Below are 57,671 nucleotides of genomic sequence, written 5' to 3'. Positions count from 1 at the left end.
TTTTCCTTTTCCACGAGCAATCTGCCTCCTATTTTTCTTCATATGCTTGCGGGTCAACCGCTAACAGCGGACTCTTTTCCCCTGTATAAATCAAATCGAGCTTGTACATTGCGCGTGAAGTAATCGTGTAGACCAGTTGAATCTCATCTGCCTGATTGTAACTCTCCTTAGAAGCATCCCACATGACAACGGCATCAAATTCCAGACCCTTAGCTAAGTATGACGGAATAACCAACGTGCCGTCAACCAATCTTTGGTTAGCAGTCGCAATCAGTGTCGCCTTGACGCCATCTTCTCGCAACTTTTGACTGACAAACTTGGCACTTGCCAAATCCTTAGTGATAACTGCTGTTGTCATTTTGCCAGCAGTATTAGCTTCCAGAACTTGCTCTAAAACCGCAATTGCTTCACTATCATCCTTGCGGCCCCACAGCGCCGGTTTTGGTCCCTGGCGGTTGAATGATTCAATCTTTTCGCCTTGCCGTAAAATCTGCTTGGTAAAGTCAGTTAATTGCTTAGTTGACCGGTATGACTTGGTTAGTTGCACCACCGCCGTCTTTTCTGGGTCAAACAAGCCACTAATTTGCTTTAACAGACTACGACTTTCATCTTTAGTAAAAATCGCTTGGTTCAAATCTCCGAGCATCGTGAATTTTGCCCGCGGGAAGTTATACTTCAAATAACACAACTGAAATGGCGTATAATCCTGAATTTCATCAATAAAGGTGTAACGCATCTCATAATTAACGTGGCGGCCGGTAATTAAGTCATACAGATATAAATATGCCGAAACATCATTCATGTGAATGTAATGCTTCATAAAGCTGGCCTTCACATCTTCAACGTGTTTCGCCCAATCAGCAGCACTAATCTGCCACTTATTAAGGTCGGTCATTTTCGGAACAGCCCGCAAGAAACTCAAGTATTGTGCACGCATATTGATAAAATTATTGTGACGAATTTGCTGGTAAACCTTGCCCAAGGCCTTAATTACAATCTTGCGGCCCAAGAATTTTTCTTCTTTTTCTTCGGAATCAAATTCTTGGTCTGGGCGGTCATAAAGAGCATTCAACTGCTCCTTACTCAAACTTTCAATCGTTTCTGATACCCAAGCCTTTTTAGTTTCCGCATTAATCTTGCGGTTAAGCGTCTTAATCAGTTCTTCACGCGTTGCGTCAATTCGATTACTTAAATTATAGTTAGAATTGTATGAATAGTAAATATCATTTATTTTATCTTTAGCAAAAAACGGCCGCTTCTTGTTCCGGAAAAAGATGTCCTTAAAGACAATGCCGCGCTTATTCAAATGCTTGGCGTAACGCGTTACCAATTTAAAGAAAGCCGTTGAATCCTTAAACTTGCCGATTGCCGTATCCGCATTTTGATCCTCAAATTGATCAAATAGGTTTTCCACGTTCATTCCCGGCAACCGCCGAGCCACAAACTGCCAATAAGTCATTTGGACCATATTTTGTTCCCCCATTTCTGGAAGAACATTTTTAATATAGTCATTAAATAATTGGTTGGGGCTAAACATAATTACATCGCTACTGGTTAAATTACCACGATAGCGATAAAGCAGGTACGCAATCCGCTGTAAAATTGCGGAAGTCTTGCCTGACCCAGCTGCTCCTTGAACAAACAACAAATCAGCACTGGTATTTCTAATAATTTTATTTTGCTCACGCTGAATCGTCGTCACAATTGACTTCATTTGCGTGCTAGACTTTTCTCCCAGCACCTCTAAGAGCATCTGATCGCCGATTGACTCATCGGTATCAAACATGTTTACAATCTGGCCATCTTCAATCATAAACTGGCGCTTTTTTGTCATATCAACGGTAATTTCACCATCTGGTGACAGATATGAAACTTGCCCCAGCTTGCCATCATAATAAATTGAAGAAATCGGTGCCCGCCAATCATAAATTAAAAAGTGATTATCCTTATCCGCAAACGAGCCTAAGCCAATATAAATTGTTTCCGGCTTTTCATTGCCCTCTTTAAAATCTACTCGAGCAAAGTAAGGCTTTTTTTCCAGTCGTTGAACAGTACCAAGCTGTTTAGCAGAATGTTGCCAAGCATTTTCACGTTCATCAAGCAGTTGCTGCTGCTGGTGAATGGAAAGGGCCGTTTCCATTGAGGTTGAATAACCATCATAGTCTAACCGAACATCATCGAAGAAATGCGAGTTTAAGTTACGCGCTTCACCTTCAGCCGACTTAATCGCCGCAGTCAATTCTGCTCGTCGCTCTTTAATCATCTTCAAGATGACATCGAGATGCTTCTGTTCAAACTGTTTTTCATCCATCGCTTTTACCATAAAGTCACCTATTCTTCAAAACTTGCATACTATTTTAACACGAAATGAACTTAATATATAATTCTTGGGGCTCATTTACTAAGATTATTAAAAAGTAGTGAAAAATGATAAATTTACTTCTATAATCTTCTGTATTGGGGATGATTTTATCATGGAGAAGTTTTTAAATTTTTTACGTAAATTATCTTGTGCATTAGTAGTTGTTATTTCCCTAGGCAGCCTTTATGTATCGGCTGTTAGTCCTGCTAATACGCCAAGTCAAGTCGTGTTAGCTAAGTGTCCAACTCGGAAAACCGCCAAAAACTCGGGCAAAAACTGCCATTGGCCAAAAAGGACTGCCAAAGTATACATTAACTTAGGCAATAATCCCGAATTAACGCAGGCTGCTCAAGATGCCATTAGTGCTTGGAACGATACTGGTAGTTTCACTTTTACCAAAACTAATAAAAAGAAACGGGCGCAAATTACAATTGGGCCATCGTTTGACCCAGACACTAAAGCCACAGGCCTAACTGGTATTACTTACAATCCCAAGACCAAGCAGCTTTACAAGGCAAAAATAAAATTAAATATTTATTATCTATTAAATCCTATGTATGATTATACTTATCAGCGGATTATCAATACTGTCGAACACGAGTTAGGCCACGCGATTGGTCTTAACCACAACAAGGGCAAGTCCGTTATGTATCCTGCCGGCTCCATTTACCCGATTGAGCCGCAAGATGTCGCTAAAGTTAAGCAAATTTATCATCATAGATAATTAATTTTAAGGAGTAAAAGCAATGAAGCGAATTTATATCGTCCGTCACGGACAAACTTATATTAACCGTTACAACAAGATGCAGGGCTGGTGTGATACCCCATTAACTGAGGACGGAATTGCCGGTGCCGATAAAGCCGGAGAAGCACTTAAAAATGTGCCATTTGACATCGCCTTATCCAGCGATTTGAAACGGGCAAGCGACACCTGCGACATTATCATCAAGCACAATGTTAACCGTGATGAAATCCAACATATTGCAACGCCGCTGTTTCGTGAACACTTTTATGGTTACTTCGAAGGGATGGACAGTGACATGGCTTGGCAAATGATTGGCGGGCCCCACGGCTATAAGAACCACTATGACTTATTCAAGAATGAATCAATTGATACTGCGACCGATTGGATCAAGGAAGCCGATCCGTTTCATGATGCCGAAAACGCCAAGGAATATTGGCACCGCGTTGACCAAGGATTTGACTTAATCAGCCAGCTTGATGGTGCCGAAAATATTCTACTGGTAACGCACGGTTTTACCATTCGCAGTATCGCTGACCGTTTTGGTGATTTTGACGTTAGTGAGGGCCCGCGTAACGCGTCAATTACCATCATGACGATGAGTGACAAGCAAAGAAAAGTTACTTCATACAACAAAATGAAGCTATAATTTACCGCTTTCTTTTATATTGCTGAAAGCGTATAATCAAGATTAATATTTATTAATAAAGTCTATGGGGTGCTTTTAAGCTGAGATCAAACCCATGAACCTGATCTGGATAATACCAGCGCAAGGGATAGGCTAATCAAGCTAAATCCCGTTCGCTGCTGTGCGAATGGGATTTTTTAGGTATAGTTGGGAGTTAAAATGACTAACAAAGGGAAACAAACGGAAAAACTTACTATTTTAGCAATAATGATTGCACTGGATGTAGTATTGTCCCCAATCTTTCGCGTGGAAGGGATGGCGCCGATGTCTAGCGTAATTAACGTGATTGGTGCCACAATGCTGGGTCCTGTTTATGTAACCATTATGGCCACTTTGTGCGGGATTATCAGAATGTTAATCATGGGTATTCCACCGCTGGCACTAACTGGTGCCATCTTCGGTGCAGTATTAGCCGGGATTTTTTATAAAATAACCGGGAAGGTTTGGGCAGCTTGTCTTGGTGAAATTATCGGCACTGGAATCATCGGGTCGCTTCTGTCTTATCCAGTGATGGTCTTGTTCACCGGCAGCACTAACAATCTCTACTGGTTTGTTTACACGCCGCGCTTTATTGGGGCTGCCATTATCGGCTCAGTTGTTGCCAGCATTGTTTTATTAAAATTAATCAAGGTAAAGCAATTTCAGAAAATTCAGCAGTTATTTTTTAACTAAATTAAAACGGCAGCTCTTTAACAGAACTGGCGTTTTTTTGGCCATAAAAATAAGTTGCCGTTTAGCTATTTAACACCTGTCATCATTGATAGGTAAGTAAGTCCTGACCAATTGCCTGGTCTAAAATGAGCTCGTTAGGATAGCCTGCCTTAATTGCGGCATAAACAACTGGCGTTTTTAAAATTCCACTAGCAACTAAAATCGAGTGATCCTTAGATTTTAAGTCATTTAATTCTATGCCGACAGTCCGTTCATCAAGCTCGCGACTAACTATAGCGCCATTAGAATCAATAAAGTGCGAGATAACTTCGCCCACTGCCTTTTCTTGCAACTTCTCTTTCTGTGATTTATTAAAATACCCTAATTGAAACAACAATAAGTCCTTACGCACCGTGCCAACACTATAAACGGCGATATTAGCAGCGCGGCCTAGCTGCAGTGCCTGATTAATAAAGCGATCTTTTTCCACGATTTCCTTAGTAGTTTTATTATCAAAAAACGGCGGCAGTGGTAAGAAGTGAGCAGTTGCACCAAGAGCAGTTGCAAACTCAGACACACTCTCATCTGCGTATGTCTCCTCGTTATTGATATTTATGCCGCCTTGGAGTTGGACAACCTGCACGTCAGAAACAGCTTGCTGTTCCAAGCTACTTGTTACCATATGAATTGTCTTTCCCCAGTCCAAGCAAACAATATCATGTGGTTTAATTAGCTGTTGTAAATATTGCGCAGTATATACACCAACACCCTTGAGTGCTGTTAATTCTCCATCAAAATTACTAGGAACAACTGAAATTTTACAATTAAATTTTTTCGATAATTGTTCACTTAAACTGTTACTATTAATTAATGGATTAGAAATTTTAATCTCGACAATTCCTGTTTCACGGGCTAATTTCAATAGTCGTGAAACTGTCGGTCTTGAAAGCCCAACCTGGTGTGCGATCTCGGATTGGTCTAAATCTTCTTCATAATAAAGTCTGGCAATGGCCGCACTCTGTGCCAGTTTCTTTTTATTATATTTATCAGCCATATAATTCTCCATTATTATATTTGTTATCATTGTAGTTAATAAATTCAAGTTTATTCGGCTTGATAATTTTACCATAATCCCGCTTCAAATTAACAAATATATTAAAATATAGTGTTATATTACATATAAATAGGCATTCATCATTAAGATTGAATGCCTATTTTCATCTGCTAACTTAACCGCCAAAGTAAACTCGTTGAACATCAGGATTTGCTAATAATTCTGCACCTGTACCAAATAATTGGACATTTCCAGTTGCCAACACATACCCGCGATTGGCAATTGCCAAGGCCTGCTTGGCATTTTGTTCAATTAATAAAATTGTCGTTCCTCTTTGGTTTAATTCCTTAATAATTGTAAAAATCTCTTGGATAAACAGCGGTGATAATCCCATTGACGGCTCATCTAATAAGAGCAACTTTGGTCTTGCCATCAGTGCTCGCCCCATTGCCAGCATTTGCTGCTCACCACCGGAAAGGGTAGCCGCATCTTGATTTTTTCGCTTCTTTAAAATAGGAAAACGCGCAAACACCTCATCGTAACTTTGCTTAGTCTGTGACCTATCACGAGCTAAAAAAGCACCCATTTGCAAGTTTTCCATGACTGTCATTCCCGCAAAAATATGCCGCCCTTCAGCGACTTGCGAAATTCCAGCAGCTACAATCTGTGGCGCCTTCTGGTGTTCAATTGCCACACCCTGGTAAATAATTTCACCATCCTTGGGCCTTAACAGACCAGAAATTGTTTTAACAATAGTTGATTTACCAGCACCATTAGCACCAATTAAAGTTACAATTTCGCCCTTCTCAATTTTAAAGCTGACGCCTTTGACCGCCTGAATGACGCCGTAATTAACCACTAAATTTTTCACTTCTAGCATTGCCATTACTCGTCACCCTCTCCCAAGTAGGCCTCGATTACTTTTGGATTAACCTTAATTTCCTCTGGTGTCCCAGTTGCCAAAATCTGCCCTTGGTCCAAAACATAAATTCGCTGCGCCAAATTCATTACTAACGACATATCATGTTCAATTAGCAAAACCGTAATTTTAAATTCTGTTTGAATATACTTGATTAATTGGGTTAAATCCGCGGTTTCTTCCGGGTTCATCCCCGCAGCCGGCTCATCCAAAAACAAAATTTGTGGTCTCGTAGCTAATGCCCGCACAATTTCCAGCCGTCTTTGGGTTCCGTATGGCAAATTTTTAGCCAGCGTATTAGCATTTGCTGTTAAGTTAAAGATTGCCAGCAGCTTCTCTGCTGCTACTCGCATTTCACACTCTGTTTGATAAAAATTAGGCAGTCGCAAAATAGCTGTCATGAAGCCTTCATGATACTTGTTGGTCATCGCCGTTAAGACGTTATCCATTACTGTTAAATCTTTAAACAGGCGAATATTTTGAAAAGTTCGCGACAAACCCAAGTCCGCAATCTTCGTGGCACTTTCCTTGGTTAAGTCATAGCTCTGTGAATTTTTATTCAGTACAATTTTTCCACTAGTTACAGGAATCATCCCCGTTAAAAGATTAAACAAAGTCGTTTTACCAGCGCCATTTGGTCCAATCAAGGCCACCAGTTCTTGGTCATCAAGATGCAGCGAAACATCGTTAACCGCCGTCAAGCCGCCAAATTTGCGGACAACATGGTCTACTTGTAATAAGTGCATCATGATCTTGCCTCTTTCTTTTTCGTAAACCGAGCAAACAAGTTTTTAAAGGAAAATTCCCAGTTGCCCAGCAACCCTGATGGTTTAAAAATCATAATTAAAATCAGAGCAATCGCATAAATAACCATTCTTAGCGAACCGAAATTCTGTAAGACTGTGTCTAAAACGCCCAGAACAGTCGCCGCCAAAAAGGTGCCTGTCATACTGCCAACACCACCCAAAACAACAATTACTAAAATCGAGATTGATTCCATAATGCCAAAGTCGCTTGGCGCAATAGTTTGTAAATAGGAAGCGTGCAAGCTGCCGGCAATTGCGGCGGTCACACCACCTAAGACGAAAGCAGCCAGCTTCCACTTAGTTGTATTAATTCCCATTGCGGAGGCCGCAATTTCATCCTCGCGCACTGCTTTAATGGCCCGACCATCACGTGAGCGAATAAAGTTCAGTAAAACAACGGTCGTGATGCAAACCAACACGTATACTGTTGGCCATGAACACAACTGGGGAATATTAAACATCCCACTAGAGCCACCCGTGATTTTCAAATTATTAATAACATTGCGAATAATCTCGGCAGCACCTAAAGTTGCAATCGCCAAGTAGTCACCCTTTAACCTGATAAACGTTGCTGTCCCAATAATTGCGGCAATAATTGCAGCTAAAGCCATCCCAACAAATAGGGAAATAATGAAGCCCAGTTCTGTACTCCAATATTGCGTGATAATTGCGGTGGCGTACGCGCCAATTGCCATAAAGCCGGCATGCCCTAATGAAAATTGCCCACTAAAGCCAATAATTAGATTTAATCCTGTTGCCAAAATAATGTTAATGCCGATTGTAACCAACATATTTTCAATAAAGGTATCAATTACACCGCCTAAAATCAGGACATCAATTAGGGCAAAGCCCAAGACCATTACAGCCAGCCACGATAAGATATATTTTAAATTAGCTTTCATACTGCCACCTAAACCTTTTCTTCAGTATTTTTACCAAAAATACCAGCTGGTAAGAAGAGTAAAATTACAATCAGGACAAGGTAAACAACCGCATCTTTATAAGCTGACAAGCCGATTGACTGGAAGAAGGTTTCTAAAATACCAATCAAGAAGCCTCCTAAACTTGCTCCTGGAACCGACCCAATACCGCCTAAAACAGCAGCAACAAAGGCCTTAATGCCCGGTGTCATCCCCATTAACGGGTCAATCTGGTTGTAATACATACCAATTAAAATTCCAGCAGCTCCCGCTAGAGCCGAACCCAAAGCAAAAGTAAATGAAATCGTATGATTAACATTAACACCGACTAATTCAGCTGCTTCTGGGTCAACTGAGACTGCCCGCATGGCGCGACCCATTTTGGTTTTCTTAATAATTAATTGCAGTAAAACCATCAAAATCAGGGCTGTTACCAAAATCAATATTTGAATATTCGAAATTAATACCCCGCCCAAATTGTAGTTGACCTGCTCAATTACTTGGGGAAAGCTACGCGCATTTGACCCCACCAAATAAGACATGCCGTTTTCTAATAAAAACGATACTCCAATTGCCGTAATTAAAACCGCAATTCGTGGCGACTTGCGTAATGGCCGATAAGCAAAGTATTCAATTACGACACCAGATACAGCACCAACAACCATTGCCGTGAGTAGCGCCGTAATAAAATTAAAATGCCAAAGACTGATTACATAGTAGGCCGCAAAAGCGCCAAGCATGTAGATGTCACCGTGAGCGAAATTGATTAACTTGATAATACCGTAAACCATACTGTAGCCGAGTGCTAATAAAGCGTAAATCGACCCGAGTGATAAGGCATTGATAATCTGCTGTAAGACTGTTTGCAAATTGGATCGCCCTTTCTAAAGATAATAAATTATTCGATACTAAATGAATTGCTTACTTTACCATCGGTCATTTGCTCAATTGCAATTGGCATCTCTGGGTCATGAGTCTTGTTAACGGTGATTTTACCGGTAACCCCATCAAAGTCTTTGATCTTAGCAAGACCAGCTGCAATTTTGACAGAATCATCGGACTTTTCGTCTTCAATTGCCTTCTTAACCATATAAACTGAATCATAAGCTAAAGCGGAAAACGTTGGTGCTGTTGTGTGATAGCGTTCCTTGTAAGCATTCATAAATTTAACAGCCGTTGGATTTTTAGCTGCAACATGAACTGAAAATGGCGTGGTGTAGTATACGTTAGTTGCATTCTTGGCACCGGCAATTTGTGCGAGCTTCGGGTCAGCCATACCATCACTACCGATAATTGGCACCTTAATGCCCATTTGCCGTGCTTGCTTAATAATTAAACCAACTTCGGTATAATAGCCGGGAACATAAATTGCATCAATCTTCTTTCCCTTAAAGGAAGTCAGCACTGCATTAAAGTCTTTGTCACCTTCGGAATAAGTCTGACTATCAACAATCTTACCTTTAAAAGTTTGCTTGAATGCCTTAGCTAATCCTGTACCATAATCACTTGAGTTATCGGCATATACTGCCACACGTTGAGCCTTTAACTTATTTTCCGCAAAGCGAGCGGCACTGCGTCCTTGGAAATTATTCTGAAAACATGCCCGGAACACAAACGGTTGTACCTTGCCATTCTTTTGGAGCGTATAACCCGGATCGGTTGCTGACGGGCTAACACTTGGTACGCTTGCTTTAGTTAAATTAGGAATTTCCGCTGTCCCAGCATTAGTTGTAGCTGGCCCCACAATTGCGGCCACCTTATCTTTAGTGGTTAATTGTGCCGCTACCGAAGCCGACGTTGCGATTGTTGTCTTATTATCACGAATAATCAACTTAATCTTTTTCTTGTGACCATTAACATTAATACCGCCAGCATCATTAATCTGCTCGGCTGCTAGCTGAATCCCTTGCTTTTGGGCATTACCATAACCAGCTGCTGTCCCGGACAATTCCATGTTAACCCCGATCTTGACAGTTTTATTATCCTGGTGTGTACCCTTGCTCGTATTCTTAGCAGCACCACAACCAGCCATCATTAAGGCAATTGCACCCGCCGATATGGCACCCATTATTCGTTTAGTGACTCGTTTCATTTTTCTCGCTCCTTCTTCTAAAATTACCAACTAAAAAACCTCATTCAACTTAATGAGTGAGGTTTATCTTGATTAGTTAAGCCCCATTCATTAAGACGCAAACTAGGGCTTAACTTATAAAATTACTGATAAAGTAATTACTTAAGTTAAGTCCTCCCGCACAACAACAAGGCAAACAAATTTTGAGCGACATTTTTCTTAATGCTTTGCTTAATAAAGCTTTCGATTTCCATTAAAAATGCCTCCCTTAAATTCATTTATATTTAATAATTAGTATTATATGAAACATAGTAGTGAGTGTCAAGGTTAATTTAATTAAATAAGACGCAAAAAGGCAAACCTCTACGTGAGATTTGCCTTTTACATTTATTAAATTAATTTAAACGTTTAGTACCTTATCTAAGAAGTCCTGCAAACGCGGATTTTGTGGATGATCAAACATTGCTTCTGGCGTACCTTGCTCCAAAATCTTACCATCGGCGACAAAGACGACACGATCCGCAACTTCCTTAGCAAAGCCCATTTCGTGAGTAACAACGACCATTGTCATCCCCTGTTTAGCTAGCTTCTTCATTACAGCTAAAACATCGCCAACCATTTCTGGATCAAGTGCCGAAGTCGGCTCATCAAAGAGCATTACATCAGGATTCATTGCTAGTGCCCGCGCAATTGCCACCCGTTGCTGCTGACCACCAGACAGCGATTGGACTGTGGCGTCAAATTTATCTGCTAAACCAACGGTTTCCAGCAACTTTTTAGCTTGCTTATCAGCAGCATCCTTATCTAACTTCTTTAATTCAACAGGAGCTAGCATAATATTGGCGCCAACCGACAAATTATTAAACAGGTTAAAGTGCTGGAACACCATGCCGATATTCTCGCGCACTTTGTTCATGTCAGTCTTAGGATCAGCAATATTAATCCCGTCAACAATGACAGTGCCCGAAGTCGGTTCCTCAAGCTTGTTAAGCGTCCGCAACAGGGTACTCTTACCTGAACCAGACGGCCCGATAATAACAACAACCTCATTATCATCGACAGTTAAGTCAATATTTTTTAAAACCTTATTACTGCCAAAGTTTTTAACTAAATTCTTTACTTCTATTTTCGCACTCATACATTTGTCCTCTTTTGTACCCAATTCGATAACCAAGTCAGCAATGTAATAACAATTAGGTAGATCACCGCAATAATTGTCCAGACCTTAAAGCCCTCTAAGTTCCGTGCGATAATAATTTTACCTGTTTGCGTCAATTCCAAAATACCAATAATGGATAAAATCGACGTATCCTTCAGGGTAATAATAAATTGGTTGATAAATGACGGCACCATTATCTTAATTCCTTGCGGCAAGATAACTTTCCGCATTGCTTTGCCAAACGGTAACCCTAATGAACGCGCGGCTTCCATTTGGCCAGAATCAACGGCCTTAATTCCACCTTTAACAAAGGCGGCAATATAAGCTCCTTCGTTTAAGGTCAACGTTAAGACCCCAGCGACAAAGGCAGGAATCTTTTGTCCAGTTAAGCTTGGAATCCCAGTGTAAATGAACAAAGCCAAAACCAGCAGTGGCATTCCCCGGAAAATATAAATTAAAGTACTAGAAAGACCGTTGCAGAACTTATTAGGCACAGCACCCAGCAGGCCAACCAAAACACCAAAAACTGTTGCGAAGATGATAGCAACAACCGTTAGCCACATTGTTTCCGCAAAGCCAGATACTAATGCATCCTTATTCTGCTTGAGCAGACCAACGAAACTACGGTCATCAGTATCCTTACCATTATCAGCAACCTTTTTATTCTCAGTACCCAAGTACTTAGCAGTAATATCGTCGTAAGTACCACTGGCCTTCAAGTCTTTCAATCCAGCATTAAAGGCTGCCAATAAAGCAGCATTTTGGCCCTTTTTAACGGCAAAAGCATACGGTGCTCTAACTGCCGGCTTAGTCACAATCTGTAATTTTGTACCCTTTTTAATCGCATATTGCATTACTGGTTGGTCCTCAAAACAAGCGGCCGAGTTACCAGTCAGTACATCTTGGTACATATTATTAGAATCATCAAACGTTGTGGTCTTAAAACCGTATTTTTTCTTAATACTATTAGCGTATTGCGCGCCAGCTGTTCCCGTCTTAATTGCAACCTTTTTACCACGCAATTGCGATAACTTAGTAATCTTGCCCTTAGTCGAGGTTGCCATGACAACTCCCGACATAAAGTACGGATCAGAGAAGTCAATTTTCTTTTCACGTGCCGGAGTAATGGACATCCCCGCAATCATCCCGTCAATCTGTCCGGATTCCAAAGCTTGCAATGAACCATTAAAGCCCATCGGCTTGATATTAACCTTGAAGCCCTGCTCTTGAGCAATATTCTTCAAAATATCAATATCAATGCCGATGTACTGATTGTTACTATTGGCAAACTCAAATGGTGGGAAAGTTACATCCGTCCCAATCGTAAAGGTCTTACCCTTTAAAGCCGGATTCAACTTGCTGCCAAGGTACTTACCGACAATCTTATTGTAAGTGCCATTAGCCTTAATCTTGGCAAAGCCAGCATTAAACATCTTGATTAACTCTGAGTGGGTACCCTTTTTAACAGCAAAACCATACCAACCAGTATTAGCAGCCTTAGTTACAATCTTTAGCTTCATTCCCTGATTAATGGCATACTGCATTACCGGCTGATCTTCAAAGCAAGCAACCGAATTCCCAGTCAGCACATCTTGGTACATGTTGTCAGAATCATCAAAAGTTACTGTCTTAAAACCATACTTTTTCTTCAAACTAGTTGCGTATTGGGCAGCTGCCGTTCCTGTTTTAATGGCAACTTTTTTCCCTTTCAAATCAGTAAAACTCTTGATCTTACTATTTTTGCCAACGGCCATGACGACACCAGTCTTAAAGTACGGCGTCCCAAAGTCAAACTTGGCTTGGCGCTCCTTAGTAATGGTCATTCCGGCAATAATTCCGTCTAGCTGACCAGACTGCACAGATTGTACCGCCCCATTGAAACCAACTTGTTTAGTTTCAACTTTGAAGCCCTCTTCTTTAGCCACGGCATTAATAATATCAATATCAATACCAACATATTTGTTATGATCATTGGCAAATTCAAACGGCGGATAAGTCACATCCGTCCCAATTTCGTATGTTTTAGCATCTGCTTTTGTCGCAAAAATGCTAAAGCACATCAACATCATTCCTAGGATGATTATCCCAAAAAAGCTTTTTTGCATTCTTTTATGCATAAACTCAGCTCCTAAAATTAAAACTAAATTATATATTTAATCAAAAATAAATGTATAACTTTGTTATTTATCTTACCATACTTATTAGATCGAATGTTAATCTGCCATCAATCTAATAAGAAAATTAAAAAACGAGCTTCATTAATGAATAAAGTTCGTTCTATTCTTTTAAAATTTACGAAAACGTGCATGACGCTGAGTCAATAATTGCGATAATTTAATTTGATCAAAATCAAGCAATTGTTCAACAATTAATTGTTTTAGTGCAGCAGCATGATCAGCTAATACTTTTTCTGGTAAAACACGTTCAACGATGCCTTTTTCCTTAAGCCACTCAGGTTCAATATGCATTAACTGAGCCGCGTCTTGTGCTCGTTGACCGTCTTTCCACATAATCGAGGCAAAACCTTCTGGTGAAACCACGGTGTACATACTATGTTCAAGCATCCACACTTGATCGCTGCAGGCTAGTGCCAAAGCACCACCTGATCCAGCCTCACCAATAATAATTGCTAATAACGGTACTTGCAGCTGCAACATTTCACTAATGTTGTTTGCTAAAATTTGTCCTTGACCACTGGCTTCCGCATCTGCTCCAGGATAAGCTCCCGGCGTATTAATCAGCGTAATAATCGGGCAATGCAGACTTTCAGCGGTCTTCATAATTCGCAAAGCTTTGCGGTAACCTTGTGGTGTCGGACTACCAAAGTTAGTTGCTAATCGCTCAGTCATGTCTTTACCCTTATTAGTAGCAATCACACAGACGCTGCGGTGATCAAGACTCGCAAAACCGCCGACAATTGCGGCATCGTCACTCGCCGCACGATCTCCATGTAGTTCAAAAAAGTCAGGAAATAACTGCTTAATTAACACTCGCATATCAGTCTTGCTATCCTGACGTGCACCAGACATAATTGCCGCTATCTTTTCACTTGCCATTAAGCTTCATCCCACTTTCGTCCAGCAAAAATCGTCAATAATTGGTCTAGTTTTTCAACCTGTTGCTCACGTGGCACAATGGCATCAATAAAGCCATTACGATAAGCATTTTCAGCGCTCTGAAAACCCTGCGGCAATTTCTTATGAATAGTTTGTTCAATGACGCGTCGCCCAGCAAAAGCTAACATTGCCTTGGGTTCTGCCAAAATAATATCCGCCTGTGAAGCAAAACTTGCTGTTACGCCGCCAGTTGTTGGGTCCATAACAACAACAATATAAAGCAAACCCGCTGCCCGATGATCATTAACTGCCTGTGAAATCTTCGCCATCTGCATCAGTGACTGAATGCCCTCTTGCATTCGAGCACCACCTGAAGCCGTAAACATAATTACGGGCAAACTTAATTCCGTTGCTTTTTCAAATAACCGTGTTATTCGCTCACCATTGGCTGTCCCAAGACTACCCATGATAAAGGCAGGGTCCATAATCCCTAAGGCAACTGAATGTCCTTTAATTTCTGCTTGCCCCGTCAAGACAGCATCCTGCAACGTGGTCTGCTCACGTGCCTTAGTCAATTTTTCTTGATAACCAGGAAATGCCAGCGGATCAGTAGTAGTTAGGTCGGCATCCCATTCTGTAAATTGTTTAGTCAGCATCTTTAACCGCTGACGTGCCGTTACTCGAAAGCCATAGCCACAATTAGGACAAACGCGATACTTACCGGCACGAGCAAAATAAAACTTCGCTCCGCAATTTTTACAATAACGAAAAATACCTTTTGGTATCTTTTCTTCATAATCTTTCAGCGCTTCTTTAGGATGGCGTACAAACTTAACCATTATTTGTCCTCCTTACGCGCTTCTTTAATATATTGTGGCAAAAACGTCTGATCTAAATAAGTAATCAAATAATTGCCATCATTAAAAACGGGGTCTTCTAATAATTTAACCAAAAATGACCGATTAGTAGTTAAACCCGTAACCTGAAATTCATTTAAAGCATCAATTAACCGCCGAATTGCTAATGACCGCGTTTCGGCGTGAGCAATAATTTTAATAATCATCGAATCATAAAATGGCGAAACTGTGTCGCCACTATTAACGCCGCTTTCAATCCGAATACCTAGTCCACCTGGTAAAGCCATCTGCTTAATTGTTCCGGCTTGCGGACGAAAATTCGTCACCGGGTCTTCGGCATTAATGCGAGCTTCAATTGCCGCACCATGAACCTTAATTTGCTCTTGCTTAATCTGCAAGTCCTGCCCTGCTGCAATTTTAATCTGTGCTTTTACCAAGTCAATGTGTGCTACTTCTTCAGTAATCGAATGCTCTACCTGAATCCGCGTATTCATTTCCATAAAATAAAAATGATGGTCAGGATCCATTAAAAACTCAATCGTACCCACATTTTCATACTTAATTGCTTCAACAGCTTTAAGTGCAATTTGTTGTAAATAACGACGCTCAGTAGCAGTAATTTGTGCGCACGGCGTTTCTTCAATTACCTTTTGGTGATTACGCTGCATTGAGCAATCACGTTCTGGCAAAGCAACTGCATTGCCATCCTTGTCACCGATAATTTGCACTTCAATATGCTTAGCAGGTGAAATAATTTTCTCCACATACATCCGACCATCGCCAAAGGATAATCGTGCCTCTTCTTGAGCTTCAGCGAAAGCATTAGGCAAATCTGCTGGTTTGACCACTTGCCTAATTCCCTTGCCGCCACCGCCAGCAACTGCCTTGAGCATTACAGGAAAGCCAACCGAGCGTGCTACTTCCAAGGCCGCCTTACTATCCTTAACAAAGCCTTGACTACCAGGAATTACCGGCACATTATTTTGCCGCATAGCTTCACGAGCATTCGCCTTATTGCCCATTAATGCAATTGTCTCCGACCTTGGACCAATAAAGGTTAAATGACACTTTTCACATAATTGTGCAAATTCTGGACTTTCCGATAAAAAACCATATCCCGGATGAATTGCCGTTGCTCCAGTTAAAATTGCAGCACTAACAATATTTTCCATCTTTAAATATGAATCTGCTGGTTGTGGGCCACCAATACACACCGCTTCATCGGCTTCCTTAACATGTTGGGCATTTTTATCAGCTGTTGAATAAACCGCAACTGACTTAATTCCCATTTCTCGCAAAGCACGAATAACACGAATAGCGATTTCACCACGGTTAGCAATCAATACCTTTTTAAACATTCTTCACACCTTATTGAATTGCAAACGTTAATTCACACGTACAGGCAACTTCACCATCAACTAGCGCCTTTGCCTTACCAATACCGGCCCTGCCGCGCAACTTGTCCAGCTCTACTTCTAGCCTCAGACTATCACCGGGAGTAACCATCTTGCGAAAACGCACTTTCTTAATCCCACCAAAATAGGCCGTCTTACCCTTAAATTCCGGCAGCGTTAATAACGCAATCGCCCCAGTTTGCGCCAAAGCTTCAACAATCAACACCCCAGGCATTACCGGATTACCCGGAAAATGTCCTTGGAAAAAGGGTTCATTCATTGTTAAATTTTTACGCGCAATTGCATACTTACCAGCTTGATAATCCAGCACCCGATCAACTAACAGCATCGGATAACGATGCGGAATAATCTTTTGAATTTGAGTAATATCAAGTATTTGCGGCATTTCTTGTTCTTGCATCTTTATCACGCTCTAATCTGGCTGCACCGTAAATAACGGCTGATCGTATTCAACTACTTCTTCATTAGTAACTAAAATTTCACTAATCGTGCCGCTAACATCACTTTTGACTTCTGTCATCATCTTCATCGCTTCAATTACGCAAACTACATCACCTTTGGCAACGTGATCGCCGACTTTTTTATATTGTGGCTTGTCAGGATTAGCTTGCAGATAAACAATTCCGACTAAAGGTGCCTTGATCTGGGGCAAACTTATCTTAGTAGCTGCCGGAGCTGGCACCACTGACTTAGCTACAACAACATCGTCATTAGAAGCAATTGCCTGCTTTTTATCAATATCAATATGGCCACCGTCAAAGTCTAAGTTTAATTTAGTAATATTACTCTGATTAACCTGTTTTATTAATTTTTGGATTTCTTCAAAAGTCATCTAATCAACCCACCTTTTTAGTGCTAAAACTGCATTGTGACCACCAAAGCCAAATGAATTACTGATGGCATAATCAACTTGCTGGTCGCGATTTTCGGTTGTAACCAAATGTACCGGACACTCAGGTGCCTGCTCAGTAATGCCGACATTAACCGGTAATTGGCCTGAGTTCATCGCTGCCACACTGGCAATTGCTTCAATTGCACCAGCAGCGCCTAAAAGATGCCCTGTCATACTCTTAGTACTAGAAACTAAAACTGAACTATCAGTACCAAAAACCTGATTAATTGCCTTAGATTCAGCAGAATCATTACCTTGCGTGGCTGTCCCATGTGCATTAACGTAACCAACTTGCGCTGCAGTAATTCCAGCTTCATCAATTGCAAGCTGCATTGCTCGCGCTGCCTGCGTTCCTGCTGGATCTGGCGAAGTAATATGATAAGCATCAGAAGAAGTACCATAACCTACTACTTCACCTAAAATTTGCGCGCCTCGCTTTTGCGCGTGTTCTAATGACTCAAGAACCAATGAGCCTGCACCTTCACCCATTACAAAGCCAGAACGATGGGCGTCAAATGGTAAACTAGCCTTAGTTGGATCTGCTTCCTTTGATAAAGTCGACAAAGCTGCAAAGCCACCGATCCCATCAGCATTAATCGCAGCTTCTGAACCACCAGTAATCATGACATCGCAGCGATTCTCTTTAATTTGCCGGTAAGCTTCACCAATCGCATTAGTACCCGATGCACAAGCCGTCACAATTGTGGTACTAATTGCTTGAGCCTGATAACGAATTGACAAGTTACCGGCAGCCATATTAGCAATTGACACGGGAATAAACATCGGCGACAAACGATCCACGCCCTTATCGTGCATCTTAATAGTCTGCTGCTCAATCGTGGTTAAACCACCTATCCCTGATCCCCAAATAACACCAAAGCGATTACTATCAGTGTTGGTCTCATCAATACCTGCTTGTGCCATTGCTTCTGCAGTCGCATAAACCGCATACTGCGTAAACAAATCCATTCTTTTGGTGTCTTTTTTCTTCAAATGAACTAATGGATCAAAGTCGTCCAATTGACCAGCTAAAGTAACGCCAGTTTTAGCAGCATCAAAATAAGAAATTGGCTCAAAGCCAACTTTTTGTTCATTAATACTTGCTTCAAAGCTAGCAACATCATTACCGATTGGTGTTAATGCACCCATCCCTGTAATTACTACTCTTGTCATTGCTTCTCTCCTTACTGCATTGTCAAGCCACCATCAACGGTGATGACTTGCCCAGTAATATAATCATTTTGTGCTAAAAAGACTGCCGTTTGGGCTACTTCTTCAATCTGACCAAACCGCTTTAAGGGAATTTGCTTCGCAATCTCAGCTTGCCGCTTTTCACTCAAAGCCTGCGTCATCTGCGTTGCAATCATCCCCGGCGCAATCGCATTGCAGCGCAAGTTGCGCAAGGCTGCTTCTTTAGCAACCGATTTAGTCAGACCAATCACGCCAGCTTTACTAGCTGCATAATTAGCTTGACCAATATTACCGGTTAAGCCTACAACACTCGCCATATTAATAAAACAACCTGAACGCTGTTTATACATTGGGCGCAATGCTTGCCGAATCACATTAAAAGTACCAACTAAATTAGTTTTCAAGACACGATCAAAATCAGCTTCCGACATGCGATTAAGTAAGCCATCTTTATTAATACCAGCATTATTAACCACTACATCTAACTGACCGAAGTGCGCCATAATCTGCGCAATTAGCTCTTTCACCGCAGCAGGCTCAGTAACATCGGCACTAACATCAATTACTGGTGTTTTAAATTCAGCTAAAACTGCTTGAGCAATTGGCTGACGCGCATTCAAGACGATTTTGGCACCTGCTTGCGCAAAGGCTTTTGCAATCGCTAAACCAATCCCGCGTGAACTACCAGTAACCAATACTACTTTATCTTTTAAATCCATTAAAGAACCTCCATCGCCGCAAGTGTTTTGTTTAATTCACTACTACTGTCAAGACGATAAGTCGCTAGATCTCGGTTAAGCTTGCGGGCAAACGAAATTAGTGTTCTTCCTGGACCTACTTCAATTACTGCGTCCAAATTAGCCTGATGGGCAGCCAAAGTTTTAGCAAAATAAGTAGTTGACACTAACTGCTTAGTTAGGTTGTCAGTCAAAGTATCAGGCTTAAACTCCGCTTGCGTAGTCGTACTATAAACTGGAAAAGTCCCATGCTGCCAATTAACAGTCTGCAATTTGGTATTTAATGCGCTTTGAATTGGTGCCATCACTGGCGTATGAAAAGCACCACTAACTTGTAGTGGTACAACACGTTTACCTGCAGCCTTTAAGTCGCTGACAACTTGATCAACCGCAGCACTCACTCCACCAACTACAATTTGCTGGGGCGTATTCACATTAGCCACGCCAATAGCTCCTAGTCCAGCAGCATCTTTACAAACAGCCTGAACATCAGCCAAATCTGCCTTCATGATTGCAGCCATCTTACTTGGCGTACTTTCACTAGCTGCTTGCATCAACTCACCGCGGCATTTAATTAATCGCAGTGCAGTCGCAAAATCAACACAGCCGCTAGCTGCTAAAGCACTATATTCGCCTAAGCTCAAGCCAATACCAAATTTATCTCGCGGTAATTCCGTCTTAATTAATTGGTAAAGGCCATAGCTCATTGCCAAAATTGCAGGTTGACAATACTTAGTTGACGCTAAATCTGCCTCTTTAGCCTCATCAAACAACAAACTTGGCAAATCAAACTGCAAAATAGTTGCCGCGTCGTCGATTACCTTATGATATGTAGGGATTGTTTCGTATAAATCTTGTGTAAGACCTGTTTTTTGGGCACCTTGACCACTAAATAGTAATCCAATCATGATTAATCCTTGCCGCTTAACAATTTATCAGCTCGCTGATAGACATCCTGCAAAATTTCGGCGGCTGATTGTTCCTTATGTACCATCCCGGCAATTTCACCAGCCATAAATGAACCGGTAGCTGTATCACCATCGATGACGGCACGACGTAAACTACCACTGCCTAATTCTTCTAATTCTGCAAAATTGGGTTTATCCTTTAAGGCTTCCGCTTTTTCAAGTTTGATGTACTTCTTAGCCATTTTATTCTTTAAAACACGTGATGGATGGCCAGCAAAATCGCCAGTTACCATCGTGCTAGCATCCTTAGCCTTTAAAACTGCCTTTTTATAATTAGGATGTACCTTAGATTCTGTTGCTACTAGGAAACGCGTCCCCATTTGAACGCCTTGCGCACCGAGCATAAAAGCAGCTGCCATACCGCGACCATCACCAATTCCGCCGGCGGCAATTACTGGAATATTTACGGCATCAACTACCTGTGGCACTAATGCCATCGTTGTTAGTTTACCAATATGGCCGCCAGATTCCATGCCTTCAGCAACTACCGCATCGGCACCAACGCGCTCCATCATTCGCGCTAAGGCTACCGAACCAACAACAGGTATCACCTTAATGCCAGCTGCTTTAAAGTCAGCAACATACTTACCAGGATTACCTGCACCAGTTGTAACTACGGCAATGCTATCTTGGTGAGCTAAAATCACTTTCACCACATCTTCAGCGTATGGTGACAAGAGCATCACATTGACACCAAATGGGCGATCAGTTAAGCCCTTAGCCGTTTTGATTTCCGCTTCAACCACATCGCTGGGCGCATTACCTGCACCAATAATTCCTAAGCCGCCAGCGTTAGAAACTGCCGCAGCTAACTTACCATCAGCAACCCAAGCCATCCCACCTTGAAAGATGGGATACTTCAAGCCGAGACTTTTCATAAATGGCGTTAATTTCATGAATTAGCCTTCTTTCGCAGCTAATTGCTTTTTAACAAAATCAACTAAGTCTTGAACGGTTTCAATACCCTCTTCACTCTCAATTTTAATGTCGAATTCGTCTTCTAATTCATTAATTACTTCAAAAATATCCAAACTGTCAGCGTCCAAGTCATCCTTAATGTTAGCTTGTAAAGTCACCGCTGCTTCATCTTCACCAGTTTCATCTACAATAATTTCTTTTACTTTGTTAAAAATTTCTTCATCTGTCATGTTTATAAACTCCTTTAAATTCGTTAAAAAATAATTGCCACAGTAGCAGCAGTCAAGCCACCGCCAAAGCCGCTCAAAATTAACTTTTGTCGCGATTTGATGTTCCCAGCAGTAACTGCTTCATCAAGCAGCAACGGCACACTAGCAGCTGAGGTATTACCGTATTTAGCCACATTACTCAAAAACTTTTCCTCAGCAACACCTAAGTGATGAGCAATTGAGGTTAAAATTCGACCATTAGCCTGATGTAAAATAAACCAATCAACATCGTTTAACTGCCACTTGGATTTAGTCAATGTACGTTCAATTGAAGCCGGCACCTCATGAGTCGCAAAACGATACACCGCACGGCCATCCATTTCAAAATAGTGCTTATGTACAGCCGTTTGATCCTGATTAAAAGCCGAATCAAGTGGCTGATAACCAGCAGTCAAGGTTTGTCCATCTTGCCCGTAAGCCGTTAAATCTTCGGCAATTAAGGATTGCTGCGGACTTTGTTCAACCAAAACGCCACCAGCACCATCACCAAACAAAACCGCCGTTGACCGCTCTTGCCAATCAACCAATTTTGATAACACTTCAGCACCAATTACGATGCCGCGCTGATAAGTTGTTAACAACTTATCAGCTAATGCCAACGCATAAATAAAGCCTGAACATGCGGCATTAATGTCAAATGCTAACGCATTCTTAGCACCAATCTTACCTTGAACAATTGCTGCAGTTGCCGGTGTTAAATAATCCGGTGACATTGTAGCGACAATAATAAAATCTATCTGTTCAGCTGGACAATTAGCCTTTTCAAGGAGGTGGTTTGCAACTTTTACTGCCAAGTCAGAAGTCTGTTCACCTTGAGCAAGATGTCGCTGCTTAATTCCCGTTCTTGAAGAAATCCACTCATCTGAAGTGTCCATCATGGTTGTTAAATCATCATTAGTTACCACTTTAGGAGGGACATAATGCGCGGTCTGCGTTATTTTAAGACCCATTTAATGCTTCTCCTTTTTGCTGTCTATTTGGGGTGGAAATTCAAGGAAAGCGCGCAAGTTTAGTAAAGCCCGCTCAATAATTGCAATCTGACTGTCATTAAACCCCTTAAGAAACTTTTTCACCATATAGCGATGAAACGAATCATGTGCCCGGTAAACAAGTCGTCCGCGGTGAGTTAAACCCAGCCGGACAACGCGTCGGTCATCGTTACCATGTATTCTGACAACATAACCTTTACGCACCAAGTTATTTACCATTGTCGTCACCGAACCAGCAGTAATCATTAACTCCTTTGCCAGTTGTGAACTCGTTTTATGGTCATACATCGTCATTGCATCAATTGCATGGACTTCTTTAATTGAAATATCTTTAAATTCACTCTTATGAAGTTCACGCGCCTCAACTTGCATGATGTCGGTATAAACAGTCGTCAGCAAATTATTGATTTCTTTTAAATTAGCTTCCACTTCCAACACCCCTTTTTTATTAAGACAATAAATTACGTGTTTTGTTAGCTCAAATTTACTTGTTTACACTAATTGATATCCCCTCCAAATTACTTTAAACATCAAAGTATTTTATGGCAGTATGATATTGCAAATTAACAAAATTGTCAAATTTATACCTCAAAATGTCATAGCTTTGCTAAAATTAAACTAAAATCAATAACATTTACTTTGATTATCAAACCTTTTAAGAGATAAAGCAATATGTATATCCATAAATCACAACAAAAAATTAATATTATTAAAGAACAAGAACTCAAACATTTATTAGCAGATTTACTACTAAAAATTCACTGGTACTACCAAGTTACCTCGACTAATAACCTCGCTAAACAATACAATCACCAAAAATCAATTACCCAACCTGTTTTAATTGGCAGCGATACGCAAACTGCTGGTTATGGCAAGCAGCAGCGCCATTTTATTTCTAATACTGGTGGTGTTTACCTGTCACTACTAACCCAAATACCGCAATTATCACCCCAAAACCAAGGTCTACTTACAACGGGCATTGCTTGGCAATTGCACGAAACTATCCGCCAGCAATTCGACATTAATACTGACATTAAGTGGGTTAATGATTTATTACTGCATAGCAAAAAGGTTGCCGGTATTTTGACTGAGCAGATCGCACCGCAAACCGTAGTTATCGGTATCGGCTGCAATCTTTACCAACATAACTTGGAACAAGAACTAGAGTCCAGCACGAACTTATTAACCCGTCCATTATCTACCAAACAATTTTGCATTTTTGTAGCTGAACTAATTAAAAATATCTTGTCATTTCTGCCCAATTTTACTCAAGGACAATTCTTATCTGATTATCAAAAGCATCTGCCTATGCTGGAACAAAAAGTAACCGTTAAGCTAGGAGAAAAGACAATTATGGGAACTGCTGTTAGACTTGATGAGCATGCTAATCTAATCCTTGATTGTAACAACCACTGCATGACTATCAATAGCGGCGAAGTAGTTAAAATTAGACCAAACTAAAAAGACCGCAATTACTTGCAGTCTTTTGTTTATAATTCTTTAGTCAATACAATGCGTTCATAAAGTTTAACTGTTAATTCGTAATACAAGAAGTACAAAACGATAAAAATTAAAAATGGTACCCAGATATTGGCGTATGGATTAGGTAATAATGCCTTAAATAATTTCAAACCGAATAATACATCAATCACGCCCAAAATCCCCGGTACAAGAAACAGAATCCCTATCTCGCTGCTAATTGAGCGCCGCAAGACCCGCTCACGTGCCCCGATCTTAAAGAGCATCTTGTAACGAATTTTGTCACTGGCTGCGCCACTTAACACCTTGAACATTAATGTTGAAGCTAGCATTGTCAAAAAGGCAATCCCTAAGAAAAAGCCCATGAATTCAAACCCGCTGGCCATCCCTAACATCATTTTATAAGCTGCGGCCTTGCTAATATTGTACACATCACTGAAGCTCTTATTTTCTCTAACCTGTTGTTCACCAATCTTGAGCAAAGTCAGATAATCCTTGTCAAAGTCTTTCACCCGAATAAATTGAACAAACTTTTGTTTTCCAGCTAAGGTCTGCCACTGTTTTGGTGAAACTAACTGAATAACTTTAGGTGTACCATTAGGCACCATCCCACCAAAAATCTCATTGGCATCTGTTCCCGGCTGCGACAATTTATTTGTCGGTAATTGTTGTAAACGATACGTCTGCTGGCCATTTTTATATTCAAAATGCATCGTTTTAACCGGATGATGCGTAAATTCTGCTTGGTTAAAGTATAAATACTTAGCCGTTTCCTTATAATGGTAAGTTTGCTCAGACTTCACATCTAGCTTGGCCGTTTCACGCTTAACTTGCGGTGAATTGCTAACGATTGTGCCGTCATAATACGTGCTCATTTGCACCTGATCTTTTAAAGTATTGAAGTTTAAGCCAACGGTAATTGCTCCTAAAGCTAAAGCAAACAGTAACGAAATCACTGTTAAAATCTTGGTGTAATCATGCAGGCGAAACTTCAGTTGGCCTAAAGTAAACAGCCGAATGCCGCGATATGAGAAGCTCTTTTTCTTTAATAACATGTTAATAACGCTCGTGAGCAAGGCGTTAAAGATGCAATATGACCCAGCAACAATTGTTACTAGTGCTATTGGCATTGTCATAAAAATCGCTGCCGGTGGCAAACTCAATACATAGTAGCCAGTAGCCAACAATATTAGACCTAAAACAGCTTCGATTGCATGCCAGATTGAATGATGACCCAATCTTACAGGCTCCTGCTGCTCATGCAACAGGTCAATTACCTTGCTGCGAGTAAGCTTACGAACATTGTGCAGCGCACCAATAAAGAACAATACAATGAAGAAAACTAGCGTCCATAAAATGGCATTAGGCAAAACAACCTGAAAATGCGTAATACTTAATCCTAAATTATGAATAAGCAGTTGTGAAACTAACGCCGTTAGACCAAAGCCAATCACAATTCCAACAACTGCAGCTAAAGTTCCCGTAATTAGGGTTTCACAAAAAATCAGTAGGCCTACGCGTGAGCTTCTTGCCCCAAGCATCATAAACATCCCGTAATCATGCTGGCGCATATTAAGCAAGAACGAATTAGCATACATTAAATACACTAACGTGATGATCGCTAACAGCACAATCCCCAAGCCAAAAATAAAACTCAGGTACTGGTATGGTGCATTCACATCATGAGTCATAAAAGATGGATTAATCGCAATCGTCAAGAACATGTAAAAGATCATGCTGGCAACAACTAATCCAGAAAACAAGACAAGATAGTCTTTAAACCGGCTCTTGATCCCCGTTAAAGATAATTTCCAAATCATAAAACCTTTATCCTCTCCCTAATTTTTTGCCAGTACGATTTTTTCGTAAAGGTGAACTGTCAAAACATAATAGAAGAAATACAAAACAATAAAAATAGTAAATGGCAGCCAAATTCCAGCATACGGGTGGTATAAAATTGTTCTAAATAACTGTAACCCAAACAGAACATCAATAACGCCTAGAACACCAGGTATTAAGAACAGCATGCCAATTTCTTCAGCAACCGATCGCTTTAAAATTCGCCGACGCGTTCCTATCTTAAAGAGCATCTGATAACGCAACTTGTCACTAGCGGCACTACTCAAGACCTTAAACATCAAGGTTGAAGCAAGCATCGTTAAGAACGCTAAACCTAAGAAAAAGCCCATAAATTCAAAACCACTGACTATTCCTAGTATTCCTTGATAGTAATGCGATTTACTATTATTAGAAATCATGCCGTATGCTGGTATTTCTTTCTTTTCTAGCTGCTCAATTTTAAGTAAAACTGGAAAATCTTTATCAAAGTCTTTGACCCTAATTAAAGACACAAACTTTTGTTGACCCTTAACTTTGGCTAAAGTAGCTTGCGACACCAAACGAATCTTTTTCTCAACACCATTAGGTACTAAATTACCAAATTTATTGTTGGCCTCGGTACCTGGTCGATCAAGTTGACTTGTTGGCAGTGTCTTTTCAGTCCAAGCGATATTATCGCTCTGTCCTTTAGACTCAACAGTTTTAATTGGCTTATTTTTAAACTCTGCCTGATCAAAATACAGATCATGTTTAGTTTCCGTGTAATGATAAGTTTGCTCAGACTTAATTGCTACCTTGGCTAATTCTTTCTGAACAGCAGAAGATTGGCTAACTACAGTGACATCGTAGTAAGCAATTGACTTGGCCAGTTCTTTTTCCGAGTTAAAATTCAACCCGACAGTAATTGCACCTAGGGCTAAAGCAAATAGTAACGAAATTACCGTTAGAATTTTAGTATAATCATGCAGGCGAAACTTGAGCTGTCCCAAAGTGAACATGCGTAAGCCATGATAGGAAAAACCGTGCCGCTTAATCAGTGAACTAATAATTGCTGTAAACAGGAAATTTAAAACAAAATATGATCCTGCAACAATCGTCACCAAGGCAATAGGAATTACGTTAAATGGATCTAAGCCACGTTTCTGCATAATCCAGTAGCCAATAGCTAGAAGCAGTAAGCCTAAAATCGCCTCAATTAAATGCAAAACTGGACGATGACTAAACTTTACCGGTTCTTGATCCTCATGCAGCAAATCAATTACTTTAGTATGTGTCAGTTTATATCCATTTCGTAGTGCTCCTAAAAGGAAAACGATGACAAAGAAGACTAGCGTCCAAAAAATTGCACTTGGTAAAATTATTTGAAAATGTGTAATTGCTAGGCCCATCTTGCTAATTAGTAAGTGCCCAACTATTGCAGTTAAACCAAAGCCAAGTATTATACCTAGTGCAGCTGCTAGCACCCCAGTAATAATCGTTTCACAAAAAATGAGCAGACCAATGCGGGAACTCTTAGCTCCTAAAGTCAGAAACATACCGTAATCATGCTTACGCATACTAAGCAAAAACGTGTTTGCATAAACTAGATACACAACAGTAATAATCAGCAGTAGAACAATGCCAAAGCCAAAAATATAAGTAAGTAAATTGTCTTCTAATATCCCAGCATTATTTTTTAAAAAAGCAGGATTAATTGCTAGAGTCAAGAACATGTAAAAGATCATGCTGGCAACAACTAATCCAGAAAACAAGACAAGATAGTCTTTAAACCGGCTCTTAATCCCCGTTAAAGATAATTTCCAAATCATGCTTTGCTCCCTATTCTTCGGTGCCCAAATGATCAATTAACATATGATAAAAGTCCTGCCGTGACATCTCGCCCTTCAAGATCTGCTCGCCGATTTTACCGTCTTTAATAAATAAAATCCGGTTAGCGAAACTAGCAGAAAACGGGTCGTGAGTTACCATCAACGTGGTTACACCGTCTTTTTGGTTCAAGTCGACCATCGTGTCGAGCAATTCACGCGCACTACTTGAGTCCAAGGCCCCAGTTGGTTCATCAGCTAGTAAGATTGCTGGCTCATGGACTAAGGCCCGTGCTGAAGCAACTCTCTGCTTTTGACCACCAGATAATTGCGCCGGATATTTAGCTAAAATTTCTTTAATACCCAATCTTGCAGCAATCTTATCAACTAGCGGGTCAATTTTACGTGCTGACATCCCCTGCAGCGTCAACGGTAATGCAATATTTTCGCGATTGGTCAAGTTCTCCAATAAGTTAAAATCTTGAAAAATAAAGCCAATCTGCTTACTTCTAAAGTCTGCCATCTGATTTGCATTTAAGGTGCTAATATCTTCGTGATTAATAAACACATGGCCCGTTGTTGGCTTGTCCAAAGTCGACAAAATATTAAGCAGCGTTGTCTTACCGGAACCTGACGCACCCATGATTGCAACAAATTCACCGGCATCAACGCCAAAGTTAATTCCTTTTAGTGCCTGATATTGCTTTTCACCACGTTTACCGTAGGTTTTAGTGGCTTGATCTACTCGTAAAATTTCAGTCATAATTCATCCTCTTTAAAAATTTATCTGTACTATCTAACTAATACAATAGTATGTCGACCAGCAAAATGTCAAATAATAATCAAAAAAAAGACAAATCCTCTAATTTCTTTAGAAAGATTTATCTTTTTTAGTAATTATTTAATCATCATCTTCGCCAGACTTGTCAGTTTTATCACTGATAACTGTCCCGCCACCAATTGACTTAATCTTTTGTTGGTCACCGTCTTCTTGCAAGATTGCACCCTTGTAGAGCATTACCTGAGTGTGCTCATCGCCGTTATCTTTTTCAAAAGTATAGGTAATCTTGTAAACAACGCTGCTTGAATTATTAGGAGCTGGATTAATCGAAACAATGTCACAATCCATATCATAAGAAATTGTGGAATCATTGCGGTCAAAGCCCTTTAACATCTTGTGCAGTTCTTGATAACTGCTATTATCGCTGCCACCAATAAAGTCCTCACTTTCAGGATCGTTAAAGGCGCCCTTTAACAGGTCCTCCGCATCACTCTTACTGATTAGCCCCTTCCATTGCGGCTTCAAGATTACATTATTATTATCATCAAAGTCAACATCATCACTAGTGTTGTCATCGCTATCGCCATTATCAACGGCCTGCGCTAAGTCAGTAATCAGCTGCGACTTAATTGTCTGACTGCCAAAAGTGGTCGTAACATAGACCTCCATATTATCGGTAATCGGATAATTTTTGAAAACCTTAGTACCATTGCCGCTCAAAACACCAACTTTTTTATCATTGATATAGATAGTCCCACCGGGAACACTAGCAATTGAAAATGTCGCCGTCTTAATATTCATATTGATTGTTTTGTTCGACCAGACATTAACAGTCGAGTCGGCCTTGAGTTCACGACCAGAAACAACGGAGTCAACTTCAAGATGGTACTTACCTGGAAACAGCGACTGCAGTTTTTTATAATAACCATCCGCATTGCCCTTTACCTGACCATTAGACTTACCATTAACTAACACCCGAGTGTCACGGTGATTAGTCTCTATCTGTGGTGTATACGTATTAATGTGCAATGTATACTTAGGAAACAGCAACATGTAGCGGCCCGACTGCGTTAAGCTGATCTGACTTGTGCTGCCGCCAGCTTTTAAATTCATACTCAAGTTGTTAGCGGTTGTTTGGTGTGCTTGATAATACTTCTGTAACGGCTTCAGGGCATCATTAGTTACCTTAATATTATGGTCGTCGGTTGTTACATATTGTGCCATGCCCATCTGCGGGTTCTTCAAACTAACAATTATTTGGTCAATTTGATTATTACGGCTGTAATGGTTGCTGCCCCAGACATAAAAACCACCAAACAAGACAATTATAACTACTGCTAGCCACAAAGTAATTTTGGTTTTCTTTTTTAAAGGTTGCTTTTTGGGTACTGCTACCTGACTAACCTGCTGACGTGATTTGGGTTCAGCGCGCTTTTCATTAACGACTGGTTTTACTGATTTTTCTTTTACCTGCGGTTGACTAACTGCCACATTGGTTAGATCAGCGCCACAGTGCGGACAAAATTTAACTGTCGCATCTACCTGACTGCCACATTGTGGACAAAACTTCTTTTCTCCCATAATTAGTTCTCCCTAATTTATAACCTACTGAAATACGAAATAAACTGCAAAATAACAGTATTATAAACTACCACAGACCAAATCAGCCCAACAATAAAGCTAGCGGATAACGCAATCAGAAAGCCATACATCTTATCACGCACTGGATCAGGGTCACCCAATAAAGCAACTTGAAAGGCATCAGCAAAGATAGCAAAGCAAATCGAGCACAGCATCACCGCAAAAATCTTGCCGCCCATGCCCAACATCATAAAAATAAAGGCTGCCACAATCAAGATAATATTCAGGTTAGATGCCTGAACAGCATGATTACAAAATGAAATAAAGCTACGTCTTTGACCATAGATAAACAGATATGCCAGATACATCGCACCAGCAAAAGCAACTTCCAACAACATCACAAAAAATAAAACTTCAAGTGCCGTGCCAAAGGAAATTCCTGTAAAGACCGGTAATTGTTGCCCGTTAACATATTGACTGGAAATTCCGCTCATGCCAATATACAGGCCCAAAACAAATATTAAATCCTCAATTAATAGCGTCACTGCACCATACCAGTTAACACTCTCCTGCTCACTAAACGGATGCTGCCATGACTTGACAAACCAATGCCAATACTTTTGTAGTTGGTCATCAGAATTATGTTGCGTTGTTCTCCCAGCAGTACCTTGACTGCGATTGATTTCCGCTTGAATATCAGCACGATTAACCTGCTTTTGCGCAACTTGCCGAATATCTGCACCACAATTAGTGCAAAAGTTCACATCGGTATTCATTAATGCACCACAATTTGGACACTTTTTCATTTAATTTTCTCCCACTAATTAATTGGATTTTCTAACATATTTATTTTAGTATAGTTTTAACTGTAAAAAAAGAGTAGGAAATCTACTCTTGAATCTATTAAAGTTGCGGGTGTACTACCGCAATTTTTTCATAACCGTCTTCATTGGCGTGACAATAATCGGTGTGACAATTGCGGTGAAAATTGCTTCAATTAAGCCGTTCATCCCCAATGCCAAAATTAAAATCATAATTAATGGCGTCCCTGGCGCAAAGTGCCCCATGCTAGCTGCCAGCTTGCCATTACCCATAAAGATAATACTTGTCAGTAAGATTACCACGGCGGTGTTGGTCAAAGATGTGATTGCCCCAGCTAAAATGTATCCTAGTTCACGCGCCTTACCCGATTTATGTTCAAACAAGCGGCCAACTAACCCTGGAAATAATCCTGCTAGAATACTTGGTACTAGAGAAATAAAGACATTCTGAAATAACATCAAGCTGACAATATCTCCCGGCTGTGTGTATGCCTGAAATAAGCGCAATAATCCCCAGAAAAGACCAAAAAGGGTTCCTGCCTTAGGTCCCATCAATAAGGAATAAACAGCCACCGTCAGCGGAACGGTTGTGATTGCCGGTAATGTTGGTAAAATTCGGATATAGCCAATATTAGGAACGAAGGTCTGTAATAAAAAAATTGCAACAAATACGGCGGTAATCGCCAAATTGCGAGTTTCTTTTCTGTGCATATGTTTCTCCTTAATAAACAGTTTAAAGCATATTATACAATAATTATTTATCAGCACAAATTGCTTTTTTTAACTAAATTGACAACCTTAGCTATAGCCTGACGCGCTTCTGGTATTGGAAACAAAATAAAATCATGATCCATTTGTGCATATGTAACAACTGCAATATTTGAATTTGTCTCAGTAGCTCTTTTTTGTAGTTTTTGCGCGTCAATATTTAAAATATCATGTGTCCCAGTAAAAGCCACAATCGGGGGCAAATCATTTAAATTCCCTAAAAGTGGTCTAGTCATCACACTATTTCCGAGTTTTCCGGCATATAACCGCCCGCGCAACTGCAAGTCAGCTATTTTCAAAAGATGATCATTAGGTTGAATTAATTTCATCTGGGGATCATCAGTACGTACGTCAAGCCAAGGTGAAAACAAAAATGCTTGTTGCGGTTGCGGCAATTTTAATCTACTCAATTGCTCAAGCATTGCCAGAGCCAAACCGCCGCCTGCTGAATCGCCCATCATGATAATTTGCGTATCTTTAGGATACTTTTGACACAACATTCGGTATACATCTAAGACCATCTGATTAATGTCTTGTGCTGTAAACACCGGAATTTTGGGATAAATTGGCATGATAACTTGTGCTTGCAATTTATTGGCAAGTTTTGTCAAAAAATGATAATGAAAGAGGGTTGGCTGCTGCCAAAAACCACCACCATGTAAGTAAAAAATAACTCTATCATGTGCACGCGCATATTTAGTTAGACTAACAACGTCCCGATACTTCAGCCAGGGCTCAAAACCCATTTTGACAGCATAAGCTGGTATTTCATACGGCAGATTGCCATTCTTCACCGCAGCTTGATAGCTCTCAGCGGTTACTTCGGGAAATGGCTTTACTAATCGCAACGCCTGCTCTACTAATAAACTACTTAGGCTGCGACCATAAACTAACCGCGTTGCTTCTTTTACAACTAAACTTGAACCAATTATTTTAATTATTTTATTTTTCATAATTTGTACTTGAACCATTATCAAAAAAGCGGCGAAATTGCTTGGCCTCCTGCTGCAATGTCTGCTCATCATCAACCTGTGATAATTTATAACCAACAAAATACGCCGGTGCTTCAAAGCGCGAAATCAATTTAGCACAAACGCCACCATCTTGCCGCGGATAAAAGAATAAGTTGTACGATGTACAACGGCCGTTAAACATCACATTGAGCATGTACTTAACCCCACTCTGGATCCAATCAGCCCACAGGTCAAGTCCCGACAAGTTGAGCAAGTTAATATTTAACTCGTCATAGCCTTGGACGGGATGCGTGGCAATATTAACCGCAACTTCTTGATTATTGAATACAGAAATCCCGGCAAAGTTATCTTGATGAATATACTTATAACCATCCAAATGCTTTAACCCAACTAATTGCATGTGCGGATGCTCAAGAGAACCACCGGAACGTGTACCGTAATTTTTGTACCACAAGACAGATTGATACTCGCCGCTATCATTCATTTGCTTAAAACATGTGAGAGCAAAGCGCATGAGCTTACGATTATCATCTGGAGCATAGTTAGCAATATCGCCATTATGGTCGCTCGACTCAATCAAAACCGTCTGGACCGTATCGCGTAAAGTCGGAAATTTATTATGCAGCCAGATCATCTCCCCCTGCTTTTCGTAAATATCAGTTAATTGGTCAACCGCACAAAATGGACAGACCGGCTTGCGCGGTGTTTTACGGTATGAATGAGGCTTACCCTTGGCAACTCCTAATTCAAAAACTAACGGTTCACTTTCCATCTTCTTCCTCCTATAATTATAATTTACGGTCTAATGTTATGTATTATAAGTTAATCTTTCCCAACTAACAAAAATTATTCTATAATTAATTAAGAAAATATCGAATTATTATCGTAGATAATTAGCTTTATTGATGAATTTTACTATGCTTGTAACAGATGATAAACTGTAACAGCAATCTTCTTACAGGTATTTTATTTATAGTAGGTAAATTTATGCAATCACGAAAAAACTTAAAAAAATACAACCACCGCAATAATCTCTACCTAGTTATTGTCGGCGTTATTTTGATTTTGGGTGTTATTTTTGGTGTAGTTTTATATAACAACCATGTGGCCTCGCAAAAACGGGCGCGCGAGTTTGCCGTTAATCACTTTAATCCTAACGTCACTATTTATGGTGTAAAAGTTGGCAACTTAACCGTCAATAAGGCAACTACAAAGATTAATGCCCGCGCTAATAACATGGTGCTACTTGAAAACGGCAAGGTAACTATTGAGCGTGATCCCAGCATCAACACAATTGACGAGGACACAGTAAGTGGTTATTTCAAGAAGCAACATACAGAAATGCCCAACAAGCAGTCCCGCACTTATGACTCTAAGCAGTTATCAGCTGCCGCTAAAAAGCTCAAGGCAATCAGCAAGACAACCATTACTTATCAAGTCGCTGGCAAAAATTACAAATTACCGGCTAAAAAGATGATTAACCAGTTATCTTTCAAAAACAACAAGTATTCCTTTACTAACGTTGAGAATTTAACTGCTAAACTTAACCAAATCGACAGTAAAGTTTCCACTCTTCACAAGAGCTACAAGTTCGCCGTACCAAGTAAGAATAAACTCAATCAGACCAAAATTATGGTCAAGAACCAAAGCTACGGCTGGGGCGTTTACGTTAAAAAGGCCCAAGCAGCAGTTGAGCAAGCTTACCTTAATCAGACTAAGACAGTTGCTGGTCAGAATTATATTTATGGCCTTGGCTACAGCACTTACGGCCTTGGTTATGGTAAGAAAAATTCCGGTATTGGTGACAATTATATTGTCGTTTCTCTTAAAAATCAGGAAGTCTGGATTGTCCGCAAAGGTAAACTGGCTGTCCATCTGAATGACGTTGTCACGGGAACTAAAGACGGTGGCAAGGGCAACAGAACACCACAAGGAGTGTGGTACATCCAGTATAAGCAGTCGCCGGCAACTTTGCGCGGCCGCAATGATGATGGTTCTAAATATGCTTCCAAAGTTAGGTACTGGATGCCATTCACGTTGAGTGGCTGCGGCTTGCATGACGCCAGCTGGCGCACCGACTGGAGCAAGAAGGCATATTTACGTGGTGGTTCACACGGCTGCGTCAATATTAAACCAAGTGAGATTAAACAAGTTTGGCACAACGTGATTAAACACGAAGCCGTTATTGTTTATAACTGAACCTCAGAAGACCAATAATTATAGCAACCCTTTTTATTTATTTGTATTGCTTAATTTGTAAAGTTGGTATAATAAAATCAAAAAAGAAAGGACTGAGTTAATTAATGGTTAAAAGATTAAATATTGAAAAAATGCAACGTTTACTTGATCAAGACAAAGAAAGAATGGCCAAGCAAGAACAATCTACTAAGACAGTTGCTGAAGATTTTACTAAGGATATGAAGATTACTGATCATTTTATCGACCGAGCCCAAGAACGTTTTGGCGTGAAAAATTTTCATGATGCAGCACGCAATTATGCTTATGTGATGTCATGGGTAACCGATTTGTTGAAAAATTACGATGATTTTGCCGTGAGTGATAATGATCAGAATAATTTGCTGATAACATGTGGTGCTGTAATCATTATTTATGATCAAGAAAAGAGAACTTGCGTTACGTGCTATCCGCTAACGTATAATCGTTATGCTAAAGAGTATGATAGCCTTGAAACAGCGGTGTTAAAGGCAAGTTATCAACTTGATGACTTTGATCGTAATTACATTACCTCAGTGTTTATTAATCGTTATTATCAGGATGTTAATACGTATGCTCAAGAGTTGTCTAATTTACATCAAGAATTGGCGGATTTATACGCAGAACAGGCTAAGTCTAAGCAACAATTATTCTTGGATGCTAAACAAGAAATAATTACTCAAAAGCTGTCCCTAATCCACGCGATAGAAGACAAATTAAACAATATTCATCGTGTTGCCTTTAATATTAAGTACAAAAGCAAAGATTAGGCATATTTACGTGGCGGCTCGCATGGCTGCGTCAATAATATTAAACCAAGTGAGATTAAACACGAAGCTGTTATTGCTTATAATTAAAAAAATACCCGTTAGCTATTTGAACTAACGGGTATTTACTTGCGATTGATTCTAGTGAACACCGGCCATTAAGCTGTCGATTTTCTTAACTAAAAAGAACATCAACAAACCTAACAGGATGCTTACACCACCAACAATCAAGAAATATTGAATTTCTGTACTAGCAGAGAAGTACTTAACTATTTGCGAGTTAACTGCTTGTCCTGCGGCATCAGCTAAGAACCACATGCTCATCATCTGTGAGCTGTAAGCAGCTGGCGCCAACTTGGTCGTAACTGATAAGCCGATTGGTGAAATCAGCATTTCCCCAATTTCAACGATAAACCATGAACCTACAAGCCAAAACGGACTAACGCGGCCTGCGGTACCATAGAGCATCCCCGGAAACGCCATTACAATATAAGATAAACCAGCAAAAATCAAGCCCCATGAAAATTTACCAGCAGCACTCGGTTGCTTCTTCCACTTACTCCAAAGCCAAACAAAGAATGGCGTCAGAATCATGATAAAGAGTGGATTAAGTGTCTGGAAGTTAGCTGTCGCAAAATGCCAATTGCCAATGTGAAGAACTGTCCTCTCTTGCGCAAACAAGGCCAAGACAACTGAACCTGACTCCTCAATTCCCCAAAAGACTGCCGCAGCGATAAAGAGTGGAATGTATGCCAGAACACGTGAATGCTCAACTTTGGTCACCTTTTTACTACGCAGCATTACTGCAAAAAGATAAATCGGTAGTAAAATTGCGACAATTGTAATCAATAAGATGATATTAGCAATATTTAATTGACTGCAAGCTGCCATGATGCCTAACAGTACTACAACAGCAACAATTGCTAGCACTGACTTTTGCAAAATTTTAACTAAGCTTGCATGATCGATTGGATCAGTTGGCAATAAGCTATCGTTTGACAGATATTTCTTCCCGCCGAAATAATATTGCATTAAACCAAAGAACATCCCAATTGCAGCTAGTGAAAAGCCGGCATGGAAGTTCATCTCATTGCCAAAGAGGTGCATGCCAAAGCCATTAGCAGCCCACGGCACTAAAATTGGTGAAATTGCAGAACCTAAGTTTATCCCAAAGACAAACATGCTAAAACCAGCATCGCGGCGACGGTCACTTTCAGAGTAAAGGCCACCAACCATGTCAGAAACATTGGGCTTTAATAGACCTGTACCTGCCACAATCAAGGCAATTGAACTATAAAGTGCTACCAAGCCCATGGGCAAGGATAACACGATATGACCAAACATAATTAAAACGCCACCGATAAAGACCGTCTTGCGCGGACCCCAGACCCGGTCAGACAACCAACCGCCGACAATATTGGACAGGTAAACTAACGAGCCATAAATTGACATCACCGAAGCAGCGGTGGTTTGGTTCATGCCCAACCCGCCCTGACTTACTGCATAATACATGTAGAACAACAAAATTGCTCGCATGCCATAATAACTAAACCTTTCCCACATTTCAGTGAAAAAGAGCGTTGACAACCCTTTAGGTTGGCCAAAGAACGCTGTGTCGATATTTTTTTCCTTCATTGATTAAAATTAAACCCCTTTAATTTAAGCTGTACCTTACAATTATACAGCTAATGTTAATAAAAATTAAATCTTATACTCACAATGAGCAAAAAAAGAGCATTACTCCTAAAAAAAGTAACGCTCTTTAGTTTTAATCAAATCTATGCTTCTTTAATTGCCTGATTGACAGCAGCTTTTTCTGCTTCAACTAGATCTGCCTTAGTGGTAATTACTCTAGTGTCCATGTTGATTTCACGGCCCAAGCCCGGTTGGTCAATCTTAGGCTCAAAGAAGGCTTTAAACTCATCAAGTCGTTCTGGTGTATGGAACACTCTTGAGGTAACAGTAATGTAAGTAGTAAATTCCATGTCGCCACCGACTGTCTTCTCTAGCCATGACCACTGATCACGCAGCCAATCCCAAGCAGCTTGCTCACCTAATGGGTTACCTAAGATATTGTAGTACCATGTCCGTAAGTCTTGCGGCTTAATTACATCAGCATCTTCAAAGTCAGTAACAATTTGCTTGATTTCGTCAGCGTTCTTGGTGCTGGTAACTGCTGAAAGCAAGTCTGCCTTGTAATAAGGATCAACTACTGTCTGGTATTCCTTGATTAAGCGAGCAACTAAACCAGCCTCATTGTAATTCTTGACCTCATTAATCAAAACGTATGGCCGCACAGATGCTTCAATAGCCGACAGATCATCTTGGTGTTTTACAAAAATTTCATGTCCTGCGGCAATTGCAGCTGCATTATCTGCGTACAAAGCAGCAGAAAGTTCAATTGGCCGCATTTGCAAGTCTGCACTACTATCGTCTGCCTTAACTTCCCAGCCCAAACGCTCAACTTGCTTAGCCGATAATTGATTAAAGAAGGACTTCAAGTTCTTTTCTTCAGCTGAATTTGGTGTAACAAACTTGCGTAATTGTCTAGCAGAGCTAAACAAAGAGTTAATAACAATATTTGACTTAGAACCTGCAAATTTTGGTAATAATGGCACAATTTCAGCGTAAGAAATTTGCTTACCTTCTGCCAATAACCCTAAGTCTTGCAATAATTGTAATTCATCAACCGGCTTAAGATTGCTCAAGTCATTCATAATATCGGCCATCAAAGTTTCATCGTAGTTAACAATAAAGTGTGAGCTGTTGCCAACATTCAAGCGTAAAGCATGACCAGCTTCAGCGCGTAATGCCTTATAGTCACCCAAGTCGACTTCTTGCTCTGTCATAATTTGTGGTGCCTTAAAGTTAGCATTTAGTGGAATTGCCCAAGTACGGCCAACTTCCTTGCCTTCACCAACAAAGAATTGCTTTTGACTCAACAGTAAGTGACCATTATCAGCAACGCGTGCGCTAACAACTGGGTAACCCGGTTGATCAAGCCAAGTGTGCATAATCTTACCAATATCAAGATCGGTTACTGTTGACAAGGCGTTCCACAAGTCATCACCTGTGGCATTGCCAAACTTGTGGTTGTCAAAGTAATACTTGAGGCCCTTACGCAAAGCATCGTCACCCAATAACTTACGGACCATGACCAACATTCTTGAACCCTTGGCATACACAATTGCCCCATCAAACAATGAGTCAATGTCTGCTGGGTGTTCTACATTAACGTGAACTGATTGGACACCATCAGTTGCATCCCGATTCAAAGCTAACGGAACTTCACCAGTCTGGTACATGTTGTTCCAAACATCCCAACTAGGCTCCATTGCATCAACTGACAGGTACATCATCATGTTGGCAAAACTTTCGTTTAACCATAGATCGTCCCACCACTTCATCGTTACGAGGTCCCCGAACCATTGGTGAGCTAACTCGTGTGTGATTACACTGGCAACATAACCCTTTTGTTCAACTGTAGCATTGTCTGGGTCAAGTAAAATTGCGGCTTCACGATAAGTAACTAAGCCCCAATTTTCCATCGCACCTGCAGAAAAGTCAGGTAAAGCCAATTGCCATGAGTGGGCCAACGGATATTTGGTTTGGTAAAATTCTTCGTAAAATTCAATTGCACGTTTAGCAATATCCAAGGCAAAGTCTAATTCCTTAGCCTTGTGGGCCTTAGTAGCAAATACCCCAACCTTAACGCCATCTTTAGTTTCCGTTAATTTGGATTGCAATTCACCAAAGGCGAAGGCAACCAAGTAACTGGACATTCTCACTGACTTTTCAAAGTAGTGCACGCCATTTTCAACTTTGATTTCTGGCATGTTGGCAATAGTTGTCTCGCCTTCATGTTCATCATACTTAATCGCTAAGCTAAATGTGGCTTTTGCTTCTGGCTCATCAACACATGGAAATGCCTGTCTTGCGGCAGTTGTTTCAAACTGGGTACCAATAATCTGCTTTTTAACACCATCAAGCATGTAATATGATGGATAAATCCCCATCATAGTATCAGTTAATGGTGCACTATAAGCAATCGCAACCGTAACAGTTCCTGTCTTACCTAAGTCAATCTTAATTGCTTCTTTATCGTCATCAACAGTAAATGGCACGTCCTTGCCGTCTTCTTTAACTGACGCAATCTTCATGTACTTTTGGTTGACTAAAATTGTATCTTCAAGTGCCTCACCAGTAATGGTTGAAGTACCAGTTATCGTCTTTTTTTCACGGTCAACATCAATGAATAAATCGTAATGTTCTGGGTGAAAAGTTTCATAAAAATGTTTTACTGACATAATTGCCTCCTGAATTAATCATTATTATAAATTCTACCAAAAATGTACAAAAATAACATTAAAACTTGATTGTAAGGGCCATGTGTCATTTCTGTAACAGCAATGAAATATTGCTAGTGTATTATAGCTAACAGTAAAAAGACTAACGAATTACGGGGAATAAATAAATATAATGGAAAAAACAAAAACTTTTATCTACAAATTAATCGCGGCTTTAGCGCTGGCATGTAGCTTTACTGCCGTTATCCAAACAACAACTGGCAATACTTCGCAAACTGTTCAAGCTGCTCGTAAGTTATCCAAAACTGAAAAGGCAGCTAAGAATTGGATTGCAATGCAAGAGTCCGGTGGTAACTACTCCGCAAGAAATGGTTCTTGTTACGGTAAGTACCAATTAAACATTAGCTACTTACACGGCAATTATTCGAAAAAGAACCAAGATAAAACTGCTGACAATTATGTTTACAGTCGCTATGGTTCGTGGGTTAACGCCAAAAGATTTTGGTTAGCTCACAGCTGGTATTAAATAGAATTTTTATTAATTCCCTCAATAAAAAGCAACTTAGCAATTAACTAGGTTGCTTTTTTTATAACCAAGTATTCATATTTGATTATTTTTAATAAACAAAAAGCTGCACTTCCCTACTTGGAAATGCAGCTTTTTTGCTTAATCATTTTACGCTCTGTGCGTTCTGTGCCGTAATAAGTGAGCCTCAACTTTTCTCGTTTTAATCCAACTAGCGAAGAAGGCAAACCCAAAAATCATCATGGCGATTACTGCCATACAGATGATTAAGTTAGCATTATTAGCGATTGTTTGCTCGTCTGCTAAAAAGTTGCTTGACTCATTAACTTGATTGCATAACCCAAAGAACAACATGATTAAACTGCTCACTGTCAGTAAGCCATTAATTGCTGTCAATAGTTTTATCTTTAATAACTTCAAAAAATCATGTCCTTTCTTTCGATATAAATATTTGCATTATATACCCTCTGGCAAAAATTGCAAGTCTTTAGCTTAAATAATTCCAGAAAATATGTTATACCTACTTTTTACACAAATTAAAGGACACTTTTACAACATTAATTTTTGTTTAACAGCTTATCTTTATGGTTGGACACTTTATCTTGTTGATGAATACCTTATGATATTACAGCACATGTCCCTTATTCACAGTATAAACAAGTTATTTTTCTTGCAAAATGGCGTTAGTCAATAATGATGAAAAATTCAATTTTAATTTTTTAGCTTTACGATCAGCCCACTGGGGAATAGTCAACGTCTTTTTTACCAACTTATCATTGTTTAAGTACATTGACACATTTGTTCTAATTAAAGTCGCAAAGGAACCATCAGGGACTTTAAGCTCCTCTATTTTTGAAGGAGAGTTAAACGGATCACCACTTTCTATATAGTCAGCTAAAGTTAATCCTAGAGCTTCCTCAGCCATCTCAATTCCATAAGAAATATTATCCGTATTGATTCCAGTAAAAGCACCTTGAATATCAGGAAATTCAATTAAGTAACCACCGTTATCTTCTGGTGTAAAAATTGCAGGATAAACTAAAAACAACTTGGTTTTTTCACTCATAAAGCCTTCTCCTTTCAAAAGGTAACAATAATACTAACAAGTTTCAAGTTCAATTGTAGCAAGTATAACACGTATTAATAACTACTTAACAGGCAAATTTAGTTATAGGGATGTTTATATGCATCCATTAAAGCAAATAGACTGTCTTAGATTCTAATCGAAGCTACTAAGTATTACATGAATTAGCTCAAAACTTATCTAAGAATTAAGTCTCAAGTCACTGCAGCTAAATTAAATACCATAGGAATTTGCTAAATTTTAATTAGTTGCTAAAATTATTAAATCTGATTACTTTTATATCAAATTTGATGATAAAATGATATAATAATGCTACAAGCAGTTAGGAATTTCTAATACAAAATCGCAAAGGTGAAATCATGAAAACATTAGTAAAAAAGAAAGTACAAGTACAAGTAGATAGCAATTTAGCTAATGAAGCCAGTCAGATTTTTAGTGAGTTAGGAATGACTCCAACCACAGCAATTAATATGTTTTACAAGCGTGTTGTTGCAGAAGGTGGTTTACCTTTTGATGCTAAATTGACCCGGCATGAGAAGGCATCTCTATCATTAGCTAATGCTGTTAAATTACTTCCTGTACAGAAGGTGAGAAGTAAAGATGAGTATAACAGATGGGTCGAAGAAGACGATTAGTTTTAATCAGAATGACATTATAAATGCCTATGTCACTTATTTTGAAAGTGATGGTGGTAAACACAGACCTGCTTTAATAGTTGGAGTGGACAATGAACGTACCATAGATGTGCTTAAAATAACTTCTAAATATAAGGGAAAGTCGCCTGCAATCAAAGCACACCGTTATCCTTTAAAGGACTGGCAAATTGAGGGCTTAGATAAAGAATCCTATGTTGATATTTTAGCTATGCAAAAAATTTATCTTCCAGACCAGCACCACATAGTTAAACGTGGTATTATCACAGATAATGACATGGAAGGATTGGCTAAATTTATCATAAACTATTCTAAATCAAACTAGCAAAAAGCCAAGTAAAGAATATATATATATATCAAAAATCCGCTAGAACATGAAAGTTTTAGCGGATTTCTTGTTGTTTAATGTCAAGTCTTTCCCAGACACTTTTTCTTTAAATTATTAGCAGATTGCTCTTTTTAAATTACCATTCACTTGTCAGCCACTCTTGCGCTAAGTCAAACCAATGTCCCGCGTGCGGATTTTCCTGCCATTCACGACCCTTGGTTACCATGTCGCCTCGTGCCAGCGAAAAGCCATGTCCACCCCGATTGAAAAGGTGAATTTCACATGGCACACCTTGAGCATGCAGCGCTGCCGCATATTCCAAAGTATTGGTGACTAATACAACGGGATCATCCCACGCATGAAAGATAAAAGTTGCCGGCGTTTCACGTGTAACACTCAACGCACTATCCTGAAGATATTTATCCTCCGGCACCATGCTTTCCTCATCTTCAGGGACATCAAAGCCGATCTTATTAACATCAATCAACGGATAACCCAAGATTGTTTTATTGGGAACAACGTCCTGGCAAGCAAAGTTGTACTTTGCCTGATACTTACTTGAAGTCGCAAAATCATTGGCAATGCTGGCAACGTGACCACCAGCAGAAAAGCCAATTGTAACTATTTTTTCTGGATCAATCTGATATTCCACCGCATGCTCGCGATAATATTTAATCGTCGCTAAAACATCTAGCCCAGCATCAGGATAAATGTCGCCATCATCTTGGACCAAGTTATAATCCATGACAACACTATTGAAGCCGCGATTATTGAAGGCTAAAGCAACTGGCTCACCTTCGCGTTTAGACAAATGGTCAAAACTGCCACCAGGAATTACTACAGCCAGCGGTCGCTTTGCCGTGACTAAATCACCAATATCTCCCAGAGTATAAGTATGAATTTTAAATTCACGGCCATTAAAGTTAGTTAGAGTTTTATCTTCTATCTTCATTTTTTCACCTCACGTTTTGCCATTCCTCGTGCCAAAAATGCAGTTGACAGCGGAACAATTAATAAGACACCAATTAGCGAATACATAATAATTAACGCTTCATTGACGAATAATTTTTCATTTAGCACTTCACCCAGCGTGTAATGCAAGCGGAAATACCATAAGAATAATGAAAGGAAACTGCCAAACATCCCAAACAATATGGTGTTCATTGCTGTCCCTAGCACATCCCTGCCGATTTTACCGCCGCTAGTTAATAGCTCGTGTTGGCTAATATCGGGATTGTGCTTTTTTATTTCTAATAGCCCTGAACTCATTGCCACCGCGGCTTCCGCGACCGCACCTAATGTCGAAAAGATTGCCACCGCAACTGCAATCAGCGGGTAACTCAATCCCGGCATCTGTGACAAGCCAACTAGCACCTCACCAGCTTCAGGTCCTAGTCCTGCAGCTTGCGCCAACCATTCAAAGCCTAAAATCAGACAACTATCGATTAGGCAAACAATCAACGCTGAATAAAATGAATTTTTAGCAACTTGATAATCATGCGTGCCTAAATAAATGATTGTTACTAATTTTAACGGAATAAATATCAAAATCAAGACAGGAATACTGATCCCCCACGAAATAAAAATCGCTAGTAAAATCAGCAGCAATGTATTAATTAATACACTAAAGAAGCTGCGAATACCAGTTTCGCCACCAATTAGCGTCATTAAAACTGCTAACACAATAATTAGCGCCATTAATGTACTCATTTGTCAGTCCCCGCCTTCCATCTTTTATCTTCTAAAAACAGTAGGCTGCAGCCGGTCGCAAAGACGACCGTTAATACAATTCCAATTGCGGAAATGACGCTTTGTGTTACTCCTAACGACAAGGTAAAGCCGAAAGCCGAGTTTAGACTGTTATTATCACGCAAATAAATAATTGTCATGGGCAGCGCTTCTGACATAAAAATCAATACCAAAACATTAATTAGTGGCCCCATGATTTCTTGGCCCATTGTTCGACCACTCATTATCATTTGCTTAGCCGTTAAATCCTTCTTAGTCTGAACCAACTCGTACAAACTAGAAATAATATCCGTGGCTTCATCCATAACGGCGCCCAAGATGCCGAGTAAGGTTTGGGCTAAGAAAATCCCCCGCGGATCTTGCGTTGCATAGTCGCCAGTTTCGTACTTGATTTCCGACTCTCCCGTAACATGCATAATTAAATAACAGAGCGCAAAGGAAACAAACACCCCAAGTAAAGTCGCCAGCCATGTTGCCAGCATCTTGCGATTAAGTCCTTGAACGATTAACAGACTGAAAAAGGAAAAGACAACATCTGCCAAGCCAAACAGCAGAATAATATAGGAACCATTTAGCTTTACATCACAGATAATCACAAGATAAAAAAGCCCCCAGCTCAAGGCCATAGAAACAACTAGGCCCAGTGATTCTTTCCCTGCAACGATGACCATCAAGACAATTGTTACCGTTAGTGCCAAGACCAAGACCCAATCACGTTTGGGATTCTTGATTGCGGGATCACCGCTCCTGATACTAACCAAAACGCGTTGCCCCGCGCGGTATTTTTGCGTTACCATCTGTGACGGATAATAAATATTAGGCGTCGTAAACGTGCGGCCGCGATATTTGCCAGATAAAATCTTGAGGTGCAAGACTTGTTTTCTAGTTTCATCGTGATTGTTGTACACGTCACGATTTTTCTGCACTAATGTGTCCTTAATTGTGCGATCCGTAATCACCGCCACATCATCTTTACTATAAATTGTAGTTGCAAAATAGGTGCAAGCTGTTAAGACTAACCCAATAATTGCTATAATTAACGCCACCCAGTAGCGCCGCTTGATTTTTTTCAACTTAATCATCCTATCTATTCGTCTACTGTAACGCAAAGTTGCTACTTACGGCGTAAATTTTAGTTAATTTTAACAAGAAAAAACGACTTTTAACTAAAAGCCGTTTTTTTGTATTACATATTAATAAATCGTTGCCACCAGTGTGCTTTTTCTGGTTCTACCTGCATATCCTGCAACGTTCGATAACTGTTAGAATCGGCGTGCTTTTGCGCATTTTCCTTAGCTTTAGACAAAATCTCTTCGTGAAGCTGCTGACTAGACTTTGCTTCATCACGTCCAACTTGCGCCCGTTTTTCCGCTACTGTCAGTGGTTTTTCTTCTTGCGTTATAGGCGAAATTGGCTCCTGCATGTCGTCATCATCATCAGTTACAATTCCAGAAATGTCTGGTAGAGTACTAAAATCCTGCTCATCTTTAGTAGCTGGCTGCTTCATCTGGTCTTGCTTAGCTAACAATTCCTTATTCTGCTGTTCAATCCGATTAAGTTGCGCTTGTAAATCCTTAATCGCCGTATTCTGCTGACTAATTGTCTGTTGCAATGCATTTAGCAGTTTGACTGCTTGCGGCGTTGTCATTACTTCTCGCTCAGCAGAGGTAGTACCGATTTCCTCATCACCCTTATCACTAACGGAGTAAATTTGTCTAGCTGCTTCCTGCAGGGTCAAGCCATTATTTTGTGCTAATTTATGAAAATCATCTAAGTCCTGCACGTCTTGCTTACTATAAAGCCGTGCCCTCTGCTTAGTTCTGGCATAATAATCAGGCTTGCCCGTAATCCGCTCAACAATCAGCGAATACTTGCGCAAAGTTGCCACACTAATATGCAGCTGACGCGCCGTAGCAGCTGGCGCCGTTAGTTCTTCAAAGTTATGCTTATCACTCGTCATCTTGTGTTCTCCCTAGCACTAAGTGATTAACCAATTTTATGTAATAATGTCTTCTTATGATTGTAACGTTCAATCCCTTCATCAATCAAACGTGTAATCAGCTCGGTGTAAGGAATACCTGCTTCTTCAAATAGCTTAGGATACATACTAATGTTAGTAAAGCCCGGCAAAGCATTAATTTCAGTCAAAATTATCTTGTTGTCACTGGCGCGTAAGGTGGAGTCAACCCGAGCCATACCACTACATTCGGTTGCTTGATAAACCTTGACGGCATTATCACGTACTTTGGCAACAATTTCCTCAGGCAAGTCAGCCGGAATTTGTAATTTTGAAGTTGAATTGTCATCATACTTGTTATCGTAACTGTAAAAAGTCCCGGCAGCGTTAATAATCTGACCAACACCAGACACAATTGGGTGATCATTACCCAAAACTGCGGTTTCAACTTCGGTACCATGAATCGTTTCTTCAATTAAGACCTTGTCGTCATACTTAAAGGCATCAGCTAGGGCATCATTGAACTCAGCTTCATTAGTTACATGGTGTACACCAACAGATGAACCTTGGTTAGATGGCTTAACAAATAAGTCGCCGCCAAGTTTAGCACTAACCTTGGCATAATCACGCTTAGGATTAGCTGCATCGTCATATTCAAACCGTTTAATAGCAACCCAATCAGCCACTGGTACACCAGCACGTTGTGCTAAAATCTTGGTAAATTCCTTATCCATAGTGACTGCAGCAGCCAAAACGTCATCGCCAACAAACGGCTTATCCAAAATCCGGAACAAACCTTGCAAACTACCATCTTCGCCCAAATTACCATGAACAATTGGGAAGAAAACATCAATTTCCGGTAAGTTAGCTAATTCACACAGGTTAGACAGATTGGCTACCTTGTGTGGATTGGCTACCGTATATTTAGGGTCATCAAGGACCTTAAACGAGTCCTCTTCGCTTGCAATAAATCCATCGTTAGTAATCCAAATTGGATGTACTTCGAACTTTTCTTTATCAATTGCCTTATAAATGTTATGGCCTGATACGATTGAAACTTCATACTCCGATGAATTACCGCCAAAAATTAAACCAACTTGTGTTTTCTTAGTCATTATTTTACCTCTTAATTATTATTATCAACTATTAATTATACGGCATTAGCTAGTAGAAATAACTTAAATTAAAGTAATTTTAGAAATATTTTGATAGATTAAAAAAGGCAAACTAGTTTTTCCTAATTTGCCTTTGATTTCAATATCTAACCTGTCCGCAATATTTTGTTATTAAATTATATATTGATAATAAACAATTATATTTGTATAATTACTTCAAAGATGAATAAAGCTAAAGGGCGGTGGCTGTTTAATTCCAAGGAGATGGTTGCCTATGGAAACATGGAGCAAATTGTTGAAAGGTGTAGCAGCTAGTGAGTGTTTACGAAGCATTAATGCTGATGTTTACATTCGGTATGTTTATACTTGCGTTGTTGTCGTATATCGACAAGCACGACAAAAAATAAGTGTACTAAAAAAGCCGTCCTATACTTTAGCAGGTTTGTGACGACTCTTTAGTCAAAATAATCTTGCCACCGTCTTTTAAGCGGAAACATCTTTTAAGAACCAAGCTGTAACTTGGTTCTTTTTCTTTATACGAATATTTTAGCATATTAATTCTTGAAAATAAAACGTTAAATATGCTAAAAAGACGTCCTATACTTTTGGCGAGTTATGACGACTTTTTTAGTCTAAAATAATTTTGCCACCGTCTTTTATGTGGGAACATAATTATTATAACAGATAAAGTTCCAAATTAAATTAAAAAATCAGTTTAACGTGATTAAGTTAATATGCAATAATTGATATAATGATATTATTCAACCAAATTACTTTTACAAAGGAGAAAACAAAGATGAATATTTATCAAATCATAACGTTCGTCCTGCTTATCGCAAACTTGATTTTAGAAATTTTGAACTATCGCGATAGCCGTAAAAAATAACTTGTTCTAAAGACAGCGAAAATAATTATTCGCTGTCTTTTATTTTTGCAATTTACAATAATTCTCATACAAAAAATTATCTTTGCTAACAATATCTATCGTAGTTATCCTTGAAATTTCTAGCGCCTGATTACTAATATTACTGTCTGAATCCCAATCTCGATAATAACTAGCTTGATCAAGTATCACATAATCCTCACTGACAGCAATTACTTTGCCGGTATTTGATAAATCGTACCCCGCAATATTCAAGCTAACGACATCGCCATTGTTACAATGATAATCTAGTAAGTCATTGATGTTGTTTTGTGGCACTTTTGAATATTTTGTTTGCAAGTTAAACGGATCAAACAGGCTCCGTTGCTTTTGCAAAGCAATATATGAATTAAAAATATCAATATATTTAGACTCCGTGATTACATCTTCGATGTCAGATTTTTGATATAAAACATAGGCGTCAAGTGCACCATACTCATCAATGGCTTCAAATACACAGTAATCAACAGTCTCAGATACTAAATATCCAAGTAAAAAGTCTTCTGCATTTCTACTTTTTGAATAAACTTGTAACAAAACATTTTTATTCAGATATTTGTCGAAAAGAATCTGCACCATTTTTGCCTCTTTAAATCACACTTATTATCAAAATAATTCTACAAAAAAATTGATATACCTGCTACTTATGGCAAATATATCAATTACAATTTATTTTAAATTATTAAAGCGAGCCAATTAATAAAACTGGTAAATTCGCATAAGTTGGGGAGTTCAGCCATTCTTGCAGCTGCTTAATTGAAGTCTTAGCAAGTTTCTTGTTATGCCCTGTTAATTTAGCAGCAAGTTTCTTAGCTTTGCCAAAATATTGCTCGGCTTTTTTAGTATCAGTCGCACTAATTACTTTCTTCTCTGCTTTAATCAATGGCTTCAGCGCCTTAACAGTTTTTCTTTTGTTGTAAACGCCTGATGCAAAGTCAGTCCAACCATGATACTTGCCATTCTTAGAAACAAGATGAACAAAAGAACCATTTTTTATTTCTTTAGCTTGGTCAATCTTAAAAACAACATTCTTTTTGACGAGCTTTTGAACATATTTTTTACTATATGGCTTAGCATTCAGTTCTGGATATAAAGAATCCTTGCCTGCACCTTTAGCTAATTTAAAAGTATAACCTGCCTTAGCTAGCTTATTAGTCCACGCTTCGTTTATTGTCTGTTCAGTATTTACATTTTGAGTGTCTTGAACTGAATTTGTTGTATCAGCTTGTACAGAGCTAGTGGTTACCGCACCAGATGCAAGCATTAAGACTGCACCAATTATTGCTAATCTTTTGTTCATCATAATTTTCCTCCTAATTAATACCAGCCATAGCTTTGCCAATGTGCCTTAGCATTTACCCATGAACCATATCTATTTTTGACATATCTATTGGCAGTTTTTTCTTGATTTGTTTTACTAAAGTCACCATTTAAATATGATTGATCTAATTGAAATCTACCATAATATCTACCATTACGAGCAGTGTAACTATAGCCAGATTCTCTTTTAGCAATCCAATTTTTAGCTGAACGGTTAGCTGCACTCAAGGTATCATAATATTTTGCTTTAATACTTGCTGGAACATTAGCATAAGGACTAACTGCTCTAGTCAAAATCAAGTCCATGTCTGTATATGCATTTTGTGGCAAATAAATTGGTGTACCATTAGGCAATGCAACATCCGGATCAACATTGGCATTAAGCTTCTCTAGTGTTTTTAATTCAACACCATTATTTTGAGCAATTTGTCTCAAAGAATTGTTGTCACGGTTAGCAACTGGAGCAATATTTGCTGAAACTTCTTGATCATTAGCAACTTCAGTTGTTGCTGCTGAAACATTACTAATACTTGTTAATGCAACGGGAGCAATCATACCTAAAATAGCTGCTGCTTCACTTAAAACTTTTACTGTTTTTTTCATAATAACTTTTCCTCTCAACATTGATATTTAACTGTTAAAAAATCACAAATATAAATAAACCTCTTAAAAAATCAAGCATTGTTATCTCCTTTCTTAACTTATTATTTTTTCTATATTCACTATAGCAAGAAAACGATTACTACAAATAAAAACTGACGTATTTGCTACTTTTAAGCAAATACGTCAGTTTTATCATATGTTTTTATCTAATAATTTTTCTAATTCTTCACTATAATATTTCATACCATTCACTACAAAATTTTGAATTATTATCTTGCATTTAGATATATGGGTTTTATCATTATCAAAATGATATTCAATCAAGTGAATTAAAAAATTTAAAACATTTTGATAAAAATAATTTTCTGGAATTATTATAATTTCTTGACTCTTATTAATAAAAAAGCCAGCTTCATCATATTGTTTATAATTAATACACATAAGCAGCATGTTAACTATTACAGCTAAAACTTTGTTTTGTACTTTTGAATTATCATTTATAAATCTATTAACTATTTTTCTAGAAATAGTTAAGTTACTAGAAAAATCAAACCACGCCATACAATCAATATACAAGCCTATATTCTTTTCATCAAAGTTATCAATATTAAAGATTTTATCTTTTAATTTTGTTAATGTTTTTGTATCTAAACCATCAAAATTATTATCAACTAGTGCTATACCAACATCTACTAATAATAATTTATCCGTTTTATTTATTAAATTACTTTCTAAAATTAGTTCCCGTATGTGTTGTAATTTTTCTTTAGAATTAGAGTAATAAGCTTCATTAATTAATCTATCTATTTCTTTATTTTCTTTATCTTGTAATTGGTCACTACTATTAAATTTGTTAAAAAATTCAGTGAATAAAATTTCGTTATATTGTAATAGCTTAATTAAATCCTCTGCTGAGATTCTATTTACGCCTTTTTCAACTCTCGCATAAAAGGATGGACTAATTATATTTCCTGCCCACTCTTTTTTAGTCTTTCCTTGTTTAAGGCGATACTCTTTTAACAATTCCCCCAAATTCATTTTGCTATCTCCATCTCAAGTTTACAACGTAATTACTTTTTTAATTATTATTATGCAATTAATTTATATCAAGGTACAAGGGCTATAATCAAAAAATATCCTCTATTCTCACCACAATTACTTTTACTACATTTTACTTTTAATTAATTAAAAATTATAAATTATGGGCTATAATAATTGCATGATTAAAAAAATGAACCTAAAAATATTCCACAAATCATTAATTATATTTGCTACTGTACTGCTGACCCTTTCTACTAGCAGCACGACAATTGCGGCGGCTGCTTTTACTCCCAGCGAAACTGCCAAAGTTGAGCAATTTCAAAAGCAATATGCCGCCCTAGATAAGATGCCGTTTAGTCTAAACAATCTGTATGTAACTAAGCCCTCTTTTACTCGCCAATTTAAGGAAGGAGTGCTAGTACCTAACTACTTGAGCGCTCAACTCAATTACATTAATTATTATCGCAGCCTTTTTGGCTTACAACCTGTTGTTGAAGATCCTGCTGATAATCTTAAATCACAAAAGACAGCTGCCGTCTTAGCTACATTGAATGCTAATCCGCTGGTTAACCAACATGGGCTGCCTTACGAAAAGCGCCCAAAGGACATTACGCGAGCTACTTGGAAAATTGCTAAGTCCACTTCCAGAACTGCCAACCTAAACTTTAACGCAGGTAACCAATCGGCCGGTGACGTCATCACTGACCTATTAACTGACCGCTATAACTTATCTGGCTTAGATACTGGGCACCGAGCATGGCTGTTATCAACGCGCCTGTCTTCTGTGGGTACTGGTGCAGCCTATGGCACCAATGGTTATCGTTATTCTGTTCAAAAAATCCTCAACGCTAGTGATGCATTTCGTCCAGCCAGTCAAGAGCTGGTAACTTATCCTAGCAAGGGCCTTTTTCCCTTAGAACTAGTCAACGATCCACAAATTGCGTGGTCACTCTATTTTTCTGATCAAACAATTACAACCACACCAGACATTACGATTACCGACAACACTACTGCCCAAACTTATCAGGCAACTAACGTAACCAATTATCAAGATGCTGGTTACGGCAATTTTCAAACAATTATCAGCTATCTACCGGGGGCAACACCCTTAATTGCAGGGCATGAATATGAGGTTAAAGTTCAGGGCATTTGCCAGTACAAGTTCAAATTGTTTAAACAAGAATAGCATCTTACCTCGCCAGTCTGTTAAAATATTGGTATAATTAAAAAGAAGTCCTACTAGAGTAGAACTTCTTTAAACAGCTCCGCTTTTAAAAGCGGTGGCTTAAATTATAGGTTTAGACTATCCCATAACTACCAAAGTTATCAGTGGGACGATCTTTTTATTACAATCATTTATCATGATGGTTGCTGTTGACGTAAGACAGCAGTATCCCACCAAAACACTTTTGTAACAATTGCATATTATTATGCTACCTGTTACAATACAAGTGTAATTAAAAAAGAAGCCCTGTTAGCGTAGGACTTCTTTGAACAAGCAACTCCGCTTTTAAGAGCGGTGGCTAGTTATAGTTTTTTTAGACTATCCCATAACCGGTTAAGTTATAGTTGGGACGGTCTTTTTTATTACGATCATTTATCATGATGGTTGCTGCTGATATACGTCAACAACGCCAACAACACTAAATTTGATTGCAAAATCAAAGAAATCACATCGAACGTGCTCATTAACTGCTAACCCTTTCAATAATTTGTTCCATGTTTCCATAGACAATCATCTCCTTGGAATTAAACAGCCACCGCCCTTTAAAACTTTTATTACATTGTTCAACAATGATTATAGCAAAAATAATAGCTATTTGTTATCGTTAAATTAATTTTACCAGTAACAATTTAATATTAATTGAACTTTTTACCCAAAATATCTAAATCAATTAGTCGACCAGCCATATCTGCAACCTTAGGCAAGTGACCATAGACTTGATAACCAGCAGCCTTAAATAATGCTTGACTTGGCTTATTAGTACTAAACACATAAGCCAAGATAGTGTTGATGCCCAAGCGCTTAGTCTGCTTAGCTGCGTACGCAAGTGCCTTGATACCTAAGCCTTGATATTGAAACTTAGTATCAATATATATGCTAATTTCAACCGTTGCATGATAAGCTGCTCGACCATAAAAGGACTCTAAACTTAGCCACCCTGCAAGCTGACCATCGCCCTTAATCACCCACAAGGGCCGATGGTCATTATGCTCATTAAACCATTCTTGCCTCTGACTGACACTAACAGGTTTTAAATCTGCCGTTACACTTTTACTAGCTATATTTTGATTATAAATTGCAACTATTGCGGGTAAATCTGCTTGCCTTGCTAATATAAACTCAACTGTCATTATTCCTCCTAATCTATACTTCTTAATTAGTAATGCAGCCGTTTATCAATATAATCATTTATTTTTTTAGAACAATTCTTTTGTTTACATAGACAGCTCTTTAAATGCGTAATCTTGTTCTCTTCTATTATTGCAACTACATCAAAAGTGGTCAGAGTATGAGTATCATTTACTGATAAGTTCAATAAAGAAAGCGGAAAATGATCACCATTAGCATCAGTATCAATAGCTATTCCTACAACATCAGCCTTAGTTCTTACCAAATTATCATAATGAATTTTTACCAGCTTATCACCAATAGATATTTTGGTTTCTAAACTATCCAACAGACCAACTTTATCAATAACTTGTAGCTTTTGAAAAGTTGTTCCATCTTCTTTAACATACAAATTCTCTAGTTTGAGATGGTTTGATCTCAAATCCTTAACAAAACCTTTAGCTCCATGATAATATTTTACTCCACATAGATGCATAAAGTGACTATTCTTAAAAGTTATCACTAAAGAACGTATTTCCCTATTATTTACTACATAAATATATTCTTTTGTTTTACCAATAAAATGGCTTTTTATTTGTAGATACGATTGCCGAATTTTAGGCAGATATTTCTTAAAGGATTTTAATTCCGAAGACGTTATTCTATGGTATTTATAATTATTATCAAGTCGTTTTTGATTCACTATTTCTCCAAAATTTCTCCCCAAAAAAAGTCGGTAACTTTTACGCTACCGACCTTAAACAAGTTTTTCTGTTGCCAGCCAACTATCTGGGATATGCCCAGCTTTATATATCTGGTTTTTCTGTTGCCAGCCAACTATCTGGGATATGCCCAGCTTTATATATCTGGTTTTCTGTTGCTTGATCAACTAAAAGAGTTTTCCTCTTCGCTACTATGCTAACACAAAATATTTAAATCTCCAAATAACAATACTAACTTTTTGTTAAAATAATTATTAATTATTCGGTGAAGTAATTTCCCAAGGGATAGTACTTAGAATATAAACAATGACGCCAGCAATTACAAAGTCTAAAAAGATACTGCTACTTATCTCAAGCAAATAACCTAAAACTGCAAAATTCGCTACATTGAATACTACTGGAATTAGGGCAAGCAATCCAGCAATCAAAATTAACCAAAAGCCAGCCCACATCCCCGCAGCAGTAACATCATGAATGAGCATCTTAGTAGGCATCATCGTTATCATTTCTTCAATTAACGACTTCAGACTAATAAGAGTTACCACAATGATAATAATATTTACAATGAGTAACAGCAGTGCAATATTCGCACCAACTTTAATCGTATTTAAGCTAAAAGCATCGACAACCTCATATGGTGCATTATCTCCTTGCTTCTTTAATTTTTCCTGTACCAATTGCGCATCACTAGACGAGCCCTGATCGATATTTAAATTAATATCATGCAGAATTTGCTCGGCTAACTTGAGATTATCAAACTTAAACAAGTGAATGCCAAGCGTGTAATCAATAATGTGATCAGCAATCGGCTGGGTTTGCTTGCTGGTTAACAAATTTGAGTTGCCATCTTGATTAGCGCCAATCATTTCTGCCAGCGTATCAAAATGACGATTAACTTGCCTAACCACAACGGCATCATTGTTGCTAGTTCTAATTTGCCCCTTCATAAACAAAGGATTTAAAAAAGTCCCAGTAACCATCATCAGCGTCACAGTTAGAAAGATAATAAAGGACAGCACCTTTTTATACTGGGTGTTCTGCTCTTGATTTACTCTGCGCAAACCAGCTCGCGCGCCATTTGTCATATTATTCCCTTCTAACACACAATTTCTTTGCCTTCAGCAAACATGGTATCAATTGCATGATGAACCTTTTTGATATCGATTGACGCAATAATTTTATGACCATCACTAAGTGCCTTTTTGATTTGCTTAGTTGAGCAATGCAAGAAAGTGTACATCAATGAACTAGTTGCATAATCCGCCATCTGCTGCGCCGACAGACCATGTAAATCACGGTCGCGATATAGTCGGCCAACTCCGGTAACAACAAAGGCAATACCTGTTTGTACATCATCAAAATTGTATTTGTCTTCAGCAAACAGCCGATTCTGTGTAATCCAGCCTGTTAGCATTCTGCTCCAATTGTCCAGTGTTTCATTACTTGCAAAAGCTTCGGAAATGATCCGGTCAAGGCCGCGATCAGAAATTCCCAATTTTGCAATTGTATAAATAAAAGCATCAGTCCGAGCACAAATATCACTGTTTTTAGTTTCATTAAATTCTTCAACTTGTCTGTCCAAGGTATTGAGCAAATTGCGAACAACATCATCGGTCAGTTTAGCCTTATGTGAATAATACGATTGCAGTAATGATTTAGAAATTCCAGATTTCTCAGCAATCATTTGAAAAGAAACATTATCCATTCCATTTTCTCTAATTAAGTGAAATGTGTTACTTAAAATGATTCTTCTTCTTTTATAATTCTTTCGTCTTGCCATAATTTTCTCTCTCCGTTTTCCTATACATCTTGTTTTATTATAACAATGATGTGGAATAAATAAACAAAAAGGTATTGAACTTAACTAAAAGTCACATATTAAAGCTATATTCATCCTTTGCCAGAGTAGAATTTTAGCATATCAAAACACAGGGCTGTTATATACTAGTTACTTCAAATTACTTTCACTAATTAGATGCATTGAACGGTCATTATAAACACAATTTATTCCTCGCGCTAAAAGCAAATCAACCGAAATTCGCACCATTCTGTCTGGATAATGCTTGTGTCTAATCGTATCAGTAACAACAATTTGCTCAATAGGTAACTCATTCAACACTTCTGTTGCATCTTGAGATAATAACGCATGAGTAGCCGCAACATAAACCTTTTTAGCACCTGCAGCCATTACTGACTTAGTTGATGAAGAAATCCGTGAACCGGTATCAATCAAGTCATCAACGACAATACACTTTTTGTCTTTAACATCGCCAATCATGTTATGAACATCTGCATCATAACGAGCACGGCGTTGGTCAACAATTGCAATTGGCGCATTAAAGATTTGACCAAAATTCCGAGCCAGCTTAGCACCAGAATGGTCAGGCGATACGATTACTAAGTCGTCATCGTCCTTAGTTGCAATCCCATTGTCCAAAAAATATTGCCCTAAAAGCGGCAGTGCGTGCAAATGGTCCACAGGTACATTATAAAAGCCCTGAATTTGCGAAGCATGAAGGTCAAGTGCAATTAAGTGGTCCATCCCTGTTAATTGCAACAAGTTAGCAACTAATTTAGCAGTAATTGGTTCCCGTGACCGCGTTTTAGTGTCTGAGCGTGAGTACGCTAAGTATGGCACCACAACGTTAACTCGGTGAGCTGAAGCTCGGTGCAGAGCATCTAGCGTAATTTCTAACTCCATAAAGTTTTCGTTAACTGGATCTTGAATTGACTGGATAACAAAGACATCACAGCCTCTGACACTTTCGCCGATATTTACTTGAATTTCACCATCACTAAAGTGTTGAACTGCTGTTTCAATCAACGGCTTTTTCAAAATTGCCGCGATTTTTTCATTTAAAGCTGGATTCCCGCCTAATCCAATTAGCTTCATTGGATGCATTAATTCCAAGATTTCTTCCTTGTTCATAACTACCTCTTCATCAAAAAATACTATCTTTTAATCTATTATAACCAAAAAACACTCTTCCTGACTAGGAAAGGGGGAATTTCTAACAAAAAAGCCGAGTTTTATCCCCGCTTTACTTGAAAAAGTCTTCCATTAAGTTCAACAACTTAAAACTATTTATTGCATAGCTATTGTGCTTCTGCCGTGGCATGACAAGTAGTTGTCCTTGCGGAATTATCTGGCTGTACCAGCGCACATGCTCAACCTTGACCCAATCCTTTTCACCGACAACGCAGTAAGTTGGGATTTTTATTGCCTTCAGACTATCAACAGACATAAAACTTTCGGTCAATTCCACCTGACTATCACGGTCAAAATGTAAATACCGTAAAACGCCTTCGGTTAAGTAGT

60 protein-coding genes, 2 pseudogenes and 1 riboswitch (2 of these 63 cut by a window edge) are annotated in these 57,671 nt (G+C 39.0%); of the genes and pseudogenes, 11 read left to right on the top strand and 51 right to left on the bottom strand.

All coding sequences use genetic code 11. The annotated features are described in order from the left end of the window. Positions 1–14, bottom strand: the beginning of a protein-coding gene (locus PT287_RS05165; RefSeq protein WP_277133180.1) for a GNAT family N-acetyltransferase. 433 nt of this gene lie to the left of the window's left edge; the window shows 14 of its 447 coding nt (coding positions 1–14); it begins with the start codon at positions 12–14; its stop codon lies beyond the left edge, outside the window. A gap of 14 nt (positions 15–28) precedes the next feature. After that, positions 29–2,323 (bottom strand): RNA polymerase recycling motor HelD, encoded by a 2,295-nt coding sequence (gene helD, locus PT287_RS05160; RefSeq protein ID WP_277133178.1) that lies wholly within the window; start codon positions 2,321–2,323, stop codon positions 29–31. A 151-nt stretch (positions 2,324–2,474) separates the two neighbouring features. On the opposite strand from helD, the gene PT287_RS05155 reads away from it, so the two are divergent. From PT287_RS05155 to thiW, 3 genes are all read left to right on the top strand, one after another. Continuing rightward, the gene (locus PT287_RS05155) at positions 2,475–3,086 is read left to right on the top strand and encodes a matrixin family metalloprotease (RefSeq protein ID WP_277133176.1); all 612 of its coding nucleotides are present in this window, start codon (positions 2,475–2,477) and stop codon (positions 3,084–3,086) included. A gap of 22 nt (positions 3,087–3,108) precedes the next feature. Beyond that, positions 3,109–3,753, top strand: a complete 645-nt coding sequence (locus PT287_RS05150; RefSeq protein WP_277133174.1) for a histidine phosphatase family protein — start codon at positions 3,109–3,111, stop codon at positions 3,751–3,753. Between the two features lie 55 nt (positions 3,754–3,808). Then, positions 3,809–3,898, top strand: a riboswitch (TPP riboswitch). 53 nt (positions 3,899–3,951) lie between these two features. Then, a complete protein-coding gene (gene thiW / locus PT287_RS05145) occupies positions 3,952–4,464 on the top strand; it encodes an energy coupling factor transporter S component ThiW (RefSeq protein ID WP_277133172.1) in 513 nt (170 codons plus the stop codon). Positions 4,465–4,546: 82 nt separating this feature from the next. On the opposite strand, the gene PT287_RS05140 is transcribed toward thiW, so the two are convergent. From PT287_RS05140 to PT287_RS05045, 21 genes and pseudogenes are all read right to left on the bottom strand, one after another. Further along, entirely contained in the window at positions 4,547–5,497 is a 951-nt protein-coding gene (locus PT287_RS05140; RefSeq protein WP_277133170.1) for a sugar-binding transcriptional regulator, read from the bottom strand. A gap of 175 nt (positions 5,498–5,672) precedes the next feature. Continuing rightward, positions 5,673–6,377: an ABC transporter ATP-binding protein gene (locus tag PT287_RS05135; protein WP_277133381.1), complete on the bottom strand. Its 705-nt coding sequence runs from the start codon at positions 6,375–6,377 to the stop codon at positions 5,673–5,675. A gap of 5 nt (positions 6,378–6,382) precedes the next feature. Then, positions 6,383–7,162: an ABC transporter ATP-binding protein gene (locus PT287_RS05130; RefSeq protein ID WP_277133380.1), complete on the bottom strand. Its 780-nt coding sequence runs from the start codon at positions 7,160–7,162 to the stop codon at positions 6,383–6,385. Further along, positions 7,162–8,124, bottom strand: coding sequence for a branched-chain amino acid ABC transporter permease (locus PT287_RS05125; RefSeq protein WP_277133168.1), 963 nt, complete (start codon positions 8,122–8,124; stop codon positions 7,162–7,164). Before PT287_RS05125 ends, PT287_RS05130 begins: the two co-directional genes overlap by 1 nt. Before the next feature lie 8 nt (positions 8,125–8,132). After that, positions 8,133–9,011, bottom strand: a complete 879-nt coding sequence (locus PT287_RS05120; protein ID WP_277133166.1) for a branched-chain amino acid ABC transporter permease — start codon at positions 9,009–9,011, stop codon at positions 8,133–8,135. A gap of 29 nt (positions 9,012–9,040) precedes the next feature. Next, on the bottom strand, positions 9,041–10,174 hold the full coding sequence (locus tag PT287_RS05115) for an ABC transporter substrate-binding protein (protein WP_277133379.1): 1,134 nt from the start codon (positions 10,172–10,174) through the stop codon (positions 9,041–9,043). Between the two features lie 439 nt (positions 10,175–10,613). Beyond that, a complete protein-coding gene (locus PT287_RS05110; protein ID WP_277133165.1) occupies positions 10,614–11,351 on the bottom strand; it encodes an amino acid ABC transporter ATP-binding protein in 738 nt (245 codons plus the stop codon). Continuing rightward, positions 11,348–12,798 (bottom strand): annotated as a pseudogene (locus PT287_RS05105) (ABC transporter substrate-binding protein/permease). Before PT287_RS05105 ends, PT287_RS05110 begins: the two are co-directional and overlap by 4 nt. Then, positions 12,794–13,432 (bottom strand): annotated as a pseudogene (locus PT287_RS10090) (transporter substrate-binding domain-containing protein); the annotation flags it as partial. The pseudogenes PT287_RS05105 and PT287_RS10090, both read right to left, overlap by 5 nt. A gap of 225 nt (positions 13,433–13,657) precedes the next feature. After that, positions 13,658–14,428, bottom strand: coding sequence for a carboxyltransferase subunit alpha (gene accA / locus PT287_RS05100; RefSeq protein ID WP_277133161.1), 771 nt, complete (start codon positions 14,426–14,428; stop codon positions 13,658–13,660). Next, a complete protein-coding gene (locus tag PT287_RS05095) occupies positions 14,428–15,267 on the bottom strand; it encodes an acetyl-CoA carboxylase carboxyltransferase subunit beta (protein WP_277133160.1) in 840 nt (279 codons plus the stop codon). The genes accA and PT287_RS05095 overlap by 1 nt, the downstream gene beginning before the upstream one ends. Then, on the bottom strand, positions 15,267–16,643 hold the full coding sequence (locus tag PT287_RS05090; RefSeq protein ID WP_277133158.1) for an acetyl-CoA carboxylase biotin carboxylase subunit: 1,377 nt from the start codon (positions 16,641–16,643) through the stop codon (positions 15,267–15,269). The genes PT287_RS05095 and PT287_RS05090 overlap by 1 nt, the downstream gene beginning before the upstream one ends. A 10-nt stretch (positions 16,644–16,653) precedes the next feature. Further along, positions 16,654–17,100, bottom strand: a complete 447-nt coding sequence (gene fabZ, locus PT287_RS05085; RefSeq protein ID WP_277133156.1) for a 3-hydroxyacyl-ACP dehydratase FabZ — start codon at positions 17,098–17,100, stop codon at positions 16,654–16,656. 12 nt (positions 17,101–17,112) lie between these two features. Then, on the bottom strand, positions 17,113–17,532 hold the full coding sequence (locus PT287_RS05080) for a biotin/lipoyl-containing protein (protein WP_277133154.1): 420 nt from the start codon (positions 17,530–17,532) through the stop codon (positions 17,113–17,115). After that, positions 17,533–18,765, bottom strand: a complete 1,233-nt coding sequence (gene fabF, locus PT287_RS05075) for a beta-ketoacyl-ACP synthase II (protein WP_277133152.1) — start codon at positions 18,763–18,765, stop codon at positions 17,533–17,535. 11 nt (positions 18,766–18,776) lie between these two features. Next, positions 18,777–19,502 (bottom strand): 3-oxoacyl-[acyl-carrier-protein] reductase, encoded by a 726-nt coding sequence (gene fabG, locus PT287_RS05070; protein WP_277133149.1) that lies wholly within the window; start codon positions 19,500–19,502, stop codon positions 18,777–18,779. Further along, positions 19,502–20,428 (bottom strand): ACP S-malonyltransferase, encoded by a 927-nt coding sequence (locus PT287_RS05065; RefSeq protein ID WP_277133148.1) that lies wholly within the window; start codon positions 20,426–20,428, stop codon positions 19,502–19,504. The genes fabG and PT287_RS05065 overlap by 1 nt, the downstream gene beginning before the upstream one ends. A 2-nt stretch (positions 20,429–20,430) precedes the next feature. Then, entirely contained in the window at positions 20,431–21,384 is a 954-nt protein-coding gene (gene fabK, locus PT287_RS05060) for an enoyl-[acyl-carrier-protein] reductase FabK (protein ID WP_277133146.1), read from the bottom strand. Between the two features lie 3 nt (positions 21,385–21,387). After that, complete coding sequence (locus PT287_RS05055; protein WP_277133144.1) at positions 21,388–21,636, bottom strand: acyl carrier protein; 249 nt, start codon at positions 21,634–21,636, stop codon at positions 21,388–21,390. A 23-nt stretch (positions 21,637–21,659) separates the two neighbouring features. After that, positions 21,660–22,625, bottom strand: coding sequence for a beta-ketoacyl-ACP synthase III (locus PT287_RS05050; RefSeq protein WP_277133142.1), 966 nt, complete (start codon positions 22,623–22,625; stop codon positions 21,660–21,662). Beyond that, a complete protein-coding gene (locus tag PT287_RS05045) occupies positions 22,626–23,093 on the bottom strand; it encodes a MarR family transcriptional regulator (RefSeq protein ID WP_277133140.1) in 468 nt (155 codons plus the stop codon). It lies immediately after the preceding gene. A 243-nt stretch (positions 23,094–23,336) separates the two neighbouring features. On the opposite strand from PT287_RS05045, the gene PT287_RS05040 reads away from it, so the two are divergent. Continuing rightward, positions 23,337–24,125, top strand: a complete 789-nt coding sequence (locus tag PT287_RS05040) for a biotin--[acetyl-CoA-carboxylase] ligase (RefSeq protein WP_277133138.1) — start codon at positions 23,337–23,339, stop codon at positions 24,123–24,125. A 29-nt stretch (positions 24,126–24,154) separates the two neighbouring features. Here PT287_RS05040 and PT287_RS05035 read toward each other — a convergent pair whose 3' ends face one another. The 8 genes from PT287_RS05035 to PT287_RS05000 all read right to left on the bottom strand — a co-directional run bounded on the left by PT287_RS05035 (position 24,155) and on the right by PT287_RS05000 (position 33,484). Beyond that, on the bottom strand, positions 24,155–25,963 hold the full coding sequence (locus PT287_RS05035) for an ABC transporter permease (RefSeq protein ID WP_277133136.1): 1,809 nt from the start codon (positions 25,961–25,963) through the stop codon (positions 24,155–24,157). 18 nt (positions 25,964–25,981) lie between these two features. Continuing rightward, positions 25,982–27,790: an FtsX-like permease family protein gene (locus PT287_RS05030; protein ID WP_277133133.1), complete on the bottom strand. Its 1,809-nt coding sequence runs from the start codon at positions 27,788–27,790 to the stop codon at positions 25,982–25,984. Between the two features lie 10 nt (positions 27,791–27,800). Further along, positions 27,801–28,550: an ABC transporter ATP-binding protein gene (locus PT287_RS05025; protein ID WP_277133131.1), complete on the bottom strand. Its 750-nt coding sequence runs from the start codon at positions 28,548–28,550 to the stop codon at positions 27,801–27,803. 138 nt (positions 28,551–28,688) lie between these two features. Beyond that, on the bottom strand, positions 28,689–30,149 hold the full coding sequence (locus tag PT287_RS05020; RefSeq protein ID WP_277133130.1) for a zinc-ribbon domain-containing protein: 1,461 nt from the start codon (positions 30,147–30,149) through the stop codon (positions 28,689–28,691). A 17-nt stretch (positions 30,150–30,166) separates the two neighbouring features. Further along, positions 30,167–30,955, bottom strand: coding sequence for a zinc ribbon domain-containing protein (locus PT287_RS05015; RefSeq protein ID WP_277133128.1), 789 nt, complete (start codon positions 30,953–30,955; stop codon positions 30,167–30,169). 114 nt (positions 30,956–31,069) lie between these two features. Further along, positions 31,070–31,681, bottom strand: coding sequence for an ECF transporter S component (locus PT287_RS05010; RefSeq protein ID WP_277133126.1), 612 nt, complete (start codon positions 31,679–31,681; stop codon positions 31,070–31,072). A gap of 50 nt (positions 31,682–31,731) precedes the next feature. Beyond that, a complete protein-coding gene (locus tag PT287_RS05005) occupies positions 31,732–32,691 on the bottom strand; it encodes an alpha/beta hydrolase (RefSeq protein ID WP_277133124.1) in 960 nt (319 codons plus the stop codon). Beyond that, positions 32,681–33,484 (bottom strand): DUF4931 domain-containing protein, encoded by an 804-nt coding sequence (locus PT287_RS05000; protein ID WP_277133122.1) that lies wholly within the window; start codon positions 33,482–33,484, stop codon positions 32,681–32,683. Before PT287_RS05000 ends, PT287_RS05005 begins: the two co-directional genes overlap by 11 nt. 215 nt (positions 33,485–33,699) lie before the next feature. Between PT287_RS05000 and PT287_RS04995 the strand changes: the two genes are divergently transcribed. After that, on the top strand, positions 33,700–34,911 hold the full coding sequence (locus PT287_RS04995) for a L,D-transpeptidase family protein (RefSeq protein WP_277133120.1): 1,212 nt from the start codon (positions 33,700–33,702) through the stop codon (positions 34,909–34,911). Between the two features lie 104 nt (positions 34,912–35,015). After that, entirely contained in the window at positions 35,016–35,696 is a 681-nt protein-coding gene (locus PT287_RS04990; RefSeq protein ID WP_277133119.1) for a hypothetical protein, read from the top strand. 138 nt (positions 35,697–35,834) lie between these two features. On the opposite strand, the gene PT287_RS04985 is transcribed toward PT287_RS04990, so the two are convergent. Then, complete coding sequence (locus PT287_RS04985) at positions 35,835–37,328, bottom strand: peptide MFS transporter (RefSeq protein ID WP_277133117.1); 1,494 nt, start codon at positions 37,326–37,328, stop codon at positions 35,835–35,837. 143 nt (positions 37,329–37,471) lie between these two features. Next, on the bottom strand, positions 37,472–40,000 hold the full coding sequence (locus PT287_RS04980; protein ID WP_277133116.1) for a M1 family metallopeptidase: 2,529 nt from the start codon (positions 39,998–40,000) through the stop codon (positions 37,472–37,474). Between the two features lie 169 nt (positions 40,001–40,169). On the opposite strand from PT287_RS04980, the gene PT287_RS04975 reads away from it, so the two are divergent. Continuing rightward, on the top strand, positions 40,170–40,526 hold the full coding sequence (locus PT287_RS04975; protein WP_277133378.1) for an aggregation promoting factor surface protein: 357 nt from the start codon (positions 40,170–40,172) through the stop codon (positions 40,524–40,526). A 150-nt stretch (positions 40,527–40,676) separates the two neighbouring features. On the opposite strand, the gene PT287_RS04970 is transcribed toward PT287_RS04975, so the two are convergent. Both PT287_RS04970 and PT287_RS04965 read right to left on the bottom strand, forming a co-directional pair. Further along, complete coding sequence (locus PT287_RS04970; RefSeq protein ID WP_277133115.1) at positions 40,677–40,946, bottom strand: hypothetical protein; 270 nt, start codon at positions 40,944–40,946, stop codon at positions 40,677–40,679. 241 nt (positions 40,947–41,187) lie between these two features. Next, positions 41,188–41,592 carry a type II toxin-antitoxin system HicB family antitoxin gene (locus PT287_RS04965; RefSeq protein WP_277133114.1) on the bottom strand — a complete coding sequence of 135 codons (405 nt, stop codon included), beginning with the start codon at positions 41,590–41,592 and terminating at the stop codon, positions 41,188–41,190. 377 nt (positions 41,593–41,969) lie between these two features. Between PT287_RS04965 and PT287_RS04960 the strand changes: the two genes are divergently transcribed. Then, the gene (locus PT287_RS04960; protein ID WP_277133113.1) at positions 41,970–42,245 is read left to right on the top strand and encodes a type II toxin-antitoxin system RelB/DinJ family antitoxin; all 276 of its coding nucleotides are present in this window, start codon (positions 41,970–41,972) and stop codon (positions 42,243–42,245) included. Continuing rightward, positions 42,211–42,588, top strand: coding sequence for a hypothetical protein (locus PT287_RS04955; protein ID WP_277133112.1), 378 nt, complete (start codon positions 42,211–42,213; stop codon positions 42,586–42,588). Before PT287_RS04960 ends, PT287_RS04955 begins: the two co-directional genes overlap by 35 nt. Before the next feature lie 139 nt (positions 42,589–42,727). Here the strand turns inward: PT287_RS04955 and PT287_RS04950 are convergent, their stop codons facing one another. From PT287_RS04950 to PT287_RS04930, 5 genes are all read right to left on the bottom strand, one after another. Beyond that, positions 42,728–43,543, bottom strand: a complete 816-nt coding sequence (locus PT287_RS04950; protein WP_277133111.1) for an alpha/beta hydrolase — start codon at positions 43,541–43,543, stop codon at positions 42,728–42,730. Further along, a complete protein-coding gene (locus tag PT287_RS04945; protein ID WP_277133109.1) occupies positions 43,540–44,301 on the bottom strand; it encodes a YibE/F family protein in 762 nt (253 codons plus the stop codon). Before PT287_RS04945 ends, PT287_RS04950 begins: the two co-directional genes overlap by 4 nt. Then, the gene (locus PT287_RS04940) at positions 44,298–45,413 is read right to left on the bottom strand and encodes a YibE/F family protein (protein WP_277133108.1); all 1,116 of its coding nucleotides are present in this window, start codon (positions 45,411–45,413) and stop codon (positions 44,298–44,300) included. The genes PT287_RS04945 and PT287_RS04940 overlap by 4 nt, the downstream gene beginning before the upstream one ends. A 113-nt stretch (positions 45,414–45,526) precedes the next feature. Further along, a complete protein-coding gene (locus PT287_RS04935; RefSeq protein ID WP_277133106.1) occupies positions 45,527–46,300 on the bottom strand; it encodes a transcriptional regulator in 774 nt (257 codons plus the stop codon). A gap of 26 nt (positions 46,301–46,326) precedes the next feature. Further along, positions 46,327–47,412, bottom strand: coding sequence for a D-alanine--D-alanine ligase family protein (locus tag PT287_RS04930; protein ID WP_277133104.1), 1,086 nt, complete (start codon positions 47,410–47,412; stop codon positions 46,327–46,329). Positions 47,413–47,686: 274 nt separating this feature from the next. Here PT287_RS04930 and PT287_RS10085 point away from each other — a divergent pair, with 274 nt between their 5' ends. Next, on the top strand, positions 47,687–47,860 hold the full coding sequence (locus tag PT287_RS10085; protein WP_348635276.1) for a hypothetical protein: 174 nt from the start codon (positions 47,687–47,689) through the stop codon (positions 47,858–47,860). A gap of 477 nt (positions 47,861–48,337) precedes the next feature. On the opposite strand, the gene PT287_RS04920 is transcribed toward PT287_RS10085, so the two are convergent. From PT287_RS04920 to PT287_RS04905, 4 genes are all read right to left on the bottom strand, one after another. Further along, positions 48,338–48,913 (bottom strand): hypothetical protein, encoded by a 576-nt coding sequence (locus PT287_RS04920; RefSeq protein WP_277133102.1) that lies wholly within the window; start codon positions 48,911–48,913, stop codon positions 48,338–48,340. Positions 48,914–49,016: 103 nt separating this feature from the next. Then, positions 49,017–49,637 carry a hypothetical protein gene (locus tag PT287_RS04915; RefSeq protein WP_277133100.1) on the bottom strand — a complete coding sequence of 207 codons (621 nt, stop codon included), beginning with the start codon at positions 49,635–49,637 and terminating at the stop codon, positions 49,017–49,019. Positions 49,638–49,651: 14 nt separating this feature from the next. Beyond that, positions 49,652–50,257, bottom strand: a complete 606-nt coding sequence (locus PT287_RS04910; RefSeq protein WP_277133099.1) for an aggregation promoting protein — start codon at positions 50,255–50,257, stop codon at positions 49,652–49,654. Between the two features lie 192 nt (positions 50,258–50,449). Next, on the bottom strand, positions 50,450–51,295 hold the full coding sequence (locus tag PT287_RS04905; protein ID WP_277133097.1) for an Rgg/GadR/MutR family transcriptional regulator: 846 nt from the start codon (positions 51,293–51,295) through the stop codon (positions 50,450–50,452). A 193-nt stretch (positions 51,296–51,488) separates the two neighbouring features. Here PT287_RS04905 and PT287_RS04900 point away from each other — a divergent pair, with 193 nt between their 5' ends. Further along, a complete protein-coding gene (locus PT287_RS04900; protein ID WP_277133096.1) occupies positions 51,489–52,484 on the top strand; it encodes a CAP domain-containing protein in 996 nt (331 codons plus the stop codon). 414 nt (positions 52,485–52,898) lie between these two features. On the opposite strand, the gene PT287_RS04895 is transcribed toward PT287_RS04900, so the two are convergent. The 7 genes from PT287_RS04895 to PT287_RS04865 all read right to left on the bottom strand — a co-directional run. Continuing rightward, on the bottom strand, positions 52,899–53,027 hold the full coding sequence (locus tag PT287_RS04895; protein WP_277133094.1) for a hypothetical protein: 129 nt from the start codon (positions 53,025–53,027) through the stop codon (positions 52,899–52,901). A 131-nt stretch (positions 53,028–53,158) separates the two neighbouring features. After that, entirely contained in the window at positions 53,159–53,653 is a 495-nt protein-coding gene (locus PT287_RS04890) for a GNAT family N-acetyltransferase (RefSeq protein ID WP_277133092.1), read from the bottom strand. A gap of 26 nt (positions 53,654–53,679) precedes the next feature. Next, positions 53,680–54,333, bottom strand: coding sequence for a PBECR4 domain-containing protein (locus PT287_RS04885; RefSeq protein ID WP_277133091.1), 654 nt, complete (start codon positions 54,331–54,333; stop codon positions 53,680–53,682). A 273-nt stretch (positions 54,334–54,606) separates the two neighbouring features. Beyond that, positions 54,607–55,437, bottom strand: a complete 831-nt coding sequence (locus PT287_RS04880; protein WP_277133090.1) for a hypothetical protein — start codon at positions 55,435–55,437, stop codon at positions 54,607–54,609. Between the two features lie 11 nt (positions 55,438–55,448). Next, a complete protein-coding gene (locus tag PT287_RS04875; RefSeq protein WP_277133089.1) occupies positions 55,449–56,132 on the bottom strand; it encodes a TetR/AcrR family transcriptional regulator in 684 nt (227 codons plus the stop codon). A 168-nt stretch (positions 56,133–56,300) separates the two neighbouring features. Next, positions 56,301–57,281, bottom strand: a complete 981-nt coding sequence (locus PT287_RS04870; protein WP_277133087.1) for a ribose-phosphate diphosphokinase — start codon at positions 57,279–57,281, stop codon at positions 56,301–56,303. A gap of 112 nt (positions 57,282–57,393) precedes the next feature. After that, positions 57,394–57,671: the 3' portion of an alpha/beta hydrolase gene (locus tag PT287_RS04865; RefSeq protein WP_277133086.1), read on the bottom strand. 379 nt of this gene lie beyond the right edge of the window; the window shows 278 of its 657 coding nt (coding positions 380–657); its start codon lies beyond the right edge, outside the window; the stop codon is at positions 57,394–57,396.

Origin of the sequence: Lactobacillus sp. ESL0679 (genome assembly GCF_029433515.1) — a bacterium.
Taxonomy (GTDB): Bacteria; Bacillota; Bacilli; order Lactobacillales; family Lactobacillaceae; genus Lactobacillus.
The sequence above is the reverse complement of the archived record's forward strand: the minus strand, read 5'-3'. Positions and strand labels throughout refer to the sequence as shown.

Bases quoted from the DNA above. Each gene is read 5' to 3' on its own strand.
- PT287_RS04950 (WP_277133111.1), bottom strand. From the start codon at position 43,543: ATGAAGATAGAAGATAAAACTCTAACTAACTTTAATGGCCGTGAATTT.
- PT287_RS04910 (WP_277133099.1), bottom strand. From the start codon at position 50,257: ATGAAAAAAACAGTAAAAGTTTTAAGTGAAGCAGCAGCTATTTTAGGT.
- PT287_RS04915 (WP_277133100.1), bottom strand. From the start codon at position 49,637: ATGATGAACAAAAGATTAGCAATAATTGGTGCAGTCTTAATGCTTGCA.
- PT287_RS04880 (WP_277133090.1), bottom strand. From the start codon at position 55,437: ATGACAAATGGCGCGCGAGCTGGTTTGCGCAGAGTAAATCAAGAGCAG.
- PT287_RS04905 (WP_277133097.1), bottom strand. From the start codon at position 51,295: ATGAATTTGGGGGAATTGTTAAAAGAGTATCGCCTTAAACAAGGAAAG.
- PT287_RS04945 (WP_277133109.1), bottom strand. From the start codon at position 44,301: ATGAGTACATTAATGGCGCTAATTATTGTGTTAGCAGTTTTAATGACG.
- thiW (WP_277133172.1), top strand. From the start codon at position 3,952: ATGACTAACAAAGGGAAACAAACGGAAAAACTTACTATTTTAGCAATA.
- fabZ (WP_277133156.1), bottom strand. From the start codon at position 17,100: ATGCAAGAACAAGAAATGCCGCAAATACTTGATATTACTCAAATTCAA.
- PT287_RS04960 (WP_277133113.1), top strand. From the start codon at position 41,970: ATGAAAACATTAGTAAAAAAGAAAGTACAAGTACAAGTAGATAGCAAT.
- PT287_RS04985 (WP_277133117.1), bottom strand. From the start codon at position 37,328: ATGAAGGAAAAAAATATCGACACAGCGTTCTTTGGCCAACCTAAAGGG.
- PT287_RS04900 (WP_277133096.1), top strand. From the start codon at position 51,489: ATGAACCTAAAAATATTCCACAAATCATTAATTATATTTGCTACTGTA.
- fabG (WP_277133149.1), bottom strand. From the start codon at position 19,502: ATGGATTTAAAAGATAAAGTAGTATTGGTTACTGGTAGTTCACGCGGG.
- PT287_RS04955 (WP_277133112.1), top strand. From the start codon at position 42,211: ATGAGTATAACAGATGGGTCGAAGAAGACGATTAGTTTTAATCAGAAT.
- fabF (WP_277133152.1), bottom strand. From the start codon at position 18,765: ATGACAAGAGTAGTAATTACAGGGATGGGTGCATTAACACCAATCGGT.
- PT287_RS05125 (WP_277133168.1), bottom strand. From the start codon at position 8,124: ATGAAAGCTAATTTAAAATATATCTTATCGTGGCTGGCTGTAATGGTC.
- PT287_RS04920 (WP_277133102.1), bottom strand. From the start codon at position 48,913: ATGGTGCAGATTCTTTTCGACAAATATCTGAATAAAAATGTTTTGTTA.
- PT287_RS05065 (WP_277133148.1), bottom strand. From the start codon at position 20,428: ATGATTGGATTACTATTTAGTGGTCAAGGTGCCCAAAAAACAGGTCTT.
- accA (WP_277133161.1), bottom strand. From the start codon at position 14,428: ATGGCAAGTGAAAAGATAGCGGCAATTATGTCTGGTGCACGTCAGGAT.
- PT287_RS04895 (WP_277133094.1), bottom strand. From the start codon at position 53,027: ATGGAAACATGGAACAAATTATTGAAAGGGTTAGCAGTTAATGAGCAC.
- PT287_RS04965 (WP_277133114.1), bottom strand. From the start codon at position 41,592: ATGAGTGAAAAAACCAAGTTGTTTTTAGTTTATCCTGCAATTTTTACA.
- PT287_RS05135 (WP_277133381.1), bottom strand. From the start codon at position 6,377: ATGCTAGAAGTGAAAAATTTAGTGGTTAATTACGGCGTCATTCAGGCG.
- PT287_RS04875 (WP_277133089.1), bottom strand. From the start codon at position 56,132: ATGGCAAGACGAAAGAATTATAAAAGAAGAAGAATCATTTTAAGTAAC.
- PT287_RS04995 (WP_277133120.1), top strand. From the start codon at position 33,700: ATGCAATCACGAAAAAACTTAAAAAAATACAACCACCGCAATAATCTC.
- PT287_RS04980 (WP_277133116.1), bottom strand. From the start codon at position 40,000: ATGTCAGTAAAACATTTTTATGAAACTTTTCACCCAGAACATTACGAT.
- PT287_RS04935 (WP_277133106.1), bottom strand. From the start codon at position 46,300: ATGACGAGTGATAAGCATAACTTTGAAGAACTAACGGCGCCAGCTGCT.
- PT287_RS05150 (WP_277133174.1), top strand. From the start codon at position 3,109: ATGAAGCGAATTTATATCGTCCGTCACGGACAAACTTATATTAACCGT.
- PT287_RS05055 (WP_277133144.1), bottom strand. From the start codon at position 21,636: ATGACAGATGAAGAAATTTTTAACAAAGTAAAAGAAATTATTGTAGAT.
- PT287_RS05025 (WP_277133131.1), bottom strand. From the start codon at position 28,550: ATGACTGAAATTTTACGAGTAGATCAAGCCACTAAAACCTACGGTAAA.
- PT287_RS05010 (WP_277133126.1), bottom strand. From the start codon at position 31,681: ATGCACAGAAAAGAAACTCGCAATTTGGCGATTACCGCCGTATTTGTT.
- PT287_RS05155 (WP_277133176.1), top strand. From the start codon at position 2,475: ATGGAGAAGTTTTTAAATTTTTTACGTAAATTATCTTGTGCATTAGTA.
- PT287_RS05020 (WP_277133130.1), bottom strand. From the start codon at position 30,149: ATGGGAGAAAAGAAGTTTTGTCCACAATGTGGCAGTCAGGTAGATGCG.
- PT287_RS05090 (WP_277133158.1), bottom strand. From the start codon at position 16,643: ATGTTTAAAAAGGTATTGATTGCTAACCGTGGTGAAATCGCTATTCGT.
- PT287_RS05080 (WP_277133154.1), bottom strand. From the start codon at position 17,532: ATGACTTTTGAAGAAATCCAAAAATTAATAAAACAGGTTAATCAGAGT.
- PT287_RS04990 (WP_277133119.1), top strand. From the start codon at position 35,016: ATGGTTAAAAGATTAAATATTGAAAAAATGCAACGTTTACTTGATCAA.
- PT287_RS05015 (WP_277133128.1), bottom strand. From the start codon at position 30,955: ATGAAAAAGTGTCCAAATTGTGGTGCATTAATGAATACCGATGTGAAC.
- PT287_RS05005 (WP_277133124.1), bottom strand. From the start codon at position 32,691: ATGAAAAATAAAATAATTAAAATAATTGGTTCAAGTTTAGTTGTAAAA.
- PT287_RS05040 (WP_277133138.1), top strand. From the start codon at position 23,337: ATGTATATCCATAAATCACAACAAAAAATTAATATTATTAAAGAACAA.
- PT287_RS04870 (WP_277133087.1), bottom strand. From the start codon at position 57,281: ATGAACAAGGAAGAAATCTTGGAATTAATGCATCCAATGAAGCTAATT.
- PT287_RS05000 (WP_277133122.1), bottom strand. From the start codon at position 33,484: ATGGAAAGTGAACCGTTAGTTTTTGAATTAGGAGTTGCCAAGGGTAAG.
- PT287_RS05035 (WP_277133136.1), bottom strand. From the start codon at position 25,963: ATGATTTGGAAATTATCTTTAACGGGGATCAAGAGCCGGTTTAAAGAC.
- PT287_RS10085 (WP_348635276.1), top strand. From the start codon at position 47,687: ATGGAAACATGGAGCAAATTGTTGAAAGGTGTAGCAGCTAGTGAGTGT.
- PT287_RS05030 (WP_277133133.1), bottom strand. From the start codon at position 27,790: ATGATTTGGAAATTATCTTTAACGGGGATTAAGAGCCGGTTTAAAGAC.
- PT287_RS05050 (WP_277133142.1), bottom strand. From the start codon at position 22,625: ATGGGTCTTAAAATAACGCAGACCGCGCATTATGTCCCTCCTAAAGTG.
- PT287_RS05095 (WP_277133160.1), bottom strand. From the start codon at position 15,267: ATGGTTAAGTTTGTACGCCATCCTAAAGAAGCGCTGAAAGATTATGAA.
- helD (WP_277133178.1), bottom strand. From the start codon at position 2,323: ATGGTAAAAGCGATGGATGAAAAACAGTTTGAACAGAAGCATCTCGAT.
- PT287_RS04890 (WP_277133092.1), bottom strand. From the start codon at position 53,653: ATGACAGTTGAGTTTATATTAGCAAGGCAAGCAGATTTACCCGCAATA.
- PT287_RS05115 (WP_277133379.1), bottom strand. From the start codon at position 10,174: ATGGCTGGTTGTGGTGCTGCTAAGAATACGAGCAAGGGTACACACCAG.
- PT287_RS05140 (WP_277133170.1), bottom strand. From the start codon at position 5,497: ATGGCTGATAAATATAATAAAAAGAAACTGGCACAGAGTGCGGCCATT.
- PT287_RS05110 (WP_277133165.1), bottom strand. From the start codon at position 11,351: ATGAGTGCGAAAATAGAAGTAAAGAATTTAGTTAAAAACTTTGGCAGT.
- PT287_RS04930 (WP_277133104.1), bottom strand. From the start codon at position 47,412: ATGACTAAGAAAACACAAGTTGGTTTAATTTTTGGCGGTAATTCATCG.
- fabK (WP_277133146.1), bottom strand. From the start codon at position 21,384: ATGAAATTAACGCCATTTATGAAAAGTCTCGGCTTGAAGTATCCCATC.
- PT287_RS05130 (WP_277133380.1), bottom strand. From the start codon at position 7,162: ATGCACTTATTACAAGTAGACCATGTTGTCCGCAAATTTGGCGGCTTG.